General features: G+C 71.5%; 54 protein-coding genes (1 of these 54 running past the window's edge). 23 read left to right on the forward strand and 31 right to left on the reverse strand.

Features of this window, described 5'->3' with window-relative positions:
• Window positions 1-744, forward strand: the 3' portion of a protein-coding gene (locus VKN16_15265; GenBank protein ID HME95564.1) for a hypothetical protein. It extends 282 nt beyond the left edge of the window; the window shows 744 of its 1026 coding nt (coding positions 283-1026); its start codon lies beyond the left edge, outside the window; the stop codon is at window positions 742-744.
• Window positions 745-1129: 385 nt separating this feature from the next.
• A complete protein-coding gene (locus VKN16_15270) occupies window positions 1130-1867 on the forward strand; it encodes a carbonic anhydrase family protein (GenBank protein HME95565.1) in 738 nt (245 codons plus the stop codon).
• Between the two features lie 3 nt (window positions 1868-1870).
• On the opposite strand, the gene VKN16_15275 is transcribed toward VKN16_15270, so the two are convergent.
• Complete coding sequence (locus VKN16_15275; GenBank protein ID HME95566.1) at window positions 1871-2878, reverse strand: LLM class flavin-dependent oxidoreductase; 1008 nt, start codon at window positions 2876-2878, stop codon at window positions 1871-1873.
• Window positions 2879-2897: 19 nt separating this feature from the next.
• On the opposite strand from VKN16_15275, the gene VKN16_15280 reads away from it, so the two are divergent.
• Window positions 2898-3182, forward strand: coding sequence for a hypothetical protein (locus tag VKN16_15280; GenBank protein ID HME95567.1), 285 nt, complete (start codon window positions 2898-2900; stop codon window positions 3180-3182).
• A 2-nt stretch (window positions 3183-3184) separates the two neighbouring features.
• Here the strand turns inward: VKN16_15280 and VKN16_15285 are convergent, their stop codons facing one another.
• A complete protein-coding gene (locus VKN16_15285) occupies window positions 3185-3958 on the reverse strand; it encodes an alpha/beta hydrolase (GenBank protein ID HME95568.1) in 774 nt (257 codons plus the stop codon).
• A gap of 90 nt (window positions 3959-4048) precedes the next feature.
• Between VKN16_15285 and VKN16_15290 the strand changes: the two genes are divergently transcribed.
• Window positions 4049-4984, forward strand: coding sequence for a PAC2 family protein (locus VKN16_15290; GenBank protein ID HME95569.1), 936 nt, complete (start codon window positions 4049-4051; stop codon window positions 4982-4984).
• Between the two features lie 100 nt (window positions 4985-5084).
• Entirely contained in the window at window positions 5085-5612 is a 528-nt protein-coding gene (locus tag VKN16_15295) for a type 1 glutamine amidotransferase domain-containing protein (protein ID HME95570.1), read from the forward strand.
• Window positions 5613-5615: 3 nt separating this feature from the next.
• Here VKN16_15295 and VKN16_15300 read toward each other — a convergent pair whose 3' ends face one another.
• The 4 genes from VKN16_15300 to VKN16_15315 form a co-directional block, all read right to left on the reverse strand.
• A complete protein-coding gene (locus VKN16_15300) occupies window positions 5616-6239 on the reverse strand; it encodes a metallophosphoesterase (protein ID HME95571.1) in 624 nt (207 codons plus the stop codon).
• Window positions 6236-6592: a nuclear transport factor 2 family protein gene (locus tag VKN16_15305; protein ID HME95572.1), complete on the reverse strand. Its 357-nt coding sequence runs from the start codon at window positions 6590-6592 to the stop codon at window positions 6236-6238. Before VKN16_15305 ends, VKN16_15300 begins: the two co-directional genes overlap by 4 nt.
• 2 nt (window positions 6593-6594) lie before the next feature.
• Complete coding sequence (locus VKN16_15310) at window positions 6595-6960, reverse strand: nuclear transport factor 2 family protein (GenBank protein HME95573.1); 366 nt, start codon at window positions 6958-6960, stop codon at window positions 6595-6597.
• A gap of 78 nt (window positions 6961-7038) precedes the next feature.
• Window positions 7039-7446, reverse strand: a complete 408-nt coding sequence (locus VKN16_15315; protein HME95574.1) for an EVE domain-containing protein — start codon at window positions 7444-7446, stop codon at window positions 7039-7041.
• A 50-nt stretch (window positions 7447-7496) separates the two neighbouring features.
• Between VKN16_15315 and VKN16_15320 the strand changes: the two genes are divergently transcribed.
• A complete protein-coding gene (locus VKN16_15320) occupies window positions 7497-8186 on the forward strand; it encodes a nitroreductase family protein (protein ID HME95575.1) in 690 nt (229 codons plus the stop codon).
• 12 nt (window positions 8187-8198) lie between these two features.
• Here VKN16_15320 and VKN16_15325 read toward each other — a convergent pair whose 3' ends face one another.
• Complete coding sequence (locus VKN16_15325) at window positions 8199-9848, reverse strand: thiamine pyrophosphate-requiring protein (GenBank protein ID HME95576.1); 1650 nt, start codon at window positions 9846-9848, stop codon at window positions 8199-8201.
• Window positions 9849-9969: 121 nt separating this feature from the next.
• Between VKN16_15325 and VKN16_15330 the strand changes: the two genes are divergently transcribed.
• From VKN16_15330 to VKN16_15345, 4 genes are all read left to right on the forward strand, one after another.
• Window positions 9970-10530: a hypothetical protein gene (locus VKN16_15330; GenBank protein ID HME95577.1), complete on the forward strand. Its 561-nt coding sequence runs from the start codon at window positions 9970-9972 to the stop codon at window positions 10528-10530.
• A gap of 12 nt (window positions 10531-10542) precedes the next feature.
• Window positions 10543-11148: an isoprenylcysteine carboxylmethyltransferase family protein gene (locus VKN16_15335; GenBank protein HME95578.1), complete on the forward strand. Its 606-nt coding sequence runs from the start codon at window positions 10543-10545 to the stop codon at window positions 11146-11148.
• A 119-nt stretch (window positions 11149-11267) separates the two neighbouring features.
• Window positions 11268-11762, forward strand: coding sequence for a heme-binding protein (locus VKN16_15340; GenBank protein ID HME95579.1), 495 nt, complete (start codon window positions 11268-11270; stop codon window positions 11760-11762).
• A gap of 232 nt (window positions 11763-11994) precedes the next feature.
• Entirely contained in the window at window positions 11995-12282 is a 288-nt protein-coding gene (locus VKN16_15345; GenBank protein HME95580.1) for a hypothetical protein, read from the forward strand.
• A gap of 4 nt (window positions 12283-12286) precedes the next feature.
• On the opposite strand, the gene VKN16_15350 is transcribed toward VKN16_15345, so the two are convergent.
• The 3 genes from VKN16_15350 to VKN16_15360 all read right to left on the reverse strand — a co-directional run bounded on the left by VKN16_15350 (window position 12287) and on the right by VKN16_15360 (window position 15507).
• On the reverse strand, window positions 12287-13342 hold the full coding sequence (locus VKN16_15350) for a transporter substrate-binding domain-containing protein (GenBank protein HME95581.1): 1056 nt from the start codon (window positions 13340-13342) through the stop codon (window positions 12287-12289).
• 45 nt (window positions 13343-13387) lie between these two features.
• Complete coding sequence (locus tag VKN16_15355; GenBank protein ID HME95582.1) at window positions 13388-15073, reverse strand: PQQ-dependent dehydrogenase, methanol/ethanol family; 1686 nt, start codon at window positions 15071-15073, stop codon at window positions 13388-13390.
• Between the two features lie 107 nt (window positions 15074-15180).
• Entirely contained in the window at window positions 15181-15507 is a 327-nt protein-coding gene (locus tag VKN16_15360; protein HME95583.1) for an NIPSNAP family protein, read from the reverse strand.
• Between the two features lie 141 nt (window positions 15508-15648).
• On the opposite strand from VKN16_15360, the gene VKN16_15365 reads away from it, so the two are divergent.
• From VKN16_15365 to VKN16_15375, 3 genes are read left to right on the forward strand one after another with little or no spacing between them, the layout of a single operon-like run.
• Window positions 15649-16083, forward strand: a complete 435-nt coding sequence (locus VKN16_15365; GenBank protein HME95584.1) for a hypothetical protein — start codon at window positions 15649-15651, stop codon at window positions 16081-16083.
• A 33-nt stretch (window positions 16084-16116) separates the two neighbouring features.
• A complete protein-coding gene (locus VKN16_15370; protein HME95585.1) occupies window positions 16117-17169 on the forward strand; it encodes a zinc-binding dehydrogenase in 1053 nt (350 codons plus the stop codon).
• A 28-nt stretch (window positions 17170-17197) separates the two neighbouring features.
• The gene (locus tag VKN16_15375) at window positions 17198-20563 is read left to right on the forward strand and encodes an adenylate/guanylate cyclase domain-containing protein (protein HME95586.1); all 3366 of its coding nucleotides are present in this window, start codon (window positions 17198-17200) and stop codon (window positions 20561-20563) included.
• On the opposite strand, the gene VKN16_15380 is transcribed toward VKN16_15375, so the two are convergent.
• The 6 genes from VKN16_15380 to VKN16_15405 form a co-directional block, all read right to left on the reverse strand.
• Complete coding sequence (locus VKN16_15380; protein ID HME95587.1) at window positions 20560-21648, reverse strand: LLM class flavin-dependent oxidoreductase; 1089 nt, start codon at window positions 21646-21648, stop codon at window positions 20560-20562. The genes VKN16_15375 and VKN16_15380 overlap by 4 nt on opposite strands.
• A gap of 14 nt (window positions 21649-21662) precedes the next feature.
• Window positions 21663-23324, reverse strand: a complete 1662-nt coding sequence (locus VKN16_15385) for an AMP-binding protein (GenBank protein HME95588.1) — start codon at window positions 23322-23324, stop codon at window positions 21663-21665.
• 106 nt (window positions 23325-23430) lie between these two features.
• Window positions 23431-26787 carry an adenylate/guanylate cyclase domain-containing protein gene (locus VKN16_15390; GenBank protein ID HME95589.1) on the reverse strand — a complete coding sequence of 1119 codons (3357 nt, stop codon included), beginning with the start codon at window positions 26785-26787 and terminating at the stop codon, window positions 23431-23433.
• Between the two features lie 134 nt (window positions 26788-26921).
• The gene (locus VKN16_15395) at window positions 26922-27149 is read right to left on the reverse strand and encodes a hypothetical protein (GenBank protein HME95590.1); all 228 of its coding nucleotides are present in this window, start codon (window positions 27147-27149) and stop codon (window positions 26922-26924) included.
• A 114-nt stretch (window positions 27150-27263) separates the two neighbouring features.
• On the reverse strand, window positions 27264-28079 hold the full coding sequence (locus VKN16_15400) for an enoyl-CoA hydratase-related protein (GenBank protein HME95591.1): 816 nt from the start codon (window positions 28077-28079) through the stop codon (window positions 27264-27266).
• Window positions 28076-30562: an acetate--CoA ligase family protein gene (locus tag VKN16_15405; GenBank protein ID HME95592.1), complete on the reverse strand. Its 2487-nt coding sequence runs from the start codon at window positions 30560-30562 to the stop codon at window positions 28076-28078. Before VKN16_15405 ends, VKN16_15400 begins: the two co-directional genes overlap by 4 nt.
• Before the next feature lie 104 nt (window positions 30563-30666).
• On the opposite strand from VKN16_15405, the gene VKN16_15410 reads away from it, so the two are divergent.
• Genes VKN16_15410 through VKN16_15420 form a run of 3 tightly spaced genes read left to right on the forward strand, consistent with a single transcriptional unit; the run spans window position 30667 to window position 34776 of the window.
• Complete coding sequence (locus VKN16_15410; GenBank protein ID HME95593.1) at window positions 30667-32340, forward strand: amidohydrolase family protein; 1674 nt, start codon at window positions 30667-30669, stop codon at window positions 32338-32340.
• A gap of 5 nt (window positions 32341-32345) precedes the next feature.
• Window positions 32346-33107, forward strand: a complete 762-nt coding sequence (locus VKN16_15415; protein HME95594.1) for an SDR family NAD(P)-dependent oxidoreductase — start codon at window positions 32346-32348, stop codon at window positions 33105-33107.
• A 10-nt stretch (window positions 33108-33117) separates the two neighbouring features.
• Window positions 33118-34776, forward strand: a complete 1659-nt coding sequence (locus VKN16_15420) for a thiamine pyrophosphate-binding protein (GenBank protein ID HME95595.1) — start codon at window positions 33118-33120, stop codon at window positions 34774-34776.
• Between the two features lie 56 nt (window positions 34777-34832).
• Here the strand turns inward: VKN16_15420 and VKN16_15425 are convergent, their stop codons facing one another.
• The 7 genes from VKN16_15425 to VKN16_15455 all read right to left on the reverse strand — a co-directional run bounded on the left by VKN16_15425 (window position 34833) and on the right by VKN16_15455 (window position 41292).
• On the reverse strand, window positions 34833-35408 hold the full coding sequence (locus VKN16_15425) for a hypothetical protein (protein HME95596.1): 576 nt from the start codon (window positions 35406-35408) through the stop codon (window positions 34833-34835).
• A gap of 7 nt (window positions 35409-35415) precedes the next feature.
• The gene (locus VKN16_15430) at window positions 35416-37089 is read right to left on the reverse strand and encodes a polyprenyl synthetase family protein (GenBank protein ID HME95597.1); all 1674 of its coding nucleotides are present in this window, start codon (window positions 37087-37089) and stop codon (window positions 35416-35418) included.
• Entirely contained in the window at window positions 37076-38167 is a 1092-nt protein-coding gene (locus VKN16_15435) for a hypothetical protein (protein ID HME95598.1), read from the reverse strand. Before VKN16_15435 ends, VKN16_15430 begins: the two co-directional genes overlap by 14 nt.
• On the reverse strand, window positions 38164-38856 hold the full coding sequence (locus VKN16_15440; protein ID HME95599.1) for a hypothetical protein: 693 nt from the start codon (window positions 38854-38856) through the stop codon (window positions 38164-38166). Before VKN16_15440 ends, VKN16_15435 begins: the two co-directional genes overlap by 4 nt.
• Before the next feature lie 82 nt (window positions 38857-38938).
• Window positions 38939-39649 (reverse strand): hypothetical protein, encoded by a 711-nt coding sequence (locus VKN16_15445; protein ID HME95600.1) that lies wholly within the window; start codon window positions 39647-39649, stop codon window positions 38939-38941.
• Window positions 39650-39667: 18 nt separating this feature from the next.
• Entirely contained in the window at window positions 39668-40204 is a 537-nt protein-coding gene (gene idi / locus VKN16_15450; protein HME95601.1) for an isopentenyl-diphosphate Delta-isomerase, read from the reverse strand.
• Window positions 40205-40290: 86 nt separating this feature from the next.
• Entirely contained in the window at window positions 40291-41292 is a 1002-nt protein-coding gene (locus VKN16_15455; GenBank protein HME95602.1) for a polyprenyl synthetase family protein, read from the reverse strand.
• Window positions 41293-41447: 155 nt separating this feature from the next.
• On the opposite strand from VKN16_15455, the gene VKN16_15460 reads away from it, so the two are divergent.
• From VKN16_15460 to VKN16_15480, 5 genes are all read left to right on the forward strand, one after another.
• The gene (locus VKN16_15460) at window positions 41448-41834 is read left to right on the forward strand and encodes a hypothetical protein (GenBank protein ID HME95603.1); all 387 of its coding nucleotides are present in this window, start codon (window positions 41448-41450) and stop codon (window positions 41832-41834) included.
• Between the two features lie 28 nt (window positions 41835-41862).
• On the forward strand, window positions 41863-42738 hold the full coding sequence (locus tag VKN16_15465; GenBank protein HME95604.1) for a hypothetical protein: 876 nt from the start codon (window positions 41863-41865) through the stop codon (window positions 42736-42738).
• Between the two features lie 35 nt (window positions 42739-42773).
• A complete protein-coding gene (locus VKN16_15470; protein ID HME95605.1) occupies window positions 42774-43292 on the forward strand; it encodes a DUF4126 domain-containing protein in 519 nt (172 codons plus the stop codon).
• A 384-nt stretch (window positions 43293-43676) separates the two neighbouring features.
• Window positions 43677-44057: an OmpA family protein gene (locus tag VKN16_15475; GenBank protein ID HME95606.1), complete on the forward strand. Its 381-nt coding sequence runs from the start codon at window positions 43677-43679 to the stop codon at window positions 44055-44057.
• Between the two features lie 331 nt (window positions 44058-44388).
• Window positions 44389-44712 (forward strand): OmpA family protein, encoded by a 324-nt coding sequence (locus tag VKN16_15480; protein HME95607.1) that lies wholly within the window; start codon window positions 44389-44391, stop codon window positions 44710-44712.
• Window positions 44713-44799: 87 nt separating this feature from the next.
• Here VKN16_15480 and VKN16_15485 read toward each other — a convergent pair whose 3' ends face one another.
• Genes VKN16_15485 through VKN16_15495 form a run of 3 tightly spaced genes read right to left on the reverse strand, consistent with a single transcriptional unit; the run spans window position 44800 to window position 46344 of the window.
• The gene (locus VKN16_15485; protein HME95608.1) at window positions 44800-45018 is read right to left on the reverse strand and encodes a hypothetical protein; all 219 of its coding nucleotides are present in this window, start codon (window positions 45016-45018) and stop codon (window positions 44800-44802) included.
• Window positions 45019-45051: 33 nt separating this feature from the next.
• On the reverse strand, window positions 45052-45333 hold the full coding sequence (locus tag VKN16_15490; GenBank protein ID HME95609.1) for a hypothetical protein: 282 nt from the start codon (window positions 45331-45333) through the stop codon (window positions 45052-45054).
• Window positions 45334-45345: 12 nt separating this feature from the next.
• Complete coding sequence (locus VKN16_15495) at window positions 45346-46344, reverse strand: hypothetical protein (protein HME95610.1); 999 nt, start codon at window positions 46342-46344, stop codon at window positions 45346-45348.
• A 107-nt stretch (window positions 46345-46451) separates the two neighbouring features.
• On the opposite strand from VKN16_15495, the gene VKN16_15500 reads away from it, so the two are divergent.
• Together VKN16_15500 and VKN16_15505 are read left to right on the forward strand one after the other, a co-directional pair.
• Window positions 46452-46784, forward strand: a complete 333-nt coding sequence (locus tag VKN16_15500) for a hypothetical protein (protein ID HME95611.1) — start codon at window positions 46452-46454, stop codon at window positions 46782-46784.
• Window positions 46785-46814: 30 nt separating this feature from the next.
• Window positions 46815-47909: a DUF561 domain-containing protein gene (locus tag VKN16_15505; protein HME95612.1), complete on the forward strand. Its 1095-nt coding sequence runs from the start codon at window positions 46815-46817 to the stop codon at window positions 47907-47909.
• Between the two features lie 21 nt (window positions 47910-47930).
• On the opposite strand, the gene VKN16_15510 is transcribed toward VKN16_15505, so the two are convergent.
• The 5 genes from VKN16_15510 to VKN16_15530 all read right to left on the reverse strand — a co-directional run bounded on the left by VKN16_15510 (window position 47931) and on the right by VKN16_15530 (window position 52590).
• Window positions 47931-48665 carry an ABC transporter ATP-binding protein gene (locus VKN16_15510; protein HME95613.1) on the reverse strand — a complete coding sequence of 245 codons (735 nt, stop codon included), beginning with the start codon at window positions 48663-48665 and terminating at the stop codon, window positions 47931-47933.
• Complete coding sequence (locus VKN16_15515; GenBank protein HME95614.1) at window positions 48662-49384, reverse strand: ABC transporter ATP-binding protein; 723 nt, start codon at window positions 49382-49384, stop codon at window positions 48662-48664. The genes VKN16_15510 and VKN16_15515 overlap by 4 nt, the downstream gene beginning before the upstream one ends.
• The gene (locus VKN16_15520) at window positions 49381-50355 is read right to left on the reverse strand and encodes a branched-chain amino acid ABC transporter permease (GenBank protein HME95615.1); all 975 of its coding nucleotides are present in this window, start codon (window positions 50353-50355) and stop codon (window positions 49381-49383) included. The genes VKN16_15515 and VKN16_15520 overlap by 4 nt, the downstream gene beginning before the upstream one ends.
• Window positions 50352-51233, reverse strand: coding sequence for a branched-chain amino acid ABC transporter permease (locus VKN16_15525; GenBank protein ID HME95616.1), 882 nt, complete (start codon window positions 51231-51233; stop codon window positions 50352-50354). The genes VKN16_15520 and VKN16_15525 overlap by 4 nt, the downstream gene beginning before the upstream one ends.
• Before the next feature lie 85 nt (window positions 51234-51318).
• The gene (locus VKN16_15530) at window positions 51319-52590 is read right to left on the reverse strand and encodes an ABC transporter substrate-binding protein (GenBank protein HME95617.1); all 1272 of its coding nucleotides are present in this window, start codon (window positions 52588-52590) and stop codon (window positions 51319-51321) included.
• Window positions 52591-52789 lie beyond the last annotated feature (199 nt).

Below are 52789 nucleotides of genomic sequence, written 5' to 3' on the forward strand. Positions count from 1 at the left end.
GGCTCCTACGCGCTGGCCGGGCCGTACGACGAGCGCGCGGGCACGTTCAGCTTGACGCCCCAGCGCTGGGTGAAGCGTCCGCCGCCCGGCTACGGCTACTCCATGGTCGGCATGGAAGGCCGTTACGACCCGGCGACGAAGCGGCTCACCGGGAAGATCGGCAACTTCGGCTGCGGCGCCTTCGAGCTGGCCGGAGCCGGCGGCACCCCGCTGCCCCTGCTGCCTCCCGGCTCGCGGGTGACACCGAGCCAGGCCGCGAAACCCGCCCTCCGCGTCGAGCCGACGCGGTGGGGCGTGGCGTACTGGGACGCGTCCATGGCCGCGGACGGCAGCGGCCGGCGCGTGGCGCGGGAATCGGAGCCCATCGACGACGCCATCGACTGGCTGAAGCGGCAGAAGTACTCGTGCGTCGGAACACAACACATCACGTGGAACGCGGAGGGCACCAAGGCCACCGCGCGCGACCGCATCGACGTCCGGGAGACCTACGTGATCGAGTGCGACGGCGACTGCCGCGGCCTGCGCTTCCTGCCGATGACCGACGCGAGCATCTACTACTACGGCCCCAGCCAGCCGGTCCCGATGATGCAGATGCGCACCACGTGGGCGGGCGGCACCTTCCTGCAGTGGGAGTTCGCGCGCGAAGCGGGGGGCAAGCCGCCCGACATCTATGTCCACCACTGGAACGCCCACAGCTTCAACCGCACCGCCGGCTGCAAGGCGCCCAAGGCGAACAACCGATAGGGCCGGTCGCGGCTGCCCCAGTGGGGCTGCGAAGACCCACTGGGGTGATGGCGGCCACGGCGGAAGTCGCCGAAATGCTGCGAAAGCGGCCTGGTCAGGCCTCGGCATGGCTCTTGCGATGGTCCGGGCAGACGCGCGCGACGTAGACCCCGGAGGATGAGCCCTCCCGACATCAGCTCGCGCGATGGCGATCCCCGCGGTGTAGGCGACCGCCGCTCCGATCACCAGCGGGATGACCCGCGTCAGCGTTCGGGCCAGCGGCCACGTCGCGTCCGGTTCAGGCGCCCTGGCGCCCTCCTCGGCAAGCAGGCTGGGGATCATAGCACCGCGGTGTCTGCTATGCTCCCTCGGACGCAGCGACCCATCCCGAGCGAGGAGGATTGTCATGAGTGCCGACGGTATCGATCGCCGAGGTTTCCTTCGCGCCGCGGGCCTGACCGGCGCCGCGGCCCTGGCGGGCGTGGTGCGGCCGGATCGGCTCGCGTGGGCGGCGGCGCTCACCCGCGCCGAGCGCGACCGGATGACGCCCGACCAGATCATCGAGCGGATGAAGAGCGGCAACGCCCACTTCCGGAAAGGCGAGGGGTCGAGGCAGAACTATCTGGCGCAGCAGCGCGCCAGCGCGAAGGGGCAGTATCCGGCCGCGGTGATCCTGAGCTGCATCGATTCCCGCGCGCCCGCCGAGACCATCATGGATCTCGGCATCGGGAACGTCTTCAACGCCCGGGTGGCCGGCAACGTGGCGAACGACGATATCCTCGGCAGCATGGAGTTCGCCTGCGAGGTGGCCGGCGCGAAGGTGGTGCTGGTGATGGGCCACACCGCCTGCGGCGCGATCAAGGGCGCCATCGACCGGGTGCAGCTGGGCAACCTCACCGGTCTCCTCGCCAAGGTCCAGCCCGCGGTGGAGGCGACCACCTACCAGGGCGAGCGCTCCGCGAAGAACTACGCCTTCGTCGACGCGGTCGCTCGCAAGAACGTCGAGCTGACGATGGCCGAGGTCCGCAGCCGCAGCGCCATCCTCGCGGGGCTCGAGGAGCGAGGCGCGGTCAAGATCGCGGGGGCCATGTACAACCTGGAAAGCGCGGTCGTCGACTTCTTGCCGCCCGCGCGTCGCCCCTAGACCTCAGACGTAGGGCAGGACGCGCTCGCCGAAGAGGCGGATCGCCTCCATGATCTTCTCGTGGGGCGGGCCGCCCGAGTGCGCGTGGCGCAGCCTCAGCAGGAAGGTGCTCGCGCCGGTGGCCGTCTGCCAGCGCTGGAACTCGGCGATGCAGGTCTCGGGGTCGCCCAGGATCAGCCGATCGGGCGCCAGATTGGTCAGGGTGAACTCGGAGCCCGCCGACAGGTTGCGAAACTCGGCGAGGCGATTGTCCCAGTAGTAGCGGTACGCGGTCATGACGTGGGGGCCGTAGATCGTGTCGGCCTCCGCGCGCGTCCGGGCGACCCAGGCGTCGCGCATCTGGATGACCTCGGCCGGGCGCCGGGCCTCGCGCGCGGCTTCCCGGTAGACCTCCGCGAGGCGCGTGGCGTTGGCCAGGCCGGTGCTCGGCGTGCCGACGAAGCCGTCGGCGATCCGGCCGGCCCGGCGGGCGGCCGCGTCGATGCTCGCGCCGATCCAGAGCGGCGGCCCGGATCTCTGGTACGGCCGCGGGCGGATCTGCACGTCCTCGAGGGTGTAGTGCTTGCCCCGGAACGAGAAGGGCTCGCCGGCCCAGCACAGCCGCAGGATCTCGACGCTCTCCTCGAACCGCCCGGCGCGATCCTCCATGGGCACCGAGAAGGCGCGGAAGTCGGCGGCCTGATAGCCGATGCCGACGCCCAGGACGACGCGCCCCTTCGAGACGAGGTCGAGCGTGATGACGTCCTCGGCCACGTGCACCGGGTGATGGAGCGGCAGCAGGATCACCGAGGTGCCGACGCGCAGCCGCGTCGTGCGGGCCGCGACCGCGGTCGCCACGATCAGCGGCGAGGGCAGGAACCCGTCCCGGTCCTGATGGTGCTCGCCGAAGAAGCAGGAGTCGAAGCCGCTGGCCTCGGCCAGCTGGGCCTCGGCGATGACCTCGTCGATGCAGCGGTCGAGGTGCTCGCCCCGCGGGGGATCGGCGATCGAGCTGTAGAGACCGAACTTCATGGCGCCGAATGTGCCCAGGATGCCTCCCGCTGTCAAGCACCCGGGTCGCATCTGCGTAGGCCCTTCGTCCAATTACTACTTCACGCCGCACACCGCGGTGCCCTTCGGCGACCTCGTGTTCTACCTGTCGGCCAACCTGGGCCAGACGATCGACGGCCCCAGCACGAACACGCTGTCGCTGACCCCCGGCTTCCGGACCCACCTCGGGGAGAACTGGTACTTCCTCGGCGCGGTCGAGGTCCCGGTGACCACGGTCAAGGGATTCGACTACCAGGTGCTGGGCGCGCTGATGAAGGTCTTCTGAGCCTACCGGGGCGAGGCGTGTCCCGCCCCGGCGGGCACGTGCGAGGTGAGGAACCGCCGGGCGTGCTCGACCACCTCGTCGATGTGCTCGGGCGAGTCCTTCCAGGGATAGATGGTCACCTCGGCGCCGGGCGCGAGGCTGGCCACCTCCATCGCGACCTTGTAGGGATGGGCGGGCACGTCGTCGGGCGCGATCAGCAGCGGCGTCTTGATGGAGCGCACGAAGTCGCGTGAGACCGTGAACACGAAGTCGGCGCGGTTGGTGTACATGCTGGTGAGGAACGCGTGGACCGTGTCCATCGTGACGTCGGGGCGCTTCTCGCAGAGCGCCGGTCCCCAGCCCTTGATGTTGTTCTGGTAGAACAGGTCCGGGATCTCGGGCCGGTAGCCGCTGGGCTGCATCATCGCGGCCGCGACCACGCGCTCGGGCGCCCGGCGGATGAGGTTGTGGATCATCGGGCCGCCGATGCAGAAGCCCATGACCAGGAACTCGCGGATGCCCAGGTGGTCCATCAGCCCGAGCTGATCGTCGGTATAGGCGTCCCAGGGCCGGTCGGTCTCGAGCGGGCCGCTGGACTGGCCGGGATTTGCGTTGCGCAGGTCGGCGCAGATGCACCGGAAGTCGCGCTGGTACCGCTGCATCGGGTCGAAGGGCGAGGCAGTCTGCCAGGACGCGAGGGCCGAGTTGAGCCCGCCGCCCGGGATCAGCAGCAGCGGGAAGCCGGAGCCGGCTTCCTGGTAGTGGATGCGGACGGGGCCTCTCTGGTAGAACGGCATGGCGGCTCCTCCCTGATGGGGACAGTAGCCCCGCGGCTTCCGATTCGTCAATATAGAGGTCATGAGAGCCACCCGGTCGAGAGGATGCGCATGGACAACCTAGAGTTCGATCGCGAGCCGCCCGCGACTCGCTTGACGACGCTGGTCATGGCGTTCGGCGGATGGATCGACGCCGGCCGCGCCGCGACCGGCGCGTTGCGTCACCTGGCCCGCGACCTGCGGGCCGAGCGGCTGGCGCGGATCAATCCCGAGGAGTTCTTCGTGTTCACCCAGGAGCGGCCGAAGGTGCGCTTTCGCCCCGACGGAAGCCGCGACCTGCACTGGCCGCGGAGCGAGTTCACCTTCTGGGATCCCGGCGACGGACGCGAAGGCGTGCTCCTGTTCCGCGGCCCGGAGCCGCACCAGCGGTGGCAGACGTACACGAAGGCCTTCCTCGACGTGGCCGAGCGGTGCGGGGTGACGCGCATCGTCTCGATCGGGGCGCTCCTGGCGGGCGCTCCGCACACGCGGCCGGTGCGGGTCACCGCCCGCTCCACCGATGCCGCGTCGCGGTCGCTGCTGGAGGCCTGGGGCATCTACCAGCCGCCGACCTACGAGGGGCCGACCGGGATCTCCACCGTGGTGCTGGACGCGGCGGAGCGTCGAGGCATGCAGCACGTGGGCTTCATGGGGCAGGCGCCTCACTATCTGCCCGACACCGAGAATCCGGCCGCGATCGAGGTGCTGGTGAGCTACGTGGCCCGCCTGCTCAACTTGACCCTGGACATGTCGACCTTCGCCGAGGCGGTGCGCGACTTCCGCGTGCAGTGCGATCAGGCGGTGGCCCGCGACCGCGCCACCCGGGAGCACGTGCGGAAGCTGGAGCAGGAGTACGACGCGGCGGCGCGCGAGGAGCAGCCCCAGCCGCTGCCCGAGGGCGAGATCGACACCGGGAAGTTCATGCAGGAGCTGGAGGACTTCCTGCGCAGCCAGCAGGAAGGCGGCTCGGGCGAGTCGGGAGGCTCGGGCTCGTCGACCGATCGCTAGCGGGAGCCCGTCGACGCCTCGCCGCGCCCGGCCCGCGGGCGTATAGTGCGGGGGCGGGCTCGCCCCGCCCCGGCAATCCCGAAAACCGAAGGAGGAAACGATGAATCTGAAAGGCAAGCGGATCGCGATCCTGGCCGAGAACCTGTACCAGGAGATGGAGCTGTGGGTGCCGTACTACCGCATGAAGGAGGAAGGCGCCGAGGTCAAGGTGATCGGGGCCGGCGGCGCCAAGTCCTATACGTCGAAGCACGGCTATCCGGTCGCGGTGGACGTCCAGGCCGACGCGGTGAGCGCGGTCGAGTTCGACGCGGTGATCGTGCCGGGCGGCTACGCGCCGGACATGATGCGCCGTCACGAGTCGATGGTGAAGCTGGTCCGCGACGCCGCCCAGCAGGGCAAGGTGGTCGCGGCCATCTGTCACGCGGGGTGGATGCTGGCCAGCGCGGGCGTCGTCCGTGGCAAGAAGATCACGTCCTTCTTCTCGATCAAGGACGACATGGCCAACGCGGGTGGGCAGTGGTCGGACACCGAGGTCGTGGTGGACGGCAACCTGATCACCTCCCGGAAACCCGACGACCTTCCCGCCTTCTGCCGCGAGATCGTCCGCGCCCTCGCCAAGACGTCCTGATACCTACCTCGCCCTCGCCCTCTCCCCCCGGGGAGAGGGCCGGGGTGAGGGGCGCCGAGCAGTGGGGCGCCCGGCAGTGGGGCGCCGACCTGGGGAGCCGAAGAACACCAGCCGCGGCAACACGCGTCCCCGCGCGATGCTCAGGATCGCGTACGAGTAGCTCGCCTGCCTCCGCTTGTCCGTCGGCGAGCCCGGGTTGACAAGCCACGTCGCCCCGCGTCGCTCGCAGACCGGCTGATGGCTATGCCCGAAGCAAATCACGTCCACCGGCTCGTCCGCGAAGGCGGCCACGCTGCGGTCAATCGTGGTGCCGTGCGCGCCGTCGCCGTGCACCATCCCGACGCGCACGCCGCCCAGCGTGAGGATGCGGCGCCGTCCGAACCGTCGCACGAGGGCGGCCGGATCGTTATTGCCCGCGACCGCCTCGAGGGGCGCCATCTCTTCTAAGAGTCGCGGCACCTCCCGGCCGGTGAAATCCCCCAGGTGCAGGATCAGGGTCACGCGCTCTCGGCGCAGACCGCGCTCGAGCGCCGCGGGCAGCCGCTCGCCGAAGCGCGGCAGATGGGTGTCCGACACGACCCCGATCTTCAGCGTGCGCCGCGTGGTCGGTCGCCGCCCCGGGTTCAGAGGCGCGTGACGTTCGCGGCCACGCACACCCAGCGGCCGCCCTGTCGCGCCCACACGTCGGTGTAGCGCCCGGCGCCCGGCTGACCGTCCGCCTTCACGTAGGTGGTGCGCGCGTGGATCAGGGCCACGTCGCCCAGCTCGCGGATCACCACGTCCTCGATGTCGAGGTTCTTCACCGTCGAGCCGCGGCCGATCTGGGCGAGGAAGCCCGCCCGGTCCAGCCGCGAGCAGTCCGGGTTGCTGTTGACGAAGTCCTCGGAGAGGTGCGCGTCGAACCACCGCACGTCGGCCTCGCTGACCGATCGGATGTACTCGCGATTGAGCGCTACGAGCGTCGCCTGGTCGGTGGCCATGGTCAGCACCTCGTGAAATGGGCGGACACACAGAGCCAGCGTCCGTTCCGCCGCTGCCAGATGTCGGTGTAGCGCCCGCGGCCGTGGCCGCCGTCGGGCCGCGTGTCCTCGAAGCTGGCGTGGATCAGAGCCACGTCGCCCACCCGCTGGATGGACACCTCGGGCGCGCGGAAGTCGCGGAGCGTGTGCGGCCGCCCGATGCGGGCCAGGAAGCCCGCCTTGTCCACGAAGGAGCCGTCGGGGTTGGTGGCGCGGTAGTCCTCGGCCAGGTGCTCCGCATACCAGGCCACGTCGCACTTCTCGGCGGCGAGGAGATAGCCCCGGTTCAGGGCCTCGAGGGTCTCGCGATCGTCGCGGTCGGCTGCCATGACCATTTCCTCCTTTCCCGGTCGTTCGGGCCCCGCCCCCTCACCCTGCCCTCTCCCCCTCGCGGGGGAGAGGGTGGATTAGAGGCCGCCCATCGCGCAGACGATCTTCCATTCGGACTCCGAGACCGGCTGCACGGACAGGCGCGAGATCCGGACCAGCGCCATGCCGGCGAGGCGCCGCTCCGCCTTGATCCGATCGAGGCCGACCGGCGTCGGCAGCGCCTTCACCGCGGCGACGTCCACCGCGACCCACGCGGAGTCGGTCGAGTCGGGATGCGCCTCCGCGGTCACCTTCACGATCCCCACGATCGCGCGCTCCTTGCCGGTGTGGTAGAAGAACGCCTGCTCGCCCTTCTTCATGGCACGGAGATGGTTGCGCGCCGAGAAGTTGCGGATGCCGGTCCACTCCGCGCCCTCACGCCCCTTCGCGACCTGCTGGTCCCACGACCAGTCGTCCGGCTCGGACTTCACCAGCCAGTGCGCCATGGCCTCAATACTACGCCGGGGCGGGCGGGGCTAGCGGTAAGATCGGCGCCATGACCGAGCTCGACGTGTTCGAGGCGATGCACACCGCGCGGGCGATGCGCCGGTTCAAGCCCGATCCGGTGCCCGAGGCCCTCATCACCCGCATCCTCGACGCGGCCATCCGCGCCCCGTCGGCGGGCAACGCCCAGAACTGGGCCTTCGTCGTGGTCCGCGACGCCGAGCGGCGGCGCCGACTCGGCGCGATCTACCGGAAGGCGTCCGACATCGCGAGCGCGATGTACGCGGCGCGGGGACGGCCGCCGCATCTCAGCGAGGCGCAGTTCCGGCGGCTGATGACCTCCGGCGCGTTCCTGTGGGATCACATGGCGGAGGCGCCGGTGATCCTGGTGCCCTGCCAGACGCAGCCCCGGCTGCCGTCACCCGACGCGCTGCCGCCCGACATCCGCGCCCGCTTCGCCGACGAGCAGCGCTACGTGGAGCGCATCCGCGGATCCAGCATCTACCCCGCGGTGCAGAACGTCATCCTCGCGTGCCGCGCCCTCGGGCTCGGCACCACGATCACCACCAATCACATCCGCTGCGAGGACGAGGTGAAGGCCGTGCTAGAAGTGCCCGACGACGTGGCGACCTTCGCGCTGATGCCGATCGGCTATCCGCTGGACCCGTTCGGGCCGGTGACGCGCCGTCCGGTGGCCGAGGTCACCCACGCCGACCGCTGGGCCGAGCCGTGGCCCGCGTGAGTCACCGCCGCGCTACCTGAGCGCGCCGCGGTGTGAAAAGCGCGTCTCCTGGCTGGTGATGAACTCGAGCAGGGCCGCCTGCCCGTCCTCGGTGGCCTTGCGCGCCCGCGCGAAGGCGCCCGCGATGTCCTCGGGCCGCTCCACCCGCTCGCTCCAGCCGCCCATCGCGCGGCCGAGGTCCGCGTAGCGACCGCCGATGTCGCGGGTGCCGTACTTGTCGTGCGAGACGACCAGGTGCGGGATCTCGATGGCCATCGCCGAGTTGTTCAGCACGACGGTGAGGATAGGGATGCCGCAGCGCACCGCGGTCTCGAAGTCGAGGCCGGTCATGCCGAAGGCGGCGTCGCCCATGAAGTTCACGCAGAGCTTGTCGGGCGCCGCCAGCTTGGCTCCGATGGTGAGCCCGAGGCCGGTGCCGAGGGCGTGCGACTTGCCCCAGCCGAGATAGCCGCGTGGCGAGACCGACCGGTAGAAGGGCAGCATCTGGTCGCGCGGGCTGCCCGAGTCGTGCGTGACGATGGCCTCGCGCGGATCGACCGCGCGCATGAATTCGGCGATGACCCGGTAGGGCGTCATCGGCACCTCGGCCGAGCCCAGGATGGGCGTCCACTCCGCGAGCCAGCCCGCGCGCACGCGCTCCAGATCGGCGCGCACGCTCTCGCGGCCGACCGGGCGGCCGCCCAGGCTCCGCACGGCCTCGACGAGCTGGCCCAGCACGAGCCGCGCGTCGCCGAGCAGCGGATGGTCCGCGACGTAGCTCTTGTTGAGGTCGCGCTCGTCGTTGGTCGCATGGATGATCGTCTTGCCCGCGGGGATGCTGGCCGCCATGCCGTGGCGGGTGAAGCTGCACCCGATGCCGAGCACCACGTCCGCCTCGCGGAGGTAGTGCAGGGTCTGGCCGGTGACCGACGGCCCGCCGGTGCCCAGGGCGAGCGGGTGGTTCTCCGGGAACGCGCTCTTGCCTTCCAGTGTGGCCATCACCGGCGCCTGCAGCAGCTCGGCCAGCTCGACCAGCTCGGCCGAGGCCTCGGCGTAGAGCACGCCCTGGCCGGCGTGGATCACCGGGCGCCGGGCCTCGCGGAGCACGCGGGCGGCTGCCTCGACGTCGCGCGCGTTGGCGCCGGCCACCGTGGTCTTCACCGGCCGATACGCGTCCACCAGGGCGTCGGACACCTCCTCGCTCACGACGTCGGCGGGAATCTCCACCATCGTCGGGCCCGGCCGGCCCATGCGCATCAGGCTGATGGCCCGGCGCATGACGTCGGCGACCTGGCTGCCTTGCGTGATGGTCTCGACGCCCTTGGTGACCGAGGCGAACGTCCGCGCCGAGCTGAACAGGGGAAAGACCTGCGCCCGATCGCGCGGATGGCCCAGCGGCAGGAGCAGCACCGGCGTGGAGTCGGAGTACGCGGTGGCCACGCCGGGGAAGGCGTTCTCGGCACCCGGCCCGTACTGCATGCAGAACGCGGCGAGCTTCTTGCCGTTCGTCACGCGCGCGTAGCCGTCGGCGATGCCCACGCCCACCCGCTCCTGGCGGCAGAGCACGGGACGGATCTCGGCGCGCGCCGCGGCCTCGATCACCGGCGTGGTGGGGTAGGCGCTGAGGAACTCGGCGCCTTCGATCTTGAGAATGCGGGCGATGGCATCGACGACTTTCACGATCGGCCTCCCGGGTGCCGCGGGCTCACCGGCGGCGAGAGCGTGCCGGTCCGGCGTTGACTATACCGCAGGAGCCGGTACCATCGGCAGCCGAGGCCATCTCGTCGTGACACGGAGGTCGTGAATGCGCGTGTTCTGGTTGGCGCGAGGCTGGCTCGCGTGCTCACTCGCGGTGATCCCGATGCTCGCGGGCTGTGCCAGCCTTGCCATCCAGCCGTGCGATACGATCCCGGATCGCGACGGCAAGTACTTCGGCCGCTTCTTCCTGGGGGTGACCACTCTCGGGCTGTCCGAGGTGACCATTCAGCAGGAGGAGATCCGCCAGGCCTATCAGGGCTATCCCGGCTGTCCGCCTCCGTCGGGCGTTCAGGTGGTGTCGGCGGCCGCCCCCAGCTCGGCCGGCGGCGATGCGGTGGCCCTCGGCACGCTCGTGAACGGCGCGCCGTGGGCGATCGTCGTGTACCTGAACCAGAACCCGGACGCGCCGGGAGCGCAGCCGCTGACGATTCTCTTTCCCGCCAACCGGCTCCAGCTCGCGTTCCGCGCCGGGCAGTATCGCCTGGTGGCGCGCCCGACCGGCGCGGCCCCCGGCTCGCTGCCGGCCGTGACGTGGAGCCGGCAGGTCGAGATCGACCCGCGCGTGCGCGGGTTCAAGCTCACGTTCAACGAGGCGGACTTCAAGTGACATCGGGGAGCGGTGGCCCGGCGAACCGCCGCTGACGTCGTCCTGTTCGGCGTCACCCTCGCGGAGCTGGCGCTGCTGTTCGTGCTGAGCCCCACCTTCGGTCTCGTCGACTGGATCTACCTCTCGCAGCATCTCCTGGTGCTGGCCATCGCCCTGACCCGGCCCGCACCGCTGGCGCGCGATCGGTCGCTCGCGTCCATCGCCGCGGTCTTCGTGGCGTATACGTATCCCTACGCGCAGGTGGCGTATCTGCGGTGGGTGCCCGGTGAGCCGGCGTGGCCGGCCGGCAGCCTGGTCCTCGTCATGGTCGCCGCGTGCCTGAGCCTGGCGAGTCTGCTCACGCTCGGGCGCTCGTTCGGGATCCGCCCAGCCTTGCGCAGCCTGGCGATGAAGGGACCCTATCGGCTCGTGCGTCATCCGATGTACCTGTCCTATGTGCTCGCCGACATCGGCTACAACCTGGACGAGTGGAACGTCGGCACGGTCCTGCTCGTGCTGGCGGGATGGATCGCCATGGTCTACCGCATTGGCGCCGAGGAGCAGATGCTCTCGCGAGACGACGGGTGGCCAGGCTACCGGGGCGTCGTGCGCTATCGTCTGCTGCCCGGCTTGTGGTAGAGGTCCGGCCGGTGTGTCGACGCGTCAGCAGCGGCTCGTCGGGCCGTGGGAACCTTTGCCAGGGGTGCCGAGTTACGCGGCCGCCACTCCATGCCGCGCACCCTCACAGGAGGAAATCCATGAAGACGTTATCGTTCGTGGTGATCGCTCTGTCGCTCATGGTCGGTGTGGCCGCCGCTCAGCAGCCGGCCGCCCCGGCGCCGCCGCCGATGTTCTATGGCCTGCCGATCAACCTGGAGCAGGCCAAGAAGGTCATGGCCGGCGCGGAGGCCGAGGCGAGGAAGAACAACTGGCCGGTCGCGATCGTGATCCTCGATTCGGGCGGACAGATGGTCATGATGCAGCGTCTGGACAACACGCAGTGGGGGAGCGTGGACATCGCCAAGGAGAAGGCCCGCACCGCGGTCGCGCTGCGGAGGCCGACCAAGGCCCTGCAGGACGGCATCGCCCAGGGCGGGGCCAGTCTTCGGTTGCTCTCGACCGGGTTCAGCATGATCGAGGGCGGCATCCCGATCGTCGCCGACGGCAAGGTCATCGGCTCGATCGGCGTCTCCGGCGTCACCTCCGCGCAGGACGCCCAGACCGCTCAGGCCGGGCAGGACGCGCTGAAGTAGACCGCATCACGGCGGGTCGGCGCTCCCCGCGGCGCCGGCCCGCTCGTCGCCCCCGCGACCGAGCGCGTGATCGCGCTCGACCAGGCGAGCTCCGCGGTGTGACACGACGGCCCCGATCGGGACGACGCCACCGTGAAGACCGTCACCTCGACCTGACGACGACGTCGTCGAAATACCGGTGACCGTGAGACGATGATCCCGCGGTCGACTCGACCGGGGAGATGGGCACGCCATGAAATATCTCGTCAACGGGACGCTGCGCTCGGACCGGACGCGCGAGGAGCTGCTCGAGCGGGTGAAGAAGAAATCGCTGTCCCGCACCGCTTGGACGCTGATCGAGAAGGGCGTGATCACCGAGCACGGCTACAAGACGGGAGATCGGCCTGGCTTCGTCTTCGTCATGGAGGGCAGCTCGGAGGCCGCCGTCCGGTCCACGATCGCGCTGTTCCCCCTGGTGCAGGACGGGTGGTTCGACATCGACATCGATCCGCTGACCCCGTTCCTGACCGAGCTGCGCTAGACCGTCAGTTCTGGACCGATTCCAGGAAGGTCAGGATCTTGCCGATGGCCTCCGCGTTGAGGACGTCACCCCACGTCGGCATGCCCTTCGTCGGGCGCCCCTCCGTCATGGTGCTGACCGCGACGTCCCGCATCTTGTCGCCGTAGCGCGCGCGCAGCCGCCGCAGGTCGCGGCTCGGCTCCGGGCTCAGCGCGTTGGGGGCGTGGCAGTGCGAGCAGTACTGGTTGAAGAGGCTGCGGCCGGCCCGGACGGTGTCGGGCGGGGCGGCGGCCACCGGGTTGTCGGCCGCCAGCAGGGGCACGCGGCTGCGGGACACCCGCTCGAACCCGATGGTCGGCCCCGAGGGGAAGCCGTACTTCACGGCGAGCCGCGCGATGTCGGGACCGAGCTGCGCCAGCTCGGCGTCGATGGCCACGCGCAAGCTCTCCTCGCGCTTGCGCACGCCCACCGCAGCCTGCCACTGCAGCCCCGGCCCGGCCACCGGCGAGACCTGATAGGCCCCGCCCAGCTTCTGCTTGTTGACATAGCCGGCCACCGGGCCCCACACGAAGGCCGCGTCGACCTCGCGGCGCGCCAGCGCGTCGAGCGCGGCCTCGGGCTCGCGGAACGTCACCAGCTGGAAGCCGCCGCGCTCGGAGAGGAGCAGCTGCGGTGACGACGAGAACTGCACCGCGACCCGACGGCCCTTGAGATCGTCGACGGCCGCGAGTCCGGGCGACCGCGGCGCGATGACCGCGTAGCCCATGTCGAGGAACGGCCGGGTCAGCGCGACGGTCTGGCTCATGAACGACGTGTCGTACGGCAATCCGAAGTAGGCGTCGCACTCGTCGGACAGCAGCGTGTTGCGCACCGTGCGCCGGCCGAAGTAGCTCCGCCACCAGAAGTACTCGGCGGGCGCGCCCAGGCGCGCGGCCACCAGCTCGGCCAGCTCGACGTAGAGGCCGCGGTCGGGGCCGCGCTCGCTGCTGAAGGGGAGGTTGTCGGGATCGGCGCAGACGCGGAGCCTGGCGAGGGGCGCCGCCGGCGTCGTCGCCCCCAGCCCGAGCAGCAGCGCGCCCACGAGCGCGAGCGCTCCCCTCCGCATCGAGCGGTGCCCGCGGTCGCCCTAGGGCGACGGCAGCTCGAAGACGAAGAGGGTGCCGCCCTCCGGGCTGGCGTCCACCATCTGCTTGCCGATCGGCCCCAGGAACACCGGGATCGAGAAGGTGCGTCCCGAGACGACCGCCACGTACTGCTTGCCGTCGAGCTCGTAGGTCATCGGCGCGGCCGCCACCCCGGATCCGGTCTGGAACTGCCAGAGCTGCTTGCCGGTCTTGGCGTCGAGGGCCTTGAACCAGCCGCGCACGTCACCGTGGAAGACCAGCCCGCCCGCGGTGGTCATGGTGCCGCCGAGCCAGGGCAGCGCGTCCTTGTTGCCCCAGACCTTCTGCTGCTTGACCGGATCCCACGCCATCAGCTCGCTCATGTAGCCGCCGGGCCCGCTCTTGCCCAGGTCGAACTCGAACGCGAGATAGAAGCTGCCGCGCTTGTAGGCGGGCTCGGCGCCTTCCATGTCCATGCACAGGTTGATGGACGGGATGTACACGAGCCCGGTCTGCGGGCTGTAGCTCATGGGGTGCCAGTTCTTGCCGCCGAGCAGATTCGGGCAGATGTTCATCGCCCGGAACTTGAAGCGCGGCCGCTTGTCCGGCACCTCGATCGGCCGGCCGGTGGTCATGTCCACGCCGGTCGCCCAGTTGATGGGCACGTACGACTGCGCGGAGATCAGCTTGCCGGTCTGGCGGTTCAGGACGTAGAAGAAGCCGTTGCGGTCGGCCTTGAACATCGCCGGCGTCTTCTGCCCGTTGACGGTGACGTCGGCCAGCACCAGCTCGTTCACCCCGTCGTAGTCCCACACGTCGTGCGGCGTGCTCTGGTAGTGCCACACGAGCTTGCCGGTGTCCGCGTTCAGCGCGAGCGTGGAGGACGAGTAGAGGTTGGTCATGATGCCGTAGTTGCCGCTGTCCAGACCACGGATCGAGCCGCCCCACGGCGAGGGATTGCTGGTGCCGTAGTAGATGAGGTTCAGCGCGGGATCGTACGAGCCGATCAGCCAGGCGGTCGCCCCGCCGTACTTCCACGAGTCGCCCTTCCAGCTGTCGTTGCCCGGCTCCCCGGGGCCGGGCACGGTCCAGAAGCGCCAGACCTCCTTGCCCGAGTCCTGGTCGAGCGCGCTCAGATAGCCGCGCGCTCCGTACTCGCCGCCGCCGAAGCCGGTGATCACGAGGTTCTTCACGATGGTGGGCGGCGAGGTGATCACCGAGCCCTGGGTGTAGTCGACGACCTGCGTCTTCCACAGCTCCGCGCCGGTCTTGGCGTCCAGCGCGACCATGTGCCCGTCGAGCCGGCCCACGAAGACCTTGCCGTTGGCGTAGGCCACGCCGCGATTGTTGACGTCGCAGCAGGCGAACTGATCGATGCCGCCCGGCACGTCGGGGGAGTAGCGCCACCGCACCGTCCCCGTCTTCGCATCCACCGCGAACACGTTCTTGGGACCGAACGACGAGGTCACGTAGAGGGTGTCGCCGACCAGGATCGGCGTGGACTCCTGGGAGCGCACCGACCCGAGCTGCAGCGCCCACGCCACCTTGAGCTGCTGCACGTTGCCGGTGTTGATCTTGTCGAGGCTGCTGTAGCGCGTGTTGGCGGTATCGCCGCCGTACACGCCCCAGGCCGCGCCGCTGTCGGCGGCCGAGATCGAAGCCAGGCACAGCAGGCAGAGCAGGGAGAGGAGCGGGGTGACTCGCTTCATCGCAGATCCTCCTGGCTGTCGGGTGGTGCCATCGTCGGCCTCTACTGACGCGGCGATGCTAGGCGCGGGTCCACGCCTTGTCAACCGGGCGGCGGTCGACCGGTCCGTCAGGGATGGGGGCCCCACGGAGCCGCGGTCAGCAGCTTGACCTCCTGGGAGGCGACCAGCGGCCGGAACTTCACCGCGAAGCCCTCCACGAAATCCTTGTTGGCGAACACCGACTTCCAGTGCGCGCGCCGGTCGGCGTCGTCGTCGAACTTCCAGAGATGGACGAGCTGATTGATCATGCCGGTGTCGGCCTGGAAGTAGCCGATGAGCTTCTTGTCCTGGCCGCCCTTCTGGAGCGCCGGGTAGCCGAACTCGGTGTAGAGCTTGACCGCCTCGCCCATCTTGCCGACGTGCAGCGTGTAGGTGCGCATCTCGTAGACCGTCATGCTCTCCTCCGGGTGATGAGTGAGTGGCGACGGAGCCGTCCGCCGGACGAGTCTACCGCAGGAGGGACGAGAGCGAAGGGGCGGTGGTAGTCTGGCAGCCGGGAGCGAACGCTATCCGCGAGGAGCCGGAGGAGCCTCGACATGGTGGCACGCGGTCAGGAGGGGATGGGGAAGGTCGGCGTGATCGTCGTGTCACTGCTGATCGTGGCCGTGATGATCACCGGCTACGTCTGGGGCACGCTTCGGTGGAGCTATGCGACCGGGGAGAGGGCCGGCTGGGTGCAGAAGTTCTCCCGGAAGGGCTGGATCTGCAAGACGTGGGAAGGCGAGATGGCGATGGTCTCGATGCCCGGCTCGACGACCGAGAAGTTCCTGTTCACGGTCCGGGACGACGGGGTCGCGGCCGAGATCAACCGGGTCATGGGCCGGCGCGTGACGCTGCACTACGAGCAGAAGGTCGGGCTGCCCACCAGCTGTTTCGGCGAGACCCGGCACTTCGTCACCGGGGTCATGCCCGTGGAGGAGATCCCGCTCGCCCCCGGTGTCATCGTGCCGTCCCCGGCCCCGTCGCGCTAGCGGACCGAACATCATCGACCGCAGGAGGTGCGCATGAAGGGCGTCGTGTTTCTCGGCGATCGGAAGCTGGAGCTGCGCGAGTTCCCGGATCCGGCTCCGGGCCCGCGGGACGTGGTGCTCGAGATCCGGGCCTCGGGCATGTGCGGCAGCGATCTGCACAACTACCGCGCCCCCGCCCAGCCCGCCGGTGTCGTCACCGGCGGCATCCGCCGCCAGGCCGGCATGATCGCCGGCCACGAGCCCTGCGGGGTGGTGGCCGCGGTGGGCGCGGGCGTCACCGATCGCGAGGCCCGCGTGGGCCAGCGGGTGATGGACCACCACTACGAGGGATGCGGCGTCTGCAAGCACTGCCGGGCCGGCTGGACCCAGATGTGCCTCGAGGGCGCGGTGGTCTACGGCTCGGGTGGGCACGGCGGGCACGCGCGGTACATGAAGGTGCCGGCGTCGACGCTGGTGCCGCTGCCCGACGCGCTGTCGTTCGTGACGGGCGCCGCGATCTCCTGCGGCACCGGGACCGCGTGGGGCGCACTCAGGCGCGTCGCGCTGCAGGGCGGCGAGACGATCGCCATCTTCGGCCAGGGGCCGGTGGGCCTGTCGGCGACGCAGCTCGCGGTGGAGATGGGCGCGCGGGTCCTCGCGGTGGACATCGCCCCGGAGCGGCGCAAGCTCGCGCAGCAGTTCGGCGCCCACGCGGTGATCGACCCGGCCGCCGACGACATGGTGAAGGCGATCCGCGATCTCACGCACGGGGAGGGCGCCCACAAGACGCTCGACGCCTCGTCGGCGCCGGAGGCGCGCGCGGCCACGGTCCGCGCGGTGCGCTCGTGGGGCACCGCGTGCTTCGTGGGCGAGCGCGGCCAGGTGACGCTCGACGTGAGCCCGGACCTGCTGCGCCGCCAGGTGACGCTGGTCGGGTCCTGGACGTTCTCCAGGCAGGGGCAGGCCGAGTGCGCCGAGTTCGTCGCCGAGCGCAAGATCGACGTGGAGCGTCTCTTCACCCACCGCTGGCGGCTCGAGCAGGCGGAGGAGGCCTACCGCCTCTTCGATACCCAGACCACCGGCAAGGCGGTCATCCTGCCCTCGTGATCGTGCCGTCGTCGCCGCCGTCATCGCCATGACCTGTGTCCGCTGCCAGACCGACAACCCGCGGCAGGCGAAGTTCTGCCTGGAATGCGGGGCCCCGCTCACCGCCCGCTGCGAGAGCTGCGGAGCCGCGCTGCCCGCCGGCGCGCGCTTCTGCCTGCAGTGCGGGCAGCCGGTCGGCCGCGGGGCGGGCGCCTCGCCGCGGTTCGCCGCGCCGGGCTCGTACACGCCTCCGCATCTCGCCGAGAAGATCCTCACCTCGAAGGGCGCGCTCGAGGGCGAGCGCAAGCAGGTGACCGTGCTCTTCGCCGACACCAAGGACTCGATGGAGCTGGTGGCCGATCGCGATCCCGAGGAGGCGCGCAAGCTGCTCGATCCCGTCCTCGAGCACATGATGGCCGCGGTGCACCGGTACGAGGGCACCGTGAACCAGGTTCGCGGCGACGGGATCATGGCCCTCTTCGGCGCGCCGCTGGCCCACGAGGACCACGCGGTGCGCGCCTGCTACGCCGCGCTCCGGATGCAGGAGTCGGTCAAGCGGTACGCCGAGGAGGTGTTCCGCTCCCACGGCGTGCTCATCCAGATCCGGGTCGGCCTCAACTCGGGCGACGTCGTCGTCCGGGGCATCGGCTCCGATCTGCACATGGACTACATCGCGCTGGGCCAGACCACCCACCTGGCCGCCCGCATGGAGCAGCTCGCCGCCCCGGGGACCGTGCTGCTGGCACCGACGACGCTGCAGCTGGCCGAGGGCTATGTCCAGGTGACCGCGCGCGGCCCGGTCGCGGTGCGCGGACTCCCGGAGCCGATCGAGGTCTACGAGATCGTCGGCCCGGGCGCGGTGCGATCGCGCCTGCACGCGGCGGCCGCCCGCGGGCTCACCCGCTTCGTCGGCCGCGATCGCGAGATCGATCAGCTGCGCCGGGCGCTCGAGCAGGCCCAGGACGGCCACGGGCAGGTGGTCGCGGTGCTGGGCGAGCCCGGCGTCGGCAAGTCGCGCCTCTACTGGGAGTTCATGCACTCGCATCGCATGCAGGGCTGGCGGCTGCTCGAGAGCGGCGGCGTCTCCTACGGCAAGACCACCGCCTACCTGCCCATCGTCGAATTGCTCAAGGCGTACTTCCAGATCGGGGCGCGGGACGAGACGCGGACGATCCGGGAGAAGGTGATCGGCAAGGTCCTCTCGCTCGATCGCGCGCTCGAGCCGGCGCTCGCGGCCCTGCTCGCGCTGCTCGAGGTGCCGGTCCCGGACGCGGCGTGGGCACGCCTCGACCCGTCGCAGCGCCGCCGCCGGACGCTCGAGGCGGTCACCGGCCTGCTGTTCCGCGAGAGCCGGGTCCAGCCGCTCCTGCTCCTCGTCGAGGACCTCCACTGGAGCGACGCGGAGACCGAGGCGGTGCTGAGCAGCCTGGTGGAGAGCCTGCCCACGGCGCGGATGCTGCTGCTCGTCAACTATCGGCCGGAGTACGAGCACGGCTGGGGCCACAAGAGCTACTACCGCCAGCTGCGGGTCGAGCCCTTGCCCGCGGAGAGCGCCGAGGACCTGCTCACCGGACTGCTCGGAACCGGCCCCGACCTGGACGCGCTCAAGCGCACCCTCATCGCCCGCACCGAGGGCAATCCGCTCTTCCTGGAGGAGAGCGTGCAGGCCCTGGTGGAGACGAAGGCGCTGGTCGGCGAGCGCGGCGCCTACCGGCTGGCCCACGGCGACCTGACGGTGCACGTGCCGACCACCGTGGAGGCGATCCTCGCCGCGCGCATCGACCGGCTGTCGCCCGAGCGGAAGCGGCTGCTGCAGGCGGCCTCGGTCATCGGCAAGGACGTGCCGTTCGCGCTCCTGCTCTCGGTGGCCGAGGTCGGCGAGGAGGAGCTGCGCCGCGGGCTCGGCGACCTGCAGGCCGCCGAGTTCCTCTACGAGACGCGCTTGTTTCCCGACCTCGAGTACACCTTCAAGCACGCGCTCACCCACGAGGTCGCGTACGGCGGCCTGCTGCAGGAGCGTCGCCGCGAGCTGCACGCCCGGCTCGTGGGGGCGATCGAGTCGCTGCACCGCGACCGCCTCGGCGAGCAGGTGGAGCGGCTCGCCCATCACGCCCTGCACGGCGCGGTGTGGGACAAGGCGGTGCCCTATCTCCGGCAGGCCGGCCTCAAGGCGGCCGGCCGTTGCGCGCTCCCGGAGGCGCGGGGATGGCTCGAGGAGGCGCTGGGCGTGCTGGCCGGGCTGCCCGAGAGCCCGGCCACGCTCGAGCAGGGGGTGGACATCCGTCTCGAGCTGCGGCCGCTGCTCGGCGTGCTCGGCGAATACCGCGCGGTGATGGAGCGCCTGCGCGAGGCCGAGGTCATCGCCGAGACCCTGAACGACGACCGCCGCCGCGGCCGCGTGTGGGCGGTCATGACCAACGCGCACTCGCAGCTCGGGCAGCTCGACGAGGCGCTGCCGCTCGGGATGCGGGCCCTCGCCGCGGCCGCGCGCAGCGGGGACCTGCCTCTGCGCCTCTTGACCACCACGTACCTCGAGCAGGCGAGCTACTTCGGCGGCGACTTCCAGCGCGCGGTGGAGCTGGCGGTCGGCAATCTCGCGGCGCTGCCCGCCGGCGCCGACTACGAATCGTTCGGCGCGGCCATGCCCATCGCGATCTACGACCGCTACCTCCTGGTCCGGAGCCTCGCCCAGCTCGGCCGGTTCGGCGAGGCCGCGCGCTACGAGGCCGAGGCGCTGCGACTCGCCGAGCCCACGCGCCACGCCTACGCGGTCGGGATGGCCCATCTGGCCGCGAGCTGGCTGCATCTCCTGCAGGGCGACTGGGCGCGGGCGCGGTCACTGGTCGAGCACGGCGTCGCGGCCTACCGCAGCGGGAACATCGTGCTGAACCTCCCGCATGCGGTGGCCTCCTCGGCGTGGGCGCTGGCCCAGGCCGGCGAGATCGGCGAAGCCACCAGCCGGTTCGAGGAAGGGGCGCGCCTGCTCGCGCGCGAGGCCGATCGGGGCATCATCGGTCTCCACGGCGAAGCCTGCCACGCGCTGGGCCGCGCCGCGCTGCTCCTCGGGCGGCTCGACGACGCGCGTCGCCTGGCCGAGCGCGCGCTCGCCTCGTCGCCCGCGCATCCGGGCTTCGCGGCGCACGCCCGGCACCTGCTGGGCGACGTGGCCGCGCATTCCCAGCGCTCGGACGGCGAGCGGGGCGAGGTCCACTATCGACAGGCCCTCGCGCTGGCCGACGCGCACGGCATGCGCCCGCTGGTCGCCCACTGCCACCTGGGCCTCGGCCGGCTCTTCCGCCGCGCCGGCGGAGACGCGGCCGGCGAGCATCTGTCGGCCGCGATGAGGCTGTACCGCGCGATGGCGATGCCGTACTGGGCCGAGCGCGCCGAGGAGGAGACGAGGCCGCGCGCCTAGGAGCGCGCCGCGTCCGCCTTCGTCCAGGACCGCACCACCGGGAGGACCTCCTTGGCGTAGAGGCGCAGTCCCGACTCGGCCAGGTCGAACGGGGTGCCGCCGAACCGGAACGAGGTGGCCAGCTCGAACTCGCCGACGATGGCCCGGCGCTCCTCGAACTTGCGCAGGATGCGATCGGGCGTGCCCCAGACCGCGGCCTCCATGAACGCGGAGACGATGCCGTCCATGCCGATCTCGCGGGCCATCGCGATCTTCTGCGCGTAGGCGTCGTAGCCCTTCACGGTGCTGAAGTGCGGTCCCAGCAGCTCGTAGTGGTAGAAGTTGCTCTCCACGAACTTGCCCATGTAGCGGCGGGCGGTCTCCTCCGCGCCGTCCATGGTGGCGGTGCACACGCAGAAGTCGGCGAGCAGGGGCGGTCCCGCCTCGTGCCCGTGGATCCGCCGCACCAGCTCGCGGTGCTTCCGGATGGCCGGCATGCGCATGGGCCAGGGCCGGTCCGCGAACATCACCATGCGCGCGTCGAGCGTCGCGGCCGAGACCACCGAGTCGTCGGAGGAGGCCACCGCGTAGACGCGGCCGTCGAAGCTCCGCGTCGGCCGCGGCCGGATCTCGGTGCGCGGCTGGCGGTAGAACGGCCCGTCTCCTTCCATCACCCCGGTGCGCAGCGCGCGCAGGATCATCTCCGCGGCCTCGTCGAACCGCCCGCGCGATTCGTCCATCGTGCCCCGGAAGGCGGCGAACTCGCGCCGGGCGAGGCCGCGGCCCACGCCGAGGCGAAGACGGCCGCCGCTCAGGTGATCGAGCACCGCGGCCTGCTCGGCGACGCGCAGGGGATCGTGCCAGGGCAGGATCACCGCGGCGGTGCCGAGGCCGACCTCGGGACACTGGGCGGCCAGGTAGGACATGAGCTGCAGGTTGTCCGGGCAGAACGAGTAGTCGTTGAAGTGGTGCTCCACCGACCAGAGCACGTCGAAGCCCAGATCGACGGCCTGCCGGGCGAGCCGCAGCTCCTCGTCCCACACCTGCGCGTCGGGCACATCGCTCCACCCGTAGCTGGCGAAGATCATCTGCAGGCCGACGTCCATCGCGTCGTCCCCGCTCAGGCGCGCGCGGGTGGCGCGGGCTCGAGCTCCGAGCGGCCGGCCGGCCCGGCCGGCCACTCGTGGCGGGCGCGCTCGCGCAGCTTGACCTTCTGCACCTTGCCGGAGCTGGTCATCGGGAACTCGTCGACGAAGCGCACGTGGCGCGGGATCTTGAAGCTCGCCACCCGCCCGCGGCAGTGCGCGATGACCTCCTGCTCGGACAGGGCGCAGCCGGCGGCCAGCTGCACGAACGCCACCGCCACCTCGGAGAGCCGCGCGTCGGGCAGGCCGACCACCGAGGCCGCGTTGATCGCGGGGTGGGTCGTGAGGAAGGCTTCGACCTCCATGGGGTCCACGTTCTCGCCGCCGATCTTGAGCATGTCCTTGTAGCGGCCGAGGAAGCGCATGTGGCCGTCCGGGCGCAGGAGGCCCATGTCGCCGGTGTGGAACCACCCGTCGCGGTCGATGGCCCGCGCGGTCTCCTCGGGCCGCTTGTAGTAGCCGGCGGTGACGATGTAGCCGCGCACGAGGATCTCGCCGGGGACCGACACCGGCTGGTCCGCGCCGGTCTCGGGATCGATGATGCGGATCTCGTAGCCCGAGCCGGGATAGCCGTTGGCCTCCACGCATTGCTCCTCGGTGGAGTCGAGGAACGAGAAGGTCACGCCGATTCCCACCTCGCTCATCCCGAAACCGGTCATGAGATTGCCGAACGTCCGCCGGGCGCGCCGGGCGATGGGGATCGAGCTGGACATGCCGGTGCCGCATATGCCGGTGCGCACGCTCGACACGTCGCGCGGGCGGCGCTCCTGGGCGTCCAGCAGGGCCTGGTAGTGGGTGTCGAAGCCGTGGATGATCGTCGCCCGCTCGCTCGCCACGAGGTCGAGGCACTCGTGGGGATCGAAGGTCTCGGTCAGCACCTGGCGCGCGCCCCGGATCAGCGACATGAGCGGCCCTTCGAGGAAGCCGAAGGCGTGGAAGAGCGGCAGGTACATGAGGATCACGTCGTTGATGGTGATGGCCATGCGATCGCCGTGGTCCCAGGTGTTGCGGATCATCCGGTGGCTGTGCACCGCCCCCTTGGGGAAGCCGGTGGTGCCCGACGTGTAGAAGATGAAGGCGGTGTCCTCGGGATCGACCCGGCGCGCCCGCTCGCGGAGGGCGTCGGGGGTGACCGCCCCCCCGCGCTCCACCATCTCGCGCCAGCCGGTCACGCCGGCGTGCGCCCCGTCCGACAGCGCCACCACGTGACGCAGGCACGGCAGGCGCGGGTCGGCCGCGGCGCCGAGCGCGGGCGCCACGTCGCGCATCATGCCGAGGTAGTCCACCGGGCCCGAGCGATCGGCCAGGAGCACCGCGGCGGCGTCGGATTGGGCCAGCACGTAGGCGGTGTCCTCGGTGCGGAAGCGCGTGTTCACCGGCACCAGCACCGCGCCGATCTTCATGATCGCGAACATCGCGTCGATCCACTCCGGCCGGTTGACCATCCAGAGCGCGACCTTGTCGCCGGGGGCGATGCCCAGGGTGAGGAGGCCCCGCGCCACCGCGTCGACGCGGGCGTCCAGATCGGCGAACGTCCACCGCCGGCCCTGGAAGGCCAGCGCTTCTCGCGGGCCCCACTGGCGCGCCGCCCGCTCGGGGAGGAGCCCGATCGTCTGCTTCACGTACCAGTCGCCCATGATCGCCTCCCTCTTCGTAGCCCCGGCGCGACGATGGAGGGAATCGTATGCCGCGCCTCCGCCTCCGCGCAACCGGCCACGGTCGACGCACGCCGGCGCCGGCCCCTCACCCCCCGAGGTCGTCCAGCAGGGCCCGGGCGGCGCGCAGGTCCGGCAGGTCGAAGCCCTCGGTGAACCAGCTGTAGATGCCGGCGAGCGTCCGGCGGGCGTCCTCGCGCCGGCCCTGGTCGCGGAAGAGACGGGCGAGGCTCGTGGCCGCGCGCAGCTCGAGCGAGCGCAGCTCCCGGCCGCGCGCCATCTCGACGGCGCGCTCGAAGCACCGGGCGGCCTCCTCTGGCGGCTCGGAGGACATTCGCCGCAGCTCGCCCTCCACGCGATACACCTCGGGGCCATAGAGCCCGGTCGCCGCCGCGTCGCCGAGCGCGGCCAGGACGGCGAGGCCCTGCCGGGGCGCCTCGAGAGCGCCGTAGAGCGATGCGATGGTGCAGCTGCCGATCACCGAGCGCCACGTCCGCATGATCTCCCGCGCCTGTCCCTTGCGGAGCGCGTCCAGGACCGTGGCGTCGGGACGCTCGTCACGGATCACGTGCAGCAGGGCGGCCATGCCGATGTCCCAGCCGTGAAAGCCGTTCGCTTCCGCAACCGCCATGCAGCGCTGCCCCGCCGCGGCGGCGGCTCGGCGGTCGCCGCTCAAGTAGTAGATCCAGGCCACCATCCCGAACGTCATCGTCGAGGTCATCGGGTGGGCCAGCGTGTCGGTGAGGCGGATCGCCTCGTGGGCCGCCGCGATGGCGCGCTCGGGATAGCCCAGGGCCCACTGGCTCGCGGCCAGGAAGTAGCGGCAGCACGCGCCGGGGTCGTGACCGCCGTACACCGATGCCATGCCGGCGTGGCGCTCGCGGTCGTACAGCTCGAGGCCGCGCTCGATGTGCGGGACGGCGCGCTTCACCTCGCCCATCGCGACCAGCGTCGGCCACAGCGCGTGGTGCGCCTCCAGGAGCTGATCACGCTCGCCGGTCCGCCGGGCCGTCTCGAGCAGGTGCTCGCCCGCCTCCACCGCGGGCGGATAGTCGGCCCGCGTGAACTGGACGTACCAGAGTCCCCATTGGACGAGGAAGCGGCGGGCCGCGTCGTCCAGGCGCTCCACCAGGTCGAGGGCCGCCCGGTACGACGTCTCCACGATCGGCGACGGCGGGCCGTGGAGCGACATCAGCGCCGGGCCGAGGGCGATCCGCACGTCGAGAGCCTCCGACATCGTCTCCCGGCTCTCGGGCTGCTCGGCGAGGAGCGCGAGCGCCCGCTCGAGGAAGTCGATGGCCTCGCGGTTGGCGGAGCGCGCGGCGGCCCGCGTGCCCGCCTCGCGGAGATAGCGCACGGCCCGGTCGACCACGCCCGCCCGTTCCGCGTGGTGCGCGAGCACCTCGGCGTGCTCGCCGACCCGGTCGGCGTGCAGCCGCTCCATCGTCGCCAGGATCTGCGCGTGGAGGAGTCGGCGCCGCTCCTGGAGCACGCCGCCGTACGCCACCTCGTGGGTGAGGGCGTGCTTGAAGGTGTACTCCAGATCGGGGAACAGTCGCGCCTCGTAGAGCAGCTCGGCGGTCTGTAGCTCCCCGAGCCCGGCGTGTAGCGCGTCGTCGGTCATCTCCGCGACGGGCGCCAGCAGGGCCACCGGCACGTCCTTGCCCACGACGGCGGCGGCCTGCAGCAGCCGCTTGAGCTCCGGGCGCAAGCGATCGATGCGCGCGGCCAGGATCGCCTGCACGCTGGCCGGCATCTGGATCGTCGCGGCCGCGCCGGCGAGCCGGTAGGCACCCGGCTCGCCCACGAGGGCGCCCGTCTCCACGAGCGTCCGCACGCTCTCCTCGAGGAAGAGGGGATTGCCTTCCGTCCGGGCGATCAGCAGCGGCGAGAGCGACGCGATGGACGGATCGTCGCCGAGCAAGGCGTGGAGCAGCGCGTCCGCGCTCTCGGGCGGCAGCGGGTCGAGGCGGATCTGCCGGTAGTAGGTCTTGCTGCCCCATCCGTGACGGTACTCGGGGCGATAGTTCACCGCGAGGAGCACCGCCGCGCTGCCCAGGCTCTCGGCCAGGCTGTCCAGGACGGCCTGCGTCTCGGTGTCGATCCAGTGGAGGTCTTCGAGCAGGAGCAGGAGCGGCTGCGCCTGGCTCTCGCGCAGCAGGACGCGCTTGACGCTCTCGATCGCGCGCCGGCGCCGCTGAGGCGGCTCCAGCTGGGCGAACGCCTCGCCGGGGTCGGGTACGTCGAGGATCCACAGCAGCGCGGGGATCGACTCCTCGAGCGTGCGGTCGAGGGTGAGCAGGGTGCCGGTGACCTTCGCCCGCACCGTGCGCAGGTCGTCGCGGCCGTCGATGCCGAAGTAGCCACGCAGCAGCTCGGCCAGCGGCAGGAACAGCGTGGCCTTGCCGTAGGACACCGAGCTGGCCTCGAGCACCCGCCAGCCGCTGCCCGGCCCGTGATGGGAGCGGATGAACTCGTAGAACAGCCGCGACTTGCCGACGCCCGCTTCACCCACGACCGCCACGAGCTGGCCGTGCCCCTGTCGGGCCTGAGCGGCGGCCTGGCGAATCTGCTCCAGGTCGGCGTCGCGGCCCACGAAGCGGCTGAAGCCGCGGGCCCGCGCGGCCTGCAGGCGCGTGCGGACGGTGCCGGCTCCGGTCAGCTCGAACACGTCGATCGGGGCGGCGAGACCCTTGACCGGGACGGGCCCGAGCGGCCGGACCTGCACGAACTCCTCGGCCAGGCGCAACGTCTCGGCGGTCAGCCGGGTGGTCCCGGCGGGCGCGAGCTGCTCCATGCGCGCGGCGAGGTGCGTGGTCTGCCCGACCGCGGTGTAATCCATGCGCAGATCGCTGCCCACCGACCGCACGACCACGTCGCCCGAGTTGAGGCCGACCCGGATCTGCACCTCGACCCCGTGATCGCGCCGCACTGCCTGCGCGTACCGGCCGATCGCGTCGTGCATGCGCAGGGCCGCGTAGCACGCGCGCACCGCGTGGTCTTCATGAGCCAGCGGCGCGCCGAAGAGGGCCATGATCCCGTCGCCCATGACCTGATTCACGGTGCCCTCGTAGCGATGCACCGCTTCCATCAGCCGCTCCAGCACCGGATCGAGGATCGCGCGGGCCTCCTCCGGATCGCGGTCCGCGAGCAGCTCGGTGGACCCCTTCATGTCCGCGAAGAGCACCGTGACCTGCTTGCGCTCGCCCTCCAGCGCGGCCTTCGAGTTGAGGATCCGCGCGGCCAGGTGCCGCGGGGTGTAGGAGTCCGGGGCGGCGGCCGCGGCGGACGGAGTGCGCAGGGGCGTCGCGCACTGACCGCAGAACTTGTTGCCCGGCGGGTTGGCCGCCCCGCACGACGGGCACGTGGCGGCGAGCGGGGCCGCACATTCGCCGCAGAACTTCGCGCCGGGCGGGTTGTCGTGCTGGCACCGGGAGCACTGCATCGGTAGAGCTCTCAGACGAAACGAGACGAGCAGGATGACACGGGTGCCGAGAGAGTAGTCGGCCCGCCGGGCTCCGTCAAGGATCGACCGCCGTGTCGGGGACGGTCGGTCCGATAGCTACTGGACGGGCAGATTCAGGCGGAACGTCGCGCCGCGGCCGCCGAGATCCTCGCTCCAGATGCGCCCCCGGGCGTCTCGACGACCGGCTTGAGCACGATCTGCTGGAGCGACACGCGGTCGGCCGAGATCGCGGGCAGGGTCGGTCGCAGCTCGGTGCGGTCGAGGCGGTGGTCGCCCAGGAGCCGATCGATCCGGCCCATGGCCTGCACCTCGTCGGGGCCGTACCCGAAGATGATGCCCACGTTCGGTGATGTTGCTGAGGGTGAGACGGTGGAGCTCTTCCGAGTCGCGGAGGGCCTGATGGGCTCGCGCCCGGGCTCCGTTCGTCAGCGCACTCCTCGTGCTCGCCGAGCCGCTCAGTCCGCGAACTGGGCGGCGCGCCATTTGAGCGCCGCGCCCAGCCCCTCCTTCTCCCGGATCTCGTCGAACTTCATCCCGATCTCGGTCCGCGCCGCGTAGAGCGGCGCGAGCACGTCGAGGCCGGCCAGGATCGCGTTGCGGAAGCCGGCCGCCTCGGCGCCGCGTCGCGTGGCCAGCTTGGTGGCGGCCAGCGCTTCCGGCGAGATGAGGGCGATCCGACGCGCCAGCTTCATCGTCTCCTCCTGCAAGCGGGCGCGGGGCACGACGCGGTTGACCATGCCATAGGAGAGCGCGGTCTTCGCGTCGATGCTGTCGCCAAGGTAGAGCAGCTCCCGTGCGCGCCGCAGGCCGATCACGAAGGGCATCACCAGGCCGGGGCCGACGTTGGAGAAGCGGATCTCGGGCTCGCCGAAGACCGCGTCGTCGGCGGCCACCGCCAGGTCGCACAACATCATGAGCTCGCAGCCGCCACCCAGGCAGTGGCCCTGCACCGAGGCGATCACCGGCTTGTTCATGTCCCACGGGGTCATCTCGAGCCGGATGTCGTCGGTCAGCGACTCGTGCCAGGCCAGCGCGTTGCCCCGCCGCGCCGCGCGCGCGGGATTGGGGGAGATGTCGTAGCCGGCGCTGAAGCTGCGGCCCTCCGCCCGCAGCACCACCACGCTGGTGGCCGGATCGGCGTCGGCGGCGCGCAGGCGCTCCACGAGGGTGTGCTTGAGCTCGGGGCTGATCGCGTTGAGCTTGTCGGGCCGATTGATGGTCACGACGCCGACCCGGCCCTCGACGGTGTAGGTCACGATCTCCGCGCTCATGGGGGCTCCTCGGCCCGCCGCGGGACGATGAGCGCGTCGACCACGACGCAGCCCCGGCCCCGCGGCAGCACCTTGATGGGGTTCACGTCCAGCTCGGCGACGGCCGCACGGTCGGCCCACGCGTAGTCGGCGAGCGCTTCGAGACAGCGATGGAGCGCGTCGACGTCGGCGGGCGGTCGGCCCCGGAAGCCGGCGAGCAGCGTGGTCGCGGCGGGGACCTCGGCGACCATCGTCTCGACGTCGCCCACCCGGAGCGGCAGCGGCCGCAGCGCGATCCGGTCGAGCGCCTCCGCCGCGACACCGCCCAGCCCGAACGCGAGCAGCGGGCCGAAGTCGCGATCGTGAGTCACCCCCGCGAGCACCTCGATGCCCTCGCTCACCATCTGCTGGACCACCAAGCCGGCGATCGCGACGCTCGCCAGCGTCGTCGCGCGCACCGCCATCATGCGGTCCCACGCCTGGCCCAGCTCGTGGCCGTCGCGGATCCCGACCGCCACCAGCCCGAGATCGGAGCGATGCGGCACCCCGTCCGCGACGAGCTTCAGCGCCACCGGATAGCCGAGCGCGCCCGCCGCGTCCAGCGCCGCCTCCCGGGTCGCGCACAAATGCTCGCGCACCACCGGGAGACCGGCCTGGGCGAGCAGCCGCTTGGCGTCGTGCTCGTGGATCGTGCGCCGCGTCCGGCCACCCGCGAGCGCGGCGAGCGACGGCATCGGACGCGCGGGCGGGGGACGGAGCGGCGCGCGCGGCACCGCCTGGCGGGCGAGGCGGTCGATCGCGCGGAGGCCCTGGCGCGTGCCGCCGATCAGCGCGATGCCGTGGGCGCTCAGCAGCTCGTGCTGGTCGCGCCGGAAGATGCCCGGGCGCGTGCCCATCAGGTAGAAGGGCTTCGCCGACGTCTTTGCCCCCTCCACCAGCATGGTCGCGTAGGCCATGAAGCGCTGAGGGGTGCCCAGCGGGGAGCCGTCGGCGCTGTCCGTGCACCAGACCACCGCGTCGATGTCCGGATCCGCGGCGAGCGTGCGGAGCGCGTGCGGCACGTTGGTCTCGAAGTCGCCGTTGCCCCACGCGTCGAGCGGGTTGCCGTCGCCGCCGATCGCGCCGATGACGCGCGCGGCCTCGGCGCGCGAGGCGGGCGAGAGCGGGGGCAGCTCGAGCCCGACGCGGGCGGCCACGTCGAGGATCAGCTCGGTGTGGCCGCCCGAGTTCGTCACCACCCCGATCCGACGTCCCGCCGGGCGGCGCTCGCCCTGGCCGGCGGCCAGGGTCTCGGTCATCTCGTCCATGTCGTGGACCTCGATGGCCCGGTGCGCGCGCAGGATCGCCTCGATCACGCGCGACTCGCCGGCGAGCCCGCCGGTGTGGCTGGTGATCGCGCGGCGCGCGCGCTCGCTCCGGCCCACCTTGAGCACCACCACCGGCTTGCCGCGGTCGGCGGCGCGGTCGAGCGCGGCCACGAACCGATCCGGCTGCCGCACGCTCTCGAGGAACATCGCGATCATCCGCGTGGCCGGGTCGTCGATCAGGTACTCGAGGACGTCGGCGGCCACGATCACCGCCTCGTTGCCGGTCGAGATCACGCGGCTCCAGCCGAAGCGCCGGCAATCCGCCAGGAGCCCGATGACGATCGACCCGCTCTGGGAGACGAGCCCCACGTTGCCGGCGAGGGGCGCCGGATCGCGGAGCGCGTTCAGGTAGACCAGGCTGCGCTCGTGCGGGCTGATGACCCCCATGCAGTTCGGCCCGCAGAACGCGATCCCCGCCTCGCGGCAGATGGCGATCAGCTCATCCTGCCGGCGCCGTCCCTCGTCGTCGCTCTCCGCGAAGCCGGCGTCGAACGCGACCGCGGCCCGCACTCGCTTCTTGGCCGCGGCGCGCAGGCCCTCGAGCACGCGCTCGTGGTTGACGCAGAAGGCGAGCACGTCGACGCCCTCGGGCAGCTCCTCGATCGAGCGATAGCAGCGCCGCCCCAGCAGGCTCTCGTAGCGGGGATTGATGGGATAAACGTCGCCCGGAAACCCGATGCGGTCGAGATTCTCGACGATCGTACGGCCCACCGACGGTCGCTCGGAGGCGCCGAGCACCGCGACCGAGCGAGGCTTCAGGAGCGCGTCGAGCTGGATGACCGATCCTCCTGACCGGCGCGGCGCGGGATGCGCCCGCTGCTGTAGGAGACTCGCCCACCGTGAACCGGCGGTCAAGCGAGTTTTGGTGAGCGTCTTGACAGCGGCCCGGCCCGGGTCTTTACTGAGCCCACGACGAGGCACGATGGCTCGTCGCGCAGGTGTTTCAGGAGGTAGGGATGGACACTCCACCGGGCCAGTCACGCGCGTCATCGGTGAGATGACAGGCGGCCGATGACGCCTCCCCAGCACCTTCGCCTGAACTGAATCCCGACTCCTGCCGGGCCGCGCAGCGTGTGCTGCGCACTTACCTGAGGGACCCGCGGGCGGGGCCGAGTCCCCGCCCGCCCCCTCTCCCATTGGGGTCTCCTCGTTCTCCACGCGGTTTGACCTGCCGGCCGCGCTCTGGCAGGATCGCCCCCGTAGCGTCTGCCGGGAACCGTGCCGAAGAAAGGGGAGCGCCCATGATGGACCTCGTGATCAAGAACGCGCGCATCTGCGATGGAACCGGCGCCTCCAGCTTCATGGGCACGCTCGGGGTCGAGGGCGGCGTGATCCGGTACGTGGGCCCGCGTGACGGCCAGACCGCGGAGCGGGTCATCGACGCCGACGGCCTCGTCCTCGCTCCCGGCTTCGTGGATCCCCACACCCACTACGACGCGCAGATCTCCTGGGATCCGCTCGTCACGTGCTCACCGTGGCACGGCGTGACCACCGTCATCATGGGCAACTGCGGGGTGGGAGTGGCGCCGGTCAAGCCGGAGACCCGCGAGATCCTCATGCAGGATCTGGTCAACGTCGAGGCCATTCCCTACGACGTGATGAAGGCGGGCATCGACTGGCAGTGGGAGAGCTACGGCCAGTATCTCGACGCGATCGATCGCCGCGGGCTCGGCATCAACGTGGCCGGCCTGGTCGCGTTCACCCCGCTGCGCCACTACGTGATGGGGGAGGCCTCGTTCGAGCGGCCGGCCACCCCGGCCGAGATCGACGCCATGCGGCGCCTGCTGCGCGAGGCGATGGAGGCGGGCGCCTTCGGCCTCAGCACCACGACGTCTCGCAATCACGTCGGCTACGAGGGTCGGCCGCTGGCCTGCCGCAACGCGAGCCGCGACGAGCTGCTCGGGGTCGTGCGCGGCCTCGCCGACGTCGGGCGGGGCGCCATCGAGATCATCCTGAGCTCGGGGGGCATGTACGCGGTGAGCGACGACGACGTCGAGCTGCTGCGCGGGATCACCCAGGCGAGCGGGCGGCCGGTGACGTGGCTCGCCCTGTTCGCGCATCCGGGCCAGCCCGACTTCCACGACCAGACCTTCGCCAAGCTGGGCGATCTGGTGAAGCAGGCGATCCCTCAGATCACCCCGCGGCCCATCATGAGCCAGGGCGATCTGCGGAACCCCACCATGTTCGGCTCCTTCATCTCCTGGCAGAAGGTCTTCAACCGGCCGGAGGCCGAGAAGATCGCCGTCTACCGCGAGGCCGCGTTCCGCGACGCCTTCCAGCAGGAGCTGGAGAGCCGCCAGCGCAGCCACATGTGGGGCCAGATGCGCGTGCTGGAAGTGGGCCGGCGGGAGCTGGCGGTCCACGTGGGACGCACGCTCGAGGAGATCGCGGCGAGCGAGGGCAAGCGTCCGGTCGACGCCTACTTCGACCTGGGCCTCGCCGACGACCTCGCCACGCGCTTCCAGTCCTCCACGTTCAACTTCGATCCCGCCGGCGTCGAGCGGCTGATCGCCGACGACCGCTGCCTGATCGGCCTCTCCGACGGCGGCGCGCACGTCGACGTCATCTGCGACGTGGGCTACGCGACCGCGCTGCTCGACCTGTGGGTGCGCAAGCGTGGAGTGCTGAGCCTGGAGAAGGCGGTGCACAAGCTGACCCAGGTGCCCGCGACCGTGTTCGGCATCCCCGACCGCGGCGTGCTCGCGGAGGGCAAGGTCGCCGACCTGGTGCTGTTCGATCCGGCCACCGTCGCCGCGCGCACGCCGCGGTACGTGCACGACCTGCCGTGCAACGGCCGGCGGCTGATCTGCGAGTCCGAGGGGATCAGGGCCACCTTCGTGGCGGGCACGCAGCTCTACGACGACGGCCGGCACACCGGAGCGATGCCCGGACGGATCCTGCGCAGCTACCAGTAGCCGCCATGAGCGAGTTCCTCGACCTTCACGGCAAGGTCGCGGTGGTGACCGGGGCGGCCAGCGGGCTCGGTCGGGCGGTGGCCCGGGGGCTCGTGCGCGAGGGCGCGCGTGTGGTGCTCGGCGACATCGACAAGGCCGGGCTCGAGCGCACCGCGCGAGAGCTGGGCGACGCGGCACGGTGGCACCGCACCGACGTGGCGCGGCGCGACGACGTCGCGGCTCTCTTCCGGGTGTGCGACGAGGCCTTCGGCCCGGTCGAGATCCTGGCGACCTGCGCCGGCATCATCAGCTCGGCTCCGCTCGCGGTCATGACGGAGGAGGAGTGGGACCGCGTGCTCGCCATCAACACCAAGGGCACCTTCTTCTGCATCCAGGAGGCGGTCACGCGCATGATCCCGCGCCGGCGCGGCCGCATCGTCACCATCGGCTCGGACAGCGTGACGCGAGGCGGAGGGCGCGTGGCCACCGCGGCCTACACCGCCTCGAAGGGGGCGGTGGTCGCGCTCACCCGCAACATCGCCCGCGATCTGGTCGGCACCGGGGTCAGCGTGAACTGCCTCAACCCGGGCCCGATCGATTCGCCGATGCACGCCCCGCTGACCGCCGAGCAGCGGGCGCGGGTGACCGCGAGCATCCCGCTCGGCTGGATGGCGAAGCCGGAGGAGATCGCCAACGGCGTGCTCTTCCTCGCCTCGGATCGCGCGGCCAGCTTCATGTTCGGAGCCAACCTCAACATCGACGGCGGCAGCCAGATGGGCACGAGCTGAGCGGGCCTCCATGCGTGGCCGGCAGGTCTTCATGGAGAGCCTGATCGCCCACGGGGTGACGTACGTCTTCGGCAACCCCGGTACCACCGAGAGCCCGATCCTGGACGCGCTGCAGGACTACCCGTCGCTGCGCTACATCGTGGCCCTGCATGAGGGGGTGGCCCTCGGCGCGGCCAGCTACTACGCGCAGACGAGCGGACGGCCCGCGGTGGTCAACCTGCACGTGGCGCCGGGGCTCGGCAACGCGCTCGGCATGCTCTACAACGCCTTCAAGGCTCGCGCGCCACTGGTCGTCACCGCCGGGCAGCAGGACACGCGGCTGCGGCTGCGCGGGCCGGTGCTCGGGCACGATCTGGTGGCGATGGCGACGCCGCTCACCAAGTGGAGCGTCCAGGTCGAGCGCGCCGACGAGTTCGCGCTGATCATGCACCGCGCGCTCAAGATCGCCACGGATCCGCCCGCCGGTCCCGTGTTCGTCGCGCTGCCGATCGACGTGCTCGAGCAGGAGACCGATCTGGCGCCGCTGCCGCCCGGCCGTCTGTACCGGGCGCCCGAGCCGGATCCGTCGGGCGTGCAGGCCGCCGCGGATCTGCTGCTGGGCAGCCGGCGACCGGCCTTCGTCCTCGGCGACGACGTGACCGGAGCGGCGGCGGAGGCGGCCGCCCTCGCCGAGCAGGTGGGCGCCGCGGTGTGGTGCGAGGGCCTGCGCGCCCAGCAGCCGCTGCCGAGCGCACACCCGAACTTCCGCCTCGGGCTGCCGTTCGACGCCCTCGCCATCCGCAAGGCGCTCGACGGGGTGGACACCGTGCTGCTCGTCGGCGGGCCGTTCTTCGAGGAGGTCTGGTACGCTCCCGGCCCGCCGCTTCCGCCCGGGGCCTCGGTGATCCACATCGAGTCGTCACCCGAGCGGCTGGCCCACAACCTCGCGGTGACGGTCGGGCTGGTGAGCCACCCGCGGGCCGCGCTCTCGGCCCTCGCCGCCGCCGTCGAGCGCGGCGCGAGCGCCGCGTTCCGCGAGACGGCGGACCGGCGGAACGAGGCGCTGCGCGCGCTGAAGGCGCAGGATGCGGAGGCCCAGCGCGCCCGGGCGGCCAAGCGGTGGGCCGGCACGCCGATCTCCGTGCCGCGCCTCGTGGCCGAGATCGAGGCGGCCTTGCCGGCGGATGCCATCGTCGTCGACGAATCCATCACCGCCAGCCTCGATCTGACGAGGACCGTTCAGTTCGAGCGGCCGGGCGACTACGTCGGGGCGCGCGGCGGCGGCATCGGCCAGGCGCTGCCCGGGGCCCTCGGCGTGAAGCTGGCCCATCCCGATCGGCCGGTGGTCGCGCTGTCCGGCGACGGCTCGGCGATGTACAGCATCCAGGCCCTCTGGACCGCGGCGCATCACGACCTCGCGGTGGTCTTCGTGATCCTGAACAACCGCGAGTACCGCATCCTCAAGCACAACATGGATACGTACCGACAGCGCTTTGGTGCGAAACCCGACCGCGGCTACCCGAACATGGATCTCGTGGGGCCCGACCTGGGCTTCGTCGATCTCGCGCGGGGCATGGGGGTGGCGGGCGAGCGGGTCGCCACGCCGGACGAGCTACGCCCCGCGCTCGCGCGCGCGCTCGGCGCCGGCCGCCCGTTCCTCCTGGACGTCGCGATCGAGGGCCGCGCCTGACGCGGGCGCGCGGAGCGCCGGTCAATCCTCGCGGTTGCTCACGCGCGGGCCGCCGCTCACGTAGGCAGATGGCGGCCGAGCCCGTCGAGGAACCCCAGCACCACCAGGTCGTAGAGATAGTCGGAGGACGTCAGCTCCGGCCCGGCCGGGCCGCCGTCGCCGTCGCGCGCCGGCGATCCGTTCACCGCGTCCTCCGGGTCCGGCCCGAAGCGCAGACGCGGCAGGACGTCGGTCGGGGCCGGCGCGTCACCCGGCGGCGACCCAAACGCGGGGCGGGCCGCGTCCGGCGCGCCGTCGCCGTCGCGCCCGTTCGAGCCGAATCGAAGAAAGACCTCGGCCAGATCGTGGCCGCGTCCGGCGACCGCGCTCAGCATCCGGGTCAGCTGAACGTCGGTGAGGGGATCCACCGCGAGCCCGTCGAGCATCAGGTCCTCGATCTCCAGCATGTCGAAGGCGAGGCGGCCGGCCTTGTACAGCGGATGCGGCCGGAGCGCGGCGAGCAGGAACGCGGCGCGCTCGGGCTGGTGGCGCTCCAGCGCCTTGCCGCGCCGGGCCAGCGTGCACAGGAGCACGCGGGCGCCCCGCGTCGCCTGCTGGATCCTCTCGATGAGGCGGGCGTCGTCCGGGGTCATGGGCCGATCACAGCAGCCGGGTGTTCACGTAGTGGATGACCTGGCGCAGGATGGCCTTGCCCTCGCTCTGCGGGATGAAGCCCAGGGTGTCCTCGAAGAGCCGCGCCCCCCGGGCCGCGTGCCGCGCGGCCACCCGGCGCGCGTACTCGATCGAGTCGTTCTGCTCCATGCGGCGGAGCACGTGACGCGACTCGGCCACCGTGCGCGCGCTCCGCGGCCGGCGGAGCCACTCGTGCAGCTCCCGTCGCTCGCGTGCGGAGACGGTGCGCATGAGATGGATGAGCATGAGCGTGCGCTTGCCCTCGAGCAGATCGCCCAGGGTCTCCTTGCCGTAGAGATCCTCCTCGCCGATCAGGTTGAGCACGTCGTCCTGGATCTGGAAGGCGATGCCGACCTGCTTGAACACTTCGCCGAGGAGATCCAGCTCGCGGGGGCGCGTGTGGCCGGCCGCGATCGCGCCCAGCCGACAGGGCGACCGGCACGTGTACCAGCCGGTCTTCTGGCTGACCATGTTGATGTAGTCGGCGTCGCGGATGGGGACGTGCCGCCGCCTGATCCAGCCCAGCTCGACGGCCTGGCCTTCGATGGACTCTCGGCACATGTGGATGATCTCGTGGATCATGGTGAGGGTGCGGGCGAGCCCGAGGCGCTCGATGTTGGTCAGCACCGTGTCCACCGCGAGCAGGTTCAGCCCGTCGCCCGCGTTGACGGCGAGCGGGATGCCGTGCTCCATGTGCAGGCACCGCTCGCCGCGGCGCCGCAGGGACTCGTCCTCGATGTCGTCGTGGATGAGGAACGCGTTGTGGAACATCTCCACCGCGGCCGCGATGCGCACCGCGTCCTCGCCGTGGCCACCGAAGGCGCCGCAGGTCGCGATGCACAGCGTGGGGCGCAGGCCCTTGCCGCCGCGCGCGGGATACTCCCGCATCAGGCGGTAGAGCCCGTCGACGGGATGCCGCGCGGGGATGAGGGTGAGGATCTCGTCGGCCACGCGCCGCCGGCAGCGCTCCATGATGTCGAACAGGTCGGCGTCGCGCGGCCCTTCGAAGGCCCACCAGCCCTCGCCGGCGCGCCGGTTCCAGAGCACGCGCGTCGTCGCGACCGAGGCGGACTCCGCGGCGGCGTCGCTGCTCCGGAGCAGCCCGGCCGCGTCCGGTACGTCGGCGCCCGGGCCGGGCTCGTGCCCGTTCGCGGCCACCGCGAGGGCGAGGCCGCGTCCCTCGCGGTAGGCCGTCCACAGTGACTGCACGGAGCGCAGGCCCGCCGCGCGCTGAGCCAGCAGCTGAAAAGTCCGCCACACCGCCAGGACCTGCTCGGGGGTGCCGCGGACGTCGAAGGCACCCTGCTCGAGGACCTGGCTGGGGCGGCCTTCCAGGTCGTAGAGCGCGAGCAGGCTCTCGTCGTTGAAGAAGCACTCGACCGTCGCCGGCGCGAGCCCGGCGGTCACCGTCACCGAGTTGTGGTGGGCCCGCAGCGTCGCGTGGCTGCCGTCGCCGAAGTGCAGCGCGAGCACGATGTCGCCCAGCTCGCGCGCGGCCTCCGCGCCGACCGACGGGGTGCGCCGCGCGAGGGTCTCGACGGTGCGCGTCAGCAGGTCGGCCGCGCTCTCGATCGCGCGCGACGGACCTGCGGGCCCGGCCGGCGCGAGGCCGGCGCCGTAGCGCAGCCTACCGGAGGGCACTCCAGGCCCTCTCGGCCGCGCCGCCCGCGAACTCCACGATGCCGGGACTGGCGAACGACTCGGTCGACCCGTTCATCTTGATCCGCATCTCCATGTCGCCGATCACCTCGTGCACCGAGAACGGGGGCAGGCTGGTCTCCGACGGGACGACCAGCCGCGCGGCGTCGCGGCAACGGAAGCGGAGCTGGATCCAGTCGGCCCCTTGATAGCCGTCGATGCAGAGCACCGCGGGGATGGGCGCGGTGGCGAACGTCCCGAGCAGCGGGGCGAGCCGCGGGGTCGTGGTCACCCGGTCGCGCGCGAGCTGGCCGGCCACGGTGACCCGCAGCGCCCGACGCGGCAGGAACTGCACCATGCGCCCACGTCGCCACACCATGACCATGGCGGTGTGGTCGTGGGCCTCGTCCATGGGCTGTAGCAGCGCGAACACGACCGCCCACCGCGGAGCCCCTTCCGGGTTGTCGGCGAGCTGGTTGCAGAAGCCGAACACCCAGCCGCCCATTTCCGGCCAGGCCCAGCGGCCGAGCACGCGCTCGTGGTAGCCGATCGCCAGGGTCTCGCGCGCCGGCACCATGCCGTCGTCCCAGCGCCCCTGCGCGAGCACGCCGGGCTGGGCCTGCCAGCGCTTCCAGTTGGTGCGGTGGAAGTGCGACACGCCCGCGGGCGCCGGCGTGGTGGTGCTGGTCAAGCGCAGGGTTACCGCGGGACGTCCCGCCAGCGACTGCATGGCGAAATCCGGGGGCGGCACCGCGATGGAGGGCGCGGGGCTGCGGTACGACGTCCACGGCTCGATGGGCAGGTGCGCGTGCCACTGGCTGCACGTCCATCCGTGATCGCGGTGGTACATGAGCAGCACGGAGGTGCGGATCGGCTCGCCGCCGTCCTCGGCCCCGAGGGCCGCGAGGTTGGCGATCAGGGCCTGTCGCTCGTCGGCGGTGACGAAGGCGTAGTGCAGCCAGCGCCGCTCCAGCACGTCGGAGAGCGGCACCCGCGGGAACGGACCCGGCGGACCGGTGAGGAAGCGAGCCGGGTCGAGCCCGGCCGCGCCGGCGTCGACTCCGACCGGACCAACGATCACCGGGCGGCCTCGGCCGGGGCGGGCGCGCTCTTCGGCGGAGCCGACGGGAGCACCGTGATGGAGAGTCCGACCTCCTTGGCGTGCAGGCCGACCAGCCGGACGACCGTGAGGTAGGTCTGACCCACCGAGAAGTCTCGGGTGATCGTGACGACGATCTGGACGACCGCCTGGGCGCGTGGGCCGATCGACAGGGTGGGCGGCTCGAACGTGACGAGGGAGGCAGGCAGCGTGGCGCCGCTCGCGGGGACCAGCTCGCTGGAGGCGAGACTGACCTCGAGGGGATGGTCGAAGTGGTTCTCCACCATGAACGCGGAGGTGACGCGATCGCCCGGCCGGCCTTCGAGCCGCAGCTCCACGCGCGGGGGGACGCCGGGGCGCGGCGCGGTGGACGTGCCCTTCGGCAGCAGCGCGGCCTCGGCGGCGGTGAGGAGCCCGGACATGATGGCCAGGCCGTGCGAGCTCACCAGCGAGTAGGAGGCGAGGTTGAAGTCGAGCCAGCGCGACAGGAGCGCGGCGCCGTTGAGGGGCTCGCGCGAGCCGGATCCCGCCGACTTCACCGCCTCCTGGACGAACGTGGTGAGGCGGGTGAGCAGCTGCGCGTTGCCCGCCATGTTCGTGGCCACCAGCTCCTTCAGCTGCTCGACGAACTCCTCGGGAGACTTCCGGCCGGAAGGCTCGGTGGCGACCATGGAGCGCTCCTCGTCGTGCGATCGGGTCCGCCGGGTGGTCCGGGCCCGCCGCGGGCTTGCCTACGGTGGCGACGCGATCCCGCTACCGGTGATCCTGATCGGGCGTACGGGGCAGCAGCTCGGTGCAGGGCTCCGTGCACTGGAAGTGATCGTACCAGCGGTGGGCGCGGATCCGCACCGGCAGGTCCCCCGCGGCGACCTCGCAGCGCGACGGCCCGCAGTCCACCACCGCGCCCTTCGCGGCGACGTCGAGCACGAGGCGCACGCACTGCTCATAGGCGCCCACGATCCGGACCTCCGCGACGTACTGCGCGCCCGCCTGCAAGTCGGCGCCGACGGGAACGTTCACCCCGACGGTGACCGAGTCGTGACGGGGAAGGCTCGCGCTCTGCGTGGACAGCTGGACCTTGGTCGACGGATTGCCCGGTCCGGAGAACGCACTGGCGCTGAACGCGAAGGCCCGGGGCTGCGACCCGGTGTTGGTGACCCGGATGTCGGCGTGTGCGGTGCTGCCCGGGCACACCCTCCAGTGGATCTCACACACGCAGCGGGGCGGGCACGGAGTCTCCGGGATCTCGCAGCAGGGATCGGAGAGCCGCGAGATCTCGATCCGGGGCAGCGTGGCGGTGGCCAGCCCGGTGGCCGCCTCGAGAAAGCCGCGCGCGGTGTCCGCGGACAGGGTCAGCAGCTTCGGCGCGAGATCGAGCATGAGCTTCGGTCCGAGCTGGGCCAGCTCCTGCACGAGGGCCAGGACGTCACCGCCGGGCGATCGCTTCAACGATGCGGGGCTCATGCGTTGTCTCCTCCCTCTCTAGCGGCGCAGGATCTCGCGACACCGCGGGGTGTTCGCGAGGATGCGCGCCTCCTCGATGCACCACTCCGAGTACTGCTCGGGATGCCGGTCGATCGCCTCGAGGAACGCCTCCCACGGCGTCCACCGCACCGCCTCGACCTCGTCGGGATTGATGCGGGGCTCGCGGTCCACGAGCCCCACCAGGATCGGGCAGATCTCGTTCTCCATGGTCCCGTCCCGGGTGAAGCAGTATCGATACGGCGCCACCTCCTCGAGCACGGTCGGGTCGAGCGCGAGCTCGTAGCGCAGCCGGCGTCGCGCCGCGTCGAGATTGGATTCCCCAAGTCCGGGATGGCCGCAGCAGCTGTTCGACCACATGAGCGGCCACGTGCGCTTCGTGCGGGCGCGCTGCTGGAGCAGCAGGTGACGGTCGCGGTCGCGGAAGACGAAGGAAGAAAATGCCCGGTGCAGGGGCGTTCGGGCCTGGTGCACCTCGCCCTTCGGCATGGTGCCGACGACGTTGTTTGCCTCGTCCACCAGGACCACCAGTTCCATACCGGGGCACGGATGCTCGAACCGCCGAGCGGTTCGAAGTATAGCCCAGCCGGGCGGCCGCGGCCATCGCCGGCCACGCCCGGCGGTCAGAAATCGCGATCGACGACGAAATCCGCGATGAGGGCGAGCGTCTCGCGGTCCGCGCACTCCGGGAACGACTGCAGCGCGCTCTTCGCGGTCTGGGCGTAGACGTGGGCGCGGTCGAGCGCGTACTCCACGCCCTTGTGCTTCATCACCGCGAGGCGGATCTCCTCGACCTGCTCCGGGTCCGGCGCGCGGAGGGCGAGCAGGTCCTGGATGCGGTCGCGCTCGGGCCCGGCCGCGCGGTCGAGGGCCGCGATGAGGGGCAGGGTGATCTTGCCCTCGCGCAGGTCCGCGCCCACCGCCTTCCCGAGGCGCGCCTGGTCCGCCACGAAGTCGAGCGAGTCGTCGCTGATCTGGAACGCGATCCCGATGTCGAGACCGTAGCGGCTGAGCCCGTCGAGCTGCTCCGGCGCGCTCTCGCCGAGGAGGCCCCCGATGCGGCAGCACGCCGAGATGAACGAGGCGGTCTTCTGGGTGACGATCTGCAGGTAGTCCGCCTCGGTGGTCACGCCCGCCCGCTTGCGCTCGAGCTGGAAGACCTCCGCCTCGGTCATGGACACGGTGGCACCCGCGAGGGTCTCCAGCACCCGCAGGTCGCGGTCCTGCACCATGAGGGCGAACGACTTGGCGTAGAGGTAGTCGCCGACCAGCACCGAGGCATCGTCTCCCCAGCGGGCGTTGACCGAGGGCCGCCCGCGACGCAGAGGCGCATGATCCACCACGTCGTCGTGCACGAGGGTGGCGGTGTGGAGCAATTCCAGCACGCAGCCCATGTGCACCGCCCGCGGCCCCCGGTACCCGGCGAGCCGCGCCGCCATCAGGAGCAGGATCGGGCGCAGGCGCTTGCCGCCCGCGCCCGCGATGAACCCGCCGATCTCGCGGATGAGCCCCGCCGACGTGCCGATCTGCGACGCGATCATCTCGTCGATCGCGCGCAGCTCGGCGCCGACCGCGGCCGCGACGCGCTCCTTCAGGAGGGTGTCTCGCCGGGAGGATGCCTTCATCGCGGGGAGCAGGATAGCAGATCCGACGAGCCGGGCAAGGGCGGGGCGTCGAGCCGCGTTGCGGCCCGCATGACTTGACCAGGCGCCTCCACGGGGCGCAAGATGACTCGAGATCGCGGCCGGGTCGGCCCCCCTACGCTCGAGGAGGATAGCGAATGAGCGCACCCGATATTCCCACCGAGTACACGATCCACATCGAGAATGTCGACAACGACCTGCTGAGCAACATCCGCATCATGGAGGTCCAGCCGGTCACCCTGCAGGGCGGCGCCACCGCCATCAAGACCGAGAGCAGGATGGAGGGCGGCACCAACCCGATCAAGACCGAGAGCAAGGTGGAGACCGACAGCAGTATCTCGATCATGAAGCTGCCCCAGATCGACCTGCAGCTCGGGATGCGTCCCACCCGCGTGCACATGCCGGTCGGCCTCAAGTTCTGCGTGTCCCTGCTGGGCATGCCGCTGGTCAGCTTCGACGTCTGCGGCGAGAGCATGGTGATCGTCGAGGACTACACGCCGCACCGCACCGAGCTGTGCGCGTGAGATAGCGTCGGGAAGGAGGTCCGCGGCCATGGACCGAGCAGCGGAGTCGGCGCGAGCGTGCAGCCTGGGCCCCGGCCCGTTCTTCTTCAGCGGCCGTCCACCGTTCATCCACGGGACGGTGAGCGTGCACAACCGCTCCGACGAGCGCGTTCACATCCGGTCGATGACCCTGGGGGCGGCCGGCCTCGCGCCCTATCACCGGCGCGGCGCCGGCGCGGCCCGGGAGCCGGCGAAAGGACCGGCGGCGGATCGGCCCTCGGATCTGCCGTCGGATCTGCCCTCGGATCTGGAAATACGGCCCTCGCGGCGGGTCGGCCCCTTCGAGCGCGCGAGCGTGCCGGCCTACGTCCGCGTCGATCGCTTCACGCCCCCCGGCGAGTACGAGGCGCGGGTGCGCTTCGGTGACCAGCACGCGCCCGCGGTCATCGTGGTGCAGGAGAGCCATCGCCTCGACCTGGTTCCGGATCGCATCACGGTCACCGCGGCCGCCGGGGAGACCATCGTCCGGCGCGTTGCCATCACCAACCAGGGCAACGTGCCGTTCAGCACGCGCAAGGCCGCGCTGGCGCCGCTGGAGGCCCTGGGCATGCTGCACCGCTCGCTGGCCATCGCGCTCACCGAGGCGGGACACGAGGGCCACGCCAAGTTCCTCGATCGCTTCGTCCGCGAGCTGGCCGACCACGAGGTGCCGCCCGCGAAGGTGAAGGTGGAGATCCAGGACCAGGAGATCGCGCCGGGCGAGACCAAGCTCGTGGAATTGAGCATCCGCTTGCCCGCCGATCTCAAGCGGCGGCGGAGCTACACGAGCCGGATCGACTTCCGCGAGAAGCGGCTGGCCGTCGAGGTGAACGTCGAGGGCTCCGCCGATCAGTCGACCCCGAGGCCGCGGAGGGCCGCCGGATAGCCGACCCGCTCCTCGGCATCCCGGTCGGGCTGGCCCTGAGCACCGCGGCCGGGCTGCGGATGTTCGTTCCGCTGCTCCTCACCGGCCTCGCCGCGCGGCTCGGATACATCCGCCTCACGTCCGGCATGGCCTGGCTCGACTCGGATCCGGCGCTGGTGGCGCTCGCCACCGCCACCGTGCTCGAGATCGGCGCCTACTACGTCCCGTGGCTCGACCACGTCCTCGACGCGGCGGCCACCCCCGCCGCCATCACCGCCGGCGTCATCGCCACCGCCGCGCTGACGCCCGAGCTGCCGCCGCTCCTGCGCTGGACGCTGGCCATCGTCGCCGGGGGCGGGGCGGCGGGCGTGGTGCACGCGGGTACCGCGCTGGTGCGGCTCCACTCGTCGGCGCTGACGCTCGGGGTGGGCAACCCGGTGGTGGCCACCGGGGAGCTGGCCGGCGCGGTGATCCTCAGTGGGCTGGCTCTGCTCGCGCCGGTACTCGCGGCCGCGGTCGGAATTGCCGCGCTGGTCTTCGCGGCGCGCCGGCTGCTCGGGCGCGCCCGAGGCTAGGGCCAGGGAGGGAAAACCTTCCTGGTCTCACGACCATAGGACCAAGGTCCCATGGCGAAGCGGGCTCGCGCGTTCGATAAGAATGTGGATCGTTTTCTGAGGACGCGTGCCTCCGTGGGACACGGACGAGGATGTCGGCGCATTTCACCCTTCAAAAGCGGGAGACACACGACGATGAGACGGGAAGGCGCAAGGGTAGGACTCGTGGTTTTCTCAACGCTCGCGCTGACCGTGCTGCTCGCGGCCGGCTGCGCGGGCCCGCTGCAAGATCCACACGTCGTCGGTCCGGCCGGCCCTGCGGGCCCCGCCGGCCCCGCCGGCCCTCCCGGCCCTCCCGGCCCTCCCGGACCCGGTGGCCCCGCGGGACCCGGCGGACCGGCCGGCATGGCCGGCGCACCCGGCCCGGCCGGCGCACCGCAGGCGTGGACGTCGTTCAACGACATCCTGTTCGATTTCGACAAGAGCAACGTGCGGTCGTCGGAGATGCCCAAGGTCGACAAGCTCGTGCAGTACATGAAGGACAACCCCAACCACGAGATCGGTCTCGACGGCTACGCGGACCCGCGCGGCACACCTCCATATAACCAGAGGCTCAGCCAGCGTCGCGTGGAGGCGGTGAAGGCGGCCCTGGTGGGCGCGGGCGTCTCGGGGGGCCGGATCCGCACGGGCGCTTTCGGTGAGACGCGGCCCAAGTGCACCCAGTCCTCCGAGACCTGCTGGCAGCAGGACCGGCGGGTGGAAGTGCTCGTCCGTCCCGCAAACTGAGGGGGGCACAATGAAGATCCTGACGGGTATTGTGATCGCGGCCGCCCTGACGGGGTGCTCCTATCAGAGCGGCTACATCAACAACGATGGCACGTGGGTCGCGCAGGGTGTGCCGTACGCAATAGGTACCTGCCATTCGGCGGCGGCGTTCGTGCCTGGTCCGGCGGGGCCTGCGGGTCCTGCCGGCCCGGCGGGCCCTCCCGGTGCCCCCGGTACACCTGGTCCAGCGGGTCCTCCCGGCCCGGCGGGCCCTCCGGGTGCCCCGGGCCCTGCGGGCCCGACCCCTGGCCGGCCCAGGAGCGATCTGGGTAACTCGCCGAGCTGGGCGTTCATGGAGAACGTGAACTTCAAGTATCAGAGCGCCGAGCTGCAGGAGCGGTGCGCGAAGAAGATCGCCGCCCTGGTCGCCTGGATGCTGGCCAACGCGCCGGACGCGCAGGTCGCGCTCGACGCGCACCAGGATGCAGCCGACGATGGCAACAAGGCGCTGGCCGCCGAGCGGGTCCGGGCGGTCAGAGAAGCGCTGGTCGCCGGCGGCGTGAAGCCGGAGAAGATCTCGGTCGGCTCCTACGGGGCGCGGGCCGAGGTGTGCAACCAGAACACCGAGCTGTGTCACGACCTGAACCGGCGGGTGGAGATTCTCGCCAGGCAGTAGTCGGGACATCGCGGTCGTCGGGGCATCCTCTCCGCGCCCGGCCGGGTGGAGAGGGTGCCCCTCGCATGTTCAGGGCGGAGGTCTCGATCAGCTCCGGGGGCGCCGGGTGAGAAGGGGGACCAGCGCGCTCACCGCCTGCTCCGCCTTGAGGCGCAGCTCCTCGTCGGTGTTGCCGGCCACCGGGTGGGCGATGATCGCGAAGGGATAGTCGGCCAGCCCGTTGGCCTCGGCCATCGCGCGGGCGCTGGCCTCGAAGCGGTCGGTGATGATCGCCACCGCGGGAATGCCCATCCGCTCGGCCGACATGGCGTCGTGCAGACTGCACGACGAGCAGCTGCCTCAGTCGCCGATCGCGGAGATGACCGCGTCGACCGCGCTCAGCTCCCCGAGCATCTCGGGCGGGGCCGGACGGCTCGAATCCGGCTTGCGACGGCGGATGAACTCCCGTACCCCGAAGCGTGATGCCAGGATCTGCTGGACGTGGTCGAAGAGCACCGCGGTCCCGATCTTGGCGTTGTCGAGTAGCCCGACGGTGGCGCCCTCCAGGCTCGGCAGCGGCATCGCCAGGGTCATGGCCTCACCCTCGGCGTCGAGTCTCGGATCCAGCACCTTGAGGGTCATCGTCTCCTCCTGTCAGATGATCGTCGTGACCGCGAGCGACTTCGCTCCGTACCACGGCGGCACCACCACTCCGAAGCCGCCCGCGGGCCCGCCCGCCGCCACCACCAGCAGGTCGTCGGGCGACCGGAGGGCGGTGTAGACGCGCCCCTCGTCCTTGCGCCCGGCCACCGCGCTCTTGCCGACGGTTCGCCAGTCGCCGCGCCGGACGCGAGCGTTCTCGAAGACGTAGCCGCGGATGTCGGCCTTGCTCCAGCCGGCGGCCACGATGATGTCGCGCTGCTGCTTGGCGATCACCAGCGCGTAGTGGCCGGCCCAGATGGAATACGTGAGCATGTTGGCGCGAATGGCCGCCGCGTAGGTGTCGAGGATCTCGCGCGGGTCGGCGGTCCACTCGTTCATGATCTGGTGCGGGGACTCCGCCGCGAGCACCGTCACCGCCGAGGCGCCCGCGGGCACGCCGCGCTCGGCGGCCAGCGACGGCCACGGGCTGTCCTCCTCGTCCTCGGCCACGCAGAACGTGAACTTGCCGGGATGCCCGAGGGTCGACCGGTCGAGCCGCCCGGGGATCCCGCCCAGCACGTTGATGATGAGCAGCCGGAGCGCGCGGCCGATGGTCGCGTTGGCCCGGCTGCCATTGGCGAGCGCGTTGTGGGTGGCGTTCATGTCGAGCGCGCGCCGGATCGGCCCGTTGACCACCACGAACGGCGCGCTGCCGCCCGTGCTGGCGGTGCAGCCGTGGAGACCGTAGGCGGGCTCGCACACCGCCCGCACCAGCGCCATCACCACCGGCACGTACCCGGGCAGGCAGCCGGCCATCACCGCGGCGATCGCCACCTTCTCGGCGGTGATGCGGCGCCGGCGCACCGGCTCGACGCCCACGACGTCCGCGGGGCCCAGACCGCCCGCGTCCACGAAGCGGCGCACCAGGTCCTCGGTGGGCGGCACGATCGGTAGCCCGTCCGTCCAGCCGTTGCGCTGGAACATCTCGTTCGCCTCGTGGAGGTCGGCCACATCGTGGGTCGCCGACCGTAGCCGTGGCTCGCTCATCGCCGGACAGGGTACTACGAGACCTTCTCGACCTGAACCGGCCGCGGCGCATCCCGGTTGACAGCCGCTCCGTGAGCGGTCACCGTACCCCCATGCGTCACGCGCTGATGGTGGCGGCCCCACGCGTCGGTCCGCCGGGACGGCTCGCGGCCCGCGTCGGGCTCGCGCTGCTCCTCGCGCCGGTGACGGCGCTCGGCGAGGGAGCGTGGGTGCTGACCGAGATCGTCAAGAGCGGCACCGCCACCACCGTGAGCGCGCACCCCACGCTCGCGGCCTGCCTGGACGAGCAGAAGTCGCGCGAGGCGGCGCAGCTCGCCTACCTGCGGGCCGCGAACGAGTCGAGCCCGCGAGACCGGCTGCCGCTTCCCGCGCTCACCGCCTCCTTCCGCTGCGTCCAGCCATGACGACCCGCCCTCGCGATGGAGGATGATGCGATGCCCACTCTGCACACCCCGCTCTGCGACCTCATCGGGATCGAGTACCCGATCATCCAGGCCCCGATGGCGGGCGGGCCCACCACGCCCGACCTGGTGACCGCGGTCAGCGCGGCGGGCGCGCTGGGGTCCTTCGGCCACGCCTACACCGCGCCCGACGCCATGCGCGCGGAGGCGGCGGCGGCCCGCGCGCGCACGCCGCGCCCGTTCAACCTGAACCTGTTCACCGCGCCGGTGCCCGCCGAGCCGTCCGCCGAGGAGCAGCGGGCCGCGGTCGCGGCGATCCGGCCGCTGCTCGAGGAGCGCGGCCTGCCCATCCCCGAGCGCGTGCCGCCGCCGTACGCGCCCGATCTGCCGGCCCAGATCGAGGCGATCTGTGACCTGAGGCCGGCGGTGTGCACGATCCATCTGGGCGAGCTGTCGCCCGCGGTGCTCGCGCGCATCCGCGGCCTCGGCATCCGCCTGGGGAGTGCGGCCACCTCGGTGCGCGAGGCGCGCCATCTCGAGAGCCTCGGCGCGGACTTCATCATCGCCCAGGGCGGCGAGGCGGGCGGCCATCGCGGCACCTTCCTGGGGCCGTGGGAGCACGCGATGACGGGGACGCTCGCCCTCGTGCGGCAGGTCGTCCGCGCGGTGCGGGTGCCGGTGGTGGCGGCCGGCGGCATCATGGACGGCGCGGGCATCGCGGCGGTGCTGGCTTTGGGCGCCCAGGGCGCGCAGCTCGGTACCGCGTTCGTGGTGTGCCCGGAGAGCGGCGCGCCCGCCGCGCACAAGAAGGCGATCGCGGACATGGACGGCGACGAGACGATCGTGACGCGCGCGTTCTCGGGCAAGCCGGCGCGGGGCATCCGCAACCGCTTCACCGAGCTGGCCGAGCGCGAGGGATGGCCGCTGCTGCCGTTCCCGGCCCACGCCAAGCTCACCGCCCCGCTGCGGCAGGCCAGCGCGCGGGCGGGCTCTCTGGAATGCTTCTCGGCGTGGTCGGGGCAGGCGGGCGCGCTGGCCCGTCCGCTGCCGGCGGGCGAGCTGGTCCGCGTGCTCGTGGACGAGACGCGCGAGGCGATCGACCGGCTGCGCGCGGCGAGCGGCCGCTGAGCGGCCGACCGCGACCACCGGCTACAGCGCCACGTCGCCGAGGAAGATGCGCTTGACCTCCGCGGAGCGGAGCAGCTCGGCCGACGTGCCGGTGAGGATCGTGCGGCCCGACTCCAGGATGTAGCCCCGGTCGGCCAGCCGCAGGGCCAGTTCCACGTTCTGCTCGATGAACACGATGCTGATGCCCTGCTCCTCGCGGATGCGCTGCATGAGCGCGCCGGTCTGCTGAACGACGAGAGGGGAGAGGCCCAGGAACGGCTCGTCGATCATCAGCAGGCGCGGCCGGGACATGAGCCCGCGCGCGATGGCCACCATCTGCTGCTCGCCGCCGGACAGCGTGTTGGCGAGCTGTGCGCTCCGGGCCGCGACCACCGGGAAGAGCCGCTCCAGGGCGGCCAGGGTCTCGGCGCGATGCGGACGCGCGGCCGGGTTGTGGGCGCCCAGCAGCAGGTTGTCGCGCACGCTCAGGAACGGGAAGAGCCGCCGCCGCTCCAGCACGTGGGCCAGGCCCTCGGCCGCGGTGCGATGGGCGGGCAGCCCGTCGATCCGCTTGCCCAGGAACGTGATGCGGCCGGCCCGCGGGCCGATCAGGCCGGAGATGGAGTTCATCAGGGTCGACTTGCCCGCGCCGTTCGGTCCCAGGATGGCCACGATCTCGCGCTCGCCCACGTGCATCGCGGCTTGCCAGAGCACCTGGAAGTCGCCGTAGGCGACGTCGAGGCCTTCCACGCTCAGCATCGGCGCCGTCGCGGTCACTGCGTGTACACCTGGCCCAGGTAAGCGTCGACCACCCGGCGGTCGCGCGTGACCACGTCGGGCGCGCCGTCGGCGATCTTCTCGCCGAGGTAGAGGGCCACGATGCGCTGCGCGACCGCGGTGATGACCCGCATGTTGTGCTCGATGACCAGCAGGGTGAGGCCGTCGCGATGCAGGTCGCGGACGAGCTGCACCAGCCCGGGGATCGTCCGCTGGTCCACCCCGCCGGTGACCTCGTCGAGCAACAGGACGCGCGGCTCGGTGGCGAGCGCGCGGGCCAGCTCGAGGCGCTTGCGCTGGCCGGTGGAGAGCGTGCGCGCGTGGGCCTCCGCCTTCTCGGCCAGGCCCACGCGCTCGAGCAGCTCGCGGGCACGGGCGCGCGCGTGGCGCACGTCGCGGGTGCGGGTGAGCGCGCCCACCATCACGTTGTCCACGACGGTGAGCCCCGAGAAGGGCCGCAGCTTCTGGAACGTTCGCGCGACCCCGAGGCGGCACACCCGGTCCGGCGAGAGCCCGGTGAGCCGGCCGCCGTCGAGGCGCACCTCGCCCGCGTCGGGGTGATAGAAGCCGCTGATGATCTCGAAGAGAGTCGACTTGCCGGAGCCGTTCGGTCCGATGATGCCGATCATCTCGCCCGGCTGCACCTCGAACGAGATGTCGCGGTTGGCGGTGACCCCGCCGAACCGCTTGGTGATGCCCGCGACGGACAGCAGGCTCACGACGTGGTCCCCAGCTGCGGGCGCCGGCGCAGGCGCTCCCCGACCCAGGTGAGGAGCCCCTGCGGGGCGACCCGCATGGTCACGATCAGCACGGTCCCGTAGATGATCAGGTAGATCCCCACCAGGCCGGCCCCGATGCCGCCGAAGCGGGCGCGCAGCGACGTCTCGAGGACCGTGATGAGGGCGGCCCCGAGGAACGGGCCGAGCGGGGTTCCGATGCCGCCGAGGATCGCGAACAGGCAGAAGCGCACCGACAGATCCACCGAGAAGACGTAGAGCGGATCCACGAAGCCGACGTACTGCGTCCAGAAGGTGCCGCACATCGCGGTGAGCGCCGCGCTGACCGCGATGGCCGCGACCTTGAGGCGCCGCGCGGGGACACCCAGCGAGAGCGCCGCGTCCTCGTCCTCGCGCACCGCCGCCAGCTGGTAGCCACGGCGCGAGCGCTCGAGGTAGACCGCGACCAGGTAGAGCAGGACGGCGAGCACGAGGATGAGGTAGACCCATACCCGCTTGTCCACGATGCCGAGCGTCCAGAAGCCCGGACGGAAGGGCACCGGGATGCCCTCCGATCCCGAGGTGAAGCCCCGCCAGCGGCTCGCCACGATCAGCAGCACCTGGGAGAAGGCGATGGTGGCCAGCACGAAGTAGGGACCGCGGAGCCGGTTGCTCAAGAAGCCGAGGATGAAGCCGAACGCGGTGGCGAGGACCGCCCCGACCACGAGCCCGATCCAGGGCGACACGCCCCACTTCGTCCCGAGCAGCGCCGCCGAGTAGGCGCCGAGCCCGAAGAAGGCGGCGTGGCCGATCGAGACCTGGCCGGCGTAGCCGCCGGCCACGTTCCAGGCCGCTCCGGCCGCCCCCCACAGCAGGATCAGGACCAGGCCATCGAGCAGGAAGGCGTCGCGGACCACCACCGGCGCGACGGCGGCCGCCGCGAAGAACGCGATCGCCGGCCACGCGCTCCTCACGTGCCGATCACCTCGGCGCCGGGCTGGCCGAACAAGCCGGCGGGCCGGATCACCAGGATCGCGATGAACAGGAGCAGGTACATCACTTCCTTCCACGCGGTCCCGATCACGTAGGACCCCACCACCTCGACGAACGCCACCAGGAGGCTCGCGATCAGCGCGCCCGCCATGTCGCCGAGGCCGCCCAGCACGACCGCCACGTAGGCAATCAGCACGAACTGGAGCCCGATCGACGGATACACCGGATAGATCGGGGCGAGCACCACCCCCGCGACGCCGACGCAGGTGATGCCGACCGCCCACGTCAGGGCGAAGACGCGGCCGGTGTCGATGCCCATGAGGGCGGCGGCGTGGCGGTCCTGCGCGGTCGCCCGCATGATCTTGCCGGCGTAGGACCAGCGCATGAAGGCGAAGAGGGCGGCGGTGAAGATCACCGCGACCACGAACGCGGCGACCTGGGCGAGGTTGAGGGCCGCCCCGCCGAACCGCACCACCACCGCGTAGTAGCCGGTGCGGATGAACTGGGCGTCGGCGCTCCACAGCACGAGGGCCACGGCCTGCAGCGCGATCGACAGCCCCACCGTGGTGAAGACCTGAACGTTGTGCGAGGCGTTGATCACCGGCCGCATCACGAGGCGGTAGCTGAGCCACCCGCCCGCGAAGATGACGGGCAGGGCGAGCACGAGGGTGACGTAGGGGTCCAGCCCGAGGAGGGTGAACGACCAGAAGGCGAGGTACATGCCGAGCATGAGGAACTCGCCGTGGGCGAAGTTGACGATGCGCATCACCCCGAAGATGAGGGTGAGCCCCACCGCGATGAGCGCGTAGACGCCGCCCAGCAGGAGGGTGGAGGCGAGGAGCTGGGGGATCGCGTGCATGATCGGCGGCTCGGCCGGCAGCGCGACGCCCCGGGGGGACCTCCCCGGGGCGCGCGAGCGCCAATCGGCGGGCCGGCGGCGAGCGCTACTTGCGCTGGTCCCAGGCGCCGAGCGGGATCCACTTGGCGCGGTTGGTGGTGAACTCCTCCGGCCACACCGTGACCAGCTGCCCGCCTTGCCACTGGAGCATGTAGTGCTGCACGCGGGCGTTGGTGTTCTGTCCGTTCTCGTCGAACTTCAAGCCCCAGCCGTTGATGGCGGAGCCGACCGGCACGTCCATCGCCATGACCGCGGCGCGGAACTTGTCCGGGTCGTCGCTCTTGGCCGCGTCGAGCACGAGCTTGAGGACCCACAGGCCGCCTCCCGCGAGCTGGTGGCCGCCGGTCGGCACGTCCGAGCCCGTGCGCGCCTTCACCGCGGCGCGGAAGGCGCGCTCGATCTGCTGGCCCTCGGGCCGGAACTTCTCGATGATCAGGCCAGGGCCCGGCTCGAGCAGGGCGAAGGGCCCGTTGCCGTCGTTGCCGAAGGCCTTGCCGAAGTCGGGCGACCCGTAGCCGGTCGCCCCCGCGTGCACCACCGCCTTGACCTGGAAGTTCTGCTCCCGCGCCTGCCGCCAGAAGAGGATGGCGTCCTGGTTGCGAGCGATGTGATGGAGGATGTCGGGGTTCGCGTTCTTGAGCTTGAGGATCACCGGGGTCAGGTCATTGGTGGTGAAGGTGTAGTACTCCGCCGCCACCTCCTCCATCCCGAACTCGGCCTTGGCCCGCTGGCGCGCGGACTCGGTGACGCTCTGGCCGTAGGAGGAGTCCTCCGAGAGGAAGGCGATCTTCAGCTGGTTCGTCTTCTTCCCGAGGCGGTGGGACAGGTGCTTGGCGATGAACTCGATGTTGTACCAGCCGAACCCGGTGCCGTCGATCTCGGTCCGGTACACGTTCTTGAGCCCGCGCTTGGTGAGCCGCGGATCGACGCAGGACGTCTCCCAGTAGATGACGTTCTGGCGCGCCGCCGCCTCGCTCGCCGCCCCGCAGAGGGTGGACGAGAAGGTGCCGGTGATGATCTTGACCCCTTCCCGGGTGGCCAGGCGGGTGGCCTCGGAGGCGGCCACCGTCGGATCGACCGCGTCGCCGACCACGAACGTCAGCTTCTTGCCCATGACCCCGCCGCGCTCGTTGATGAGGTCGCGCACGATCTCGTAGCCCTCGAGGTGCCGCTTGCCCTCGGCGGCCAGGTTGCCGGTCAGCGGCTCCAGCACCCCGATCTTGTACTCGCCGCTCGGCTGCTGCGCCTGCAGCGCGCCCACCGCCACCACGGTCAGCAGGGCCAGGCCCGCCACCACCGCCCACTTCACGTGCCTCATGCGTGTCTCCTCTCGTTGATCCGGGATACCGCGATTGGTACGGGCGCTGCGCGGTCCGCTCGATGCGCCGGCCGGCCGATCATCGCGCCCGATCCTGCCAGAACGCTGTGGACAGGTCAAAGCCTATCGTGCGACCAATGGGCATGCCGTCCTGGGCGATCGAGCACATCAGCGCGGTCACGCTGGCCGTCCGCGACAT

This window comes from Candidatus Methylomirabilota bacterium, from assembly GCA_035315345.1.
Lineage (GTDB): Bacteria > Methylomirabilota > Methylomirabilia > Rokubacteriales > CSP1-6 > CAMLFJ01.

What these genes read in the sequence shown, in the direction of transcription:
- VKN16_15445 (HME95600.1), bottom strand. Translation starts at nt 39,649, where the DNA reads ATGAGCCCCGCATCGTTGAAGCGATCGCCCGGCGGTGACGTCCTGGCC.
- VKN16_15530 (HME95617.1), bottom strand. Translation starts at nt 52,590, where the DNA reads ATGAGGCACGTGAAGTGGGCGGTGGTGGCGGGCCTGGCCCTGCTGACC.
- VKN16_15415 (HME95594.1), top strand. Translation starts at nt 32,346, where the DNA reads ATGAGCGAGTTCCTCGACCTTCACGGCAAGGTCGCGGTGGTGACCGGG.
- VKN16_15425 (HME95596.1), bottom strand. Translation starts at nt 35,408, where the DNA reads ATGACCCCGGACGACGCCCGCCTCATCGAGAGGATCCAGCAGGCGACG.
- VKN16_15505 (HME95612.1), top strand. Translation starts at nt 46,815, where the DNA reads ATGCCCACTCTGCACACCCCGCTCTGCGACCTCATCGGGATCGAGTAC.
- VKN16_15275 (HME95566.1), bottom strand. Translation starts at nt 2,878, where the DNA reads ATGAAGTTCGGTCTCTACAGCTCGATCGCCGATCCCCCGCGGGGCGAG.
- VKN16_15290 (HME95569.1), top strand. Translation starts at nt 4,049, where the DNA reads ATGGACAACCTAGAGTTCGATCGCGAGCCGCCCGCGACTCGCTTGACG.
- VKN16_15405 (HME95592.1), bottom strand. Translation starts at nt 30,562, where the DNA reads ATGGGAGAGGGGGCGGGCGGGGACTCGGCCCCGCCCGCGGGTCCCTCA.
- VKN16_15455 (HME95602.1), bottom strand. Translation starts at nt 41,292, where the DNA reads ATGAAGGCATCCTCCCGGCGAGACACCCTCCTGAAGGAGCGCGTCGCG.
- VKN16_15360 (HME95583.1), bottom strand. Translation starts at nt 15,507, where the DNA reads ATGACGGTCTACGAGATGCGCACCTACACGCTGCACGTCGGCAAGATG.
- VKN16_15400 (HME95591.1), bottom strand. Translation starts at nt 28,079, where the DNA reads ATGAGCGCGGAGATCGTGACCTACACCGTCGAGGGCCGGGTCGGCGTC.
- VKN16_15340 (HME95579.1), top strand. Translation starts at nt 11,268, where the DNA reads ATGAAGACGTTATCGTTCGTGGTGATCGCTCTGTCGCTCATGGTCGGT.
- VKN16_15460 (HME95603.1), top strand. Translation starts at nt 41,448, where the DNA reads ATGAGCGCACCCGATATTCCCACCGAGTACACGATCCACATCGAGAAT.
- VKN16_15465 (HME95604.1), top strand. Translation starts at nt 41,863, where the DNA reads ATGGACCGAGCAGCGGAGTCGGCGCGAGCGTGCAGCCTGGGCCCCGGC.
- VKN16_15320 (HME95575.1), top strand. Translation starts at nt 7,497, where the DNA reads ATGACCGAGCTCGACGTGTTCGAGGCGATGCACACCGCGCGGGCGATG.
- VKN16_15385 (HME95588.1), bottom strand. Translation starts at nt 23,324, where the DNA reads ATGGGCGACTGGTACGTGAAGCAGACGATCGGGCTCCTCCCCGAGCGG.
- VKN16_15475 (HME95606.1), top strand. Translation starts at nt 43,677, where the DNA reads ATGGCCGGCGCACCCGGCCCGGCCGGCGCACCGCAGGCGTGGACGTCG.
- VKN16_15410 (HME95593.1), top strand. Translation starts at nt 30,667, where the DNA reads ATGATGGACCTCGTGATCAAGAACGCGCGCATCTGCGATGGAACCGGC.
- VKN16_15420 (HME95595.1), top strand. Translation starts at nt 33,118, where the DNA reads ATGCGTGGCCGGCAGGTCTTCATGGAGAGCCTGATCGCCCACGGGGTG.
- VKN16_15285 (HME95568.1), bottom strand. Translation starts at nt 3,958, where the DNA reads ATGCCGTTCTACCAGAGAGGCCCCGTCCGCATCCACTACCAGGAAGCC.
- VKN16_15380 (HME95587.1), bottom strand. Translation starts at nt 21,648, where the DNA reads ATGGACGTCGGCCTGCAGATGATCTTCGCCAGCTACGGGTGGAGCGAT.
- idi (HME95601.1), bottom strand. Translation starts at nt 40,204, where the DNA reads ATGGAACTGGTGGTCCTGGTGGACGAGGCAAACAACGTCGTCGGCACC.
- VKN16_15390 (HME95589.1), bottom strand. Translation starts at nt 26,787, where the DNA reads ATGCAGTGCTCCCGGTGCCAGCACGACAACCCGCCCGGCGCGAAGTTC.
- VKN16_15295 (HME95570.1), top strand. Translation starts at nt 5,085, where the DNA reads ATGAATCTGAAAGGCAAGCGGATCGCGATCCTGGCCGAGAACCTGTAC.
- VKN16_15490 (HME95609.1), bottom strand. Translation starts at nt 45,333, where the DNA reads ATGACCCTCAAGGTGCTGGATCCGAGACTCGACGCCGAGGGTGAGGCC.
- VKN16_15375 (HME95586.1), top strand. Translation starts at nt 17,198, where the DNA reads ATGACCTGTGTCCGCTGCCAGACCGACAACCCGCGGCAGGCGAAGTTC.
- VKN16_15365 (HME95584.1), top strand. Translation starts at nt 15,649, where the DNA reads ATGGTGGCACGCGGTCAGGAGGGGATGGGGAAGGTCGGCGTGATCGTC.
- VKN16_15310 (HME95573.1), bottom strand. Translation starts at nt 6,960, where the DNA reads ATGGCAGCCGACCGCGACGATCGCGAGACCCTCGAGGCCCTGAACCGG.
- VKN16_15315 (HME95574.1), bottom strand. Translation starts at nt 7,446, where the DNA reads ATGGCGCACTGGCTGGTGAAGTCCGAGCCGGACGACTGGTCGTGGGAC.
- VKN16_15330 (HME95577.1), top strand. Translation starts at nt 9,970, where the DNA reads ATGCGCGTGTTCTGGTTGGCGCGAGGCTGGCTCGCGTGCTCACTCGCG.
- VKN16_15480 (HME95607.1), top strand. Translation starts at nt 44,389, where the DNA reads ATGGAGAACGTGAACTTCAAGTATCAGAGCGCCGAGCTGCAGGAGCGG.
- VKN16_15270 (HME95565.1), top strand. Translation starts at nt 1,130, where the DNA reads ATGAGTGCCGACGGTATCGATCGCCGAGGTTTCCTTCGCGCCGCGGGC.
- VKN16_15440 (HME95599.1), bottom strand. Translation starts at nt 38,856, where the DNA reads ATGGTCGCCACCGAGCCTTCCGGCCGGAAGTCTCCCGAGGAGTTCGTC.
- VKN16_15370 (HME95585.1), top strand. Translation starts at nt 16,117, where the DNA reads ATGAAGGGCGTCGTGTTTCTCGGCGATCGGAAGCTGGAGCTGCGCGAG.
- VKN16_15525 (HME95616.1), bottom strand. Translation starts at nt 51,233, where the DNA reads ATGCACGCGATCCCCCAGCTCCTCGCCTCCACCCTCCTGCTGGGCGGC.
- VKN16_15345 (HME95580.1), top strand. Translation starts at nt 11,995, where the DNA reads ATGAAATATCTCGTCAACGGGACGCTGCGCTCGGACCGGACGCGCGAG.
- VKN16_15355 (HME95582.1), bottom strand. Translation starts at nt 15,073, where the DNA reads ATGAAGCGAGTCACCCCGCTCCTCTCCCTGCTCTGCCTGCTGTGCCTG.
- VKN16_15280 (HME95567.1), top strand. Translation starts at nt 2,898, where the DNA reads ATGCCTCCCGCTGTCAAGCACCCGGGTCGCATCTGCGTAGGCCCTTCG.
- VKN16_15485 (HME95608.1), bottom strand. Translation starts at nt 45,018, where the DNA reads ATGTCGGCCGAGCGGATGGGCATTCCCGCGGTGGCGATCATCACCGAC.
- VKN16_15305 (HME95572.1), bottom strand. Translation starts at nt 6,592, where the DNA reads ATGGCCACCGACCAGGCGACGCTCGTAGCGCTCAATCGCGAGTACATC.